Raw genomic sequence first — 55,646 nt, forward strand, 5'->3', positions numbered from 1 at the left:
GTTGAGGGGCTCGGCCATGGCCTCCCGGATGTCGCCGGCGCGCACGTTGATGGTGCGGGGCAGGCCGGAGAGCAGGTGCAGGCCCCGCACGTCCATCGAGGTCTCGTCGTGCTCGTCGTCGGGGAACGCCGAACCGATCCGGATCTTGATGTCCTCGGCGGTGCGTTCACCGACCACCAGGTTGTGCACCTTCTTGAGGTAGACACCGATGGAGTCGCTGAGCTCATCGCCGGCCACCCGCACCGATTCGCTCAGCACGGTGCCGCCGAGGCTGAGCACCGCCACCTCGGTGGTGCCGCCGCCGATGTCCACGATCATGGTGCCGACCGGTTCGGTGACCGGCAGCCCGGCACCGATGGCCGCGGCCACCGGCTCATCGATCAGGTGCACCTCCCGGGCGCCGGCCAGGCCCGCCTCGCGCACGGCCCGGCGCTCCACGCCGGTGACGCCGCTGGGGATGCCGATGACCAGGCGGGGGGCGACGATCCCGCGCCCCTCGTTGCCCTTCTGGATGAAGGTCTTGATCATCTGTTCGGCGGCGTCGAAATCGGCGATGACGCCATCGCGCAGCGGACGCACGGCCCGGATGTTGCCAGGGGTGCGGCCCAGCATCAGCTTGGCCTCGTCGCCCACGGCCAGGGGCACCCCGCGCTCGAGATCCAGGGCCACGACGGAGGGTTCCTGCAGCACGATGCCCTTGCCGGACACGTACATCAGGGTGTTGGCCGTTCCCAGATCGATACCGATGTCACGGGAAAACTGGAAACGACGAAAAAACACGGACGACCCGCCAGGCAGCCCCAAATCATAGGGGGGTGGTACGGCCGGGCCAAAGGGTGGAACTGAACCGGAGAAGGCGCCCCGAGGGGTGCCGCATCATTGACCCAATCGACCAAGGAGACACGCCATGGGCGTCAATTCCATCACCCTCGTCGGCCGTGCCGGCCGCGACCCTGAAGTGCGGTACTTCGAGTCCGGCAGCGTGGTGGCCAACCTCACCCTGGCGGTGAACCGCCGCAGCCGCGACGACGAACCCGACTGGTTCAACCTCGAGATCTGGGGCAAACAGGCCCAGGTGGCGGCGGACTACGTCCGCAAGGGTTCCCTGCTGGGGATCATCGGCAGCTTCAAGCTCGACCGCTGGACCGACCGGAACAGCGGCGAGGAGCGCACCAAGCCGGTGATCCGGGTGGACAGGCTGGAGTTGCTGGGCTCCCGACGGGATGGCGAGGCCGGCCTGGGCGGGGGCGGCGGATTCGGGGGCAGCGGATTCGGGGGCGGCGAACCGAGCGAGGAGGAAGTGCCGTTCTGAGTCCGGGCGAGCGGGCCCGAACAGAAAGCCCCCACCGGCATGGCCGGCGGGGGCTGGACTTCCGAGAGCTGCACACAGCTGGGCAGGCTGGGCGGCCTGCCGGGGGTCAGTAGCGGTAGTGCTCGAGCTTGTAGGGGCCCTCCACGGCAACGTTGATGTAGGCGGCCTGCTCGGCGGTGAGCTCGGTGAGTCTGGCGCCGATCTTCTCGAGGTGCAGGCGGGCCACCATCTCATCGAGGTGCTTGGGCAGCACGTAGACCTGCTTGCCGTACTGATCGCCCTTGGTGAACAGCTCGATCTGGGCCAGCACCTGGTTGGTGAACGAGTTGCTCATCACGAAGCTGGGGTGGCCGGTGGCGCAGCCCAGATTCACCAGACGACCCTCGGCCAGAAGCAGGATCTTGTTGCCGCTGGGCAGCGTGATGTGATCCACCTGGGGCTTGATGTTGTCCCAGGGGTACTGCTTCAGCGAGGCCACATCGATCTCGTTGTCGAAGTGGCCGATGTTGCAGACGATCGCCTGATCCTTCATCTGGATCAGGTGCTCGTGGCGAATCACCTGGAAATTGCCGGTGGCCGTCACGAAGATGTCGACATCGCGCACCACGTCGTCGAGACGCACGACGCGGTAGCCCTCCATCGCCGCCTGCAGGGCGCAGATCGGGTCGATCTCGGCGATCATCACGGTGGCGCCGAGGCCGCGCAGCGACTGGGCCGAACCCTTGCCCACATCGCCGTAGCCCAGCACCAGAGCCACCTTGCCCGCCACCATGACATCGGTGGCACGCTTGATCGAATCCACCAGCGATTCGCGGCAGCCGTAGAGGTTGTCGAACTTGCTCTTGGTGACCGAATCGTTGACGTTGATCGCCGGGAAGGGCAGCTCACCGCTCTTCTGCAGCTGGTACAGACGGGCCACGCCGGTGGTCGTCTCCTCGGTCACGCCCTGGATGGCGGCATGGATGCGGGAGTAGAAGCCGGGCTGGGCGGCCAGTTTCTGGCGGATGCTGTTGAAGAGGGCGGTCTCCTCTTCGTTGGAGGGGTTGTCGAGAACCGAGAGATCCTGCTCGGCCCTGGTGCCGAGAATCACCAGACCGGTGGCGTCGCCCCCATCGTCCAGGATCATGTTGGGCGTGCCGCCATCGCCCCACTCCAGGATCCGGTGGGTGAAGGCCCAGTACTCATCGAGGGTTTCGCCCTTGTAGGCGAACACCGGCACGCCGGCGGCCGCGATCGCGGCGGCGGCGTGATCCTGGGTGGAGAAGATGTTGCAGCTGGCCCAGCGCACCTCGGCCCCAAGGGCCACGAGGGTTTCGATCAGGACGGCGGTCTGGATCGTCATGTGCAGCGAACCCGCGATGCGGGCCCCCTTGAGGGGCTGCTCTGCGCCGAACTTCTGCCGCAGGGCCATCAGGCCGGGCATCTCGGTTTCGGCGATGGCGATCTCTTTGCGGCCGAAATCGGCCAGGCCGAGATCGGCGATCACATACGAGGCTGTCGTCTGCAGCGCAGGCGCGGCGGGGGTGGCCACCATGGTTGTCACTCCTGGGAAACGGCTCGCTCCCGGCTGGGAGGGCGTGGATGGGAAATATCTGCGGAGACGCCGAGGCTTCGGGCTCGCTTGGCGGGCAATCTACAGGCAGGTTCTGAACACCCGTGAGCCACCCCGACCCACCCTGGCGCCGCCACACCCTTGCGGATGCCGAAGCGACCCGTCGCCTGGGGCGGGAACTGGCCGGCCTGCTCGCTCCGGAGTCGGCGATCGTGCTGCTCTGTGGTGACCTGGGAGCCGGCAAGACCTCGCTGGTGCAGGGCCTGGCCGCGGGCCTCGGGATCCTTGAGCCGATCACCAGCCCCACCTTCGCCCTGGCGCAGCACTATCTCCCGAGCGCGGATGGGGCCTGCCGCGGCCTGGTGCATCTCGACCTCTACCGGCTGGAGCTGGCGGCGGCCGCAGACGAGCTGTTCGCCCAGGAGGAGGAGGAGGCCATGGCGCGGGGCGCCGTGCTGGCGGTGGAGTGGCCCGAACGGCTGAGCTTCCGGCCGTCTAGCGCCTGGTGGGTGGACCTGCAGCTCCTCCCCGGCGACGATCCCGCCGCCGGGCGGCTGGCCTGCCTGTGGCGCCCGGCCCCCGCCGAAGGGGGCGGCAGCGGCCTCTCGCGCTGAGAGCTCAGACCCCCGGCGGGCCGGAAGCGGCCGCCAGGAAGGCGTCCACGGCCGCCTCGCTCGGCTGGGGGTCGATCGCCCCCGCCCCCTGGCACACCAGGGCACCGCAGGCACTGCCGAAGCGCATCAGCTCCGCCACCGCCAGCGGGTCGGCCCCGCCCAGCAGAGCGGGGCGGCCGCACAAGCGGTGCAGCAGCCCCGCGGTGAAGCTGTCGCCGGCGCCCGTGGTGTCGATGACGTCCACGGGAAAGGACGGCTGCGCGCCGCAGGCCGGCCCGAGGCACCAGCGCAGTGGCCGGTCTCCGTCCGTCACCACCACCGCGGGGTGCTGGGGCAGGGCCTCGCGCACCGCAGCGGGCTCCGGGCTGCCGAACAGCCACTCCGCTTCCTCGGCGGCGCACTTGATCAGGGCGGCGCGCTGCAGCAGCGGGCGGATGCGCTCGGCCTGAGCGGCGCTGGGGGGAGCCTCCGGAGGGGCGACCGGATCCCAGAAGGTGGGCCTCCAGTTGACGTCCACAGCGAGGGCCACCCCGGCGGCCTCGGCCCAGGCCAGACAGCGCTCCAGGGCCGCGGCGGCGGTGGCACTGGCCAGGGGAATCGTGCCGACCAGCAGCCAGCGGGGCTGGGATGGCCGCGCGAGCGCGGCGAGCTCGCGGGCGAGGGGCTCGGCCTCGATCGCCTGATCGGCGAAACCATCGCCCAGGTCGCCGGCGAAACCACCGAACTGGCGATCGCCGCTGGGATCCCGGCGCACCAGCACGATCCGGGTGGGCCGCCGGCCATCCCACTGCAGGGCCTTGAGGTCCACGCCGCGGCGCTGGAAGAGCTCGGCAAAGGCCTGGCCGATCCGATCCCGGCCCAGCCGGCCCACGAAGGCCACGGGCGTGCCCAGGCGGGCCAGGGCACAGGCCACGTTCGCGGGAGCCCCCCCGAGGTGGTCCTCGAGCTGGTCGAGCGCTGCCAGGGCCGGATCGCCACCGGGCGGACCGAGCCGGTCCACCAGGGCTTCGCCGAAGCAGACGACCTGGGGATGGACAGCCATCAGGCGGCTGATCGACTGGCTCCAGGCTGGCCCGATCCGCCGCCGGCGTCAGCCTCGGAGCCCGAAGTCGGCCCCTGCAGCCGCTCCAGCAGAGCCGCGATGATCCGGGCGTTGGCCGCCGGGAAGGGGTAGGTGCCCAGGTCCTCGGGCCGCACCCAGCGCACCTGCTGGCTGGCCAGTGGCTGGGGCTCCCCGCTGATCCAGCGGCACAGGTGCACCACGAAGCGCAGCCGCTTGTGGCTGTAGGCATGGTCCAGCCGGATCAGCTCCTCCCCCACCGCGGCCTCGATCGCCAGCTCCTCGCGGAGCTCCCGGGCAATGGTGGTCGCGATGGGCTCGCCGGGCTCCTGCTTGCCCCCCGGGAACTCCCAAAGCCCACCCAGCAGACCTTCCTGCAGACGCTGGTCGATCAGCACCCGGCCATCGCCATCCAGCACGATCCCCACGCCGATCACCTGGAAGGGCAGGGGCCTGGGAGCATCCTTCACGGGAAAGCGGGCGGGGTCGCCGGCAGCGTAGGCAGCACAGTCCCCCTGCCAGGGACAGGCCCCGCAGCGGGGCTGGCGGGGGGTGCAGACGGTGGCGCCCAGGTCCATCACGGCCTGGTTGAACACCCGGGGCCGCTCGGGATCGAGCAGGCGCTCACTCAGCTGCCAGAAGCCGGCGAGCTGCCGCGCCGGCGGCCTGGGGCTGGCAATCAGCCGGGCCAGCACCCGTTTCACATTGCCGTCCAGGATGGCGTAGGGCTGATCGAAGGCCGAGGAGAGGATGCTGCCGGCGGTGCTGCGGCCCACGCCGGGCAGGGCCAGCCAACCCGGCAGATCCCTCGGCCAGACGACCGGGCCAGGGCCTCCCGCCGCCAGCAGCTGGCGCGCCCCCTGGTGCAGGCGCCGGGCGCGGGCGTAGTAGCCGAGCCCCTGCCACTGCAGCAGCACCACCTGGCTGTCGGCGCGGGCCAGGGCTTCCAGATCCGGGAACCGGGCCATCCACCCTGTCCAGTAGGGCAGCATCACCGGCAGCTGGGTCTGCTGCAGCATGATCTCGGCGGCCCAGACCGGGTAGGGATCGAGGGCCTCGCCATCGCCGGGCGGGCTGCCATCGGGGCGCAGCTTCCAGGGGATGGCCTGCCGGCCATGGTGTTCCCACCAACGGAGCAGCCGGCGGCGAAGGGCCGGCGCCCCGGCCTCCAGCCCGGCCAGGGAGGCTTCGGCAGCCAGCGGATCCGCCCGTCCCAGCGCCGCTGCGGGGTCCGCACCTGAAGGGGGCGCCACCGTCAGAGGATGCGGTAGCGCTCGGGGTCGGCCAGCAGGGGCTGGAGATCCGGCACGGCGGCGATCGCCTCACCGGTGCGCAGCCGCAGCAGGCGGGAATGGAAGGCCCCCCGCTCCACGCCACCCCAGCGCCACCGCAGCACCTGCCAGTCGAGACCGACCAGGCGGAAGAGCCAGGCCTTCAGCTTCAACGCCGGCGTGACCCTGGCTCCCCCCGGCGCCGCCGCCGATGCCTGGAGGGGGCGGGCCAGCTCCTGGGCGTTCTGGTGCAGGTGCGGCGGGATCAGGTCACGGAACTGGTCAGGGCTGCGGTGGGCGAGCAGCTGCACCAGCCGTTGATGCTCGGGGGTGCGGGCGTTGTAGCGCCGGCGGCTGGGCCGATGGTTGTGGGTGACGACGCGGATCCCGACCAGCTCGCCCCCGAAGACGAAGCGCCCCCCACGACGCCAGGCCCGCAGCAGCCAGTCGCGCAGCGGTGTGCGCCAGAGTCGGCTGGAGTGGGTCCAGGGCCCCACCTGTCGGGCGAAAGCGGTGCGCACCAGCCAGAAGCTGCTGGGGTCGTAATAGAGATCCTCCGGCCTCAGGAGCATGCGCAGATCCTGCAGCGGCGGCGCCACGGTGATCCGCTTCATGAAGACGGGGCGGATGGTGCCATCGGCATCCTGATGGCAATCGACCAGCTTGAGGGCAGGCGCGATCAGCAGGTCCGCCCTGGCCTGACGCAGCAGCGGCAGGCCCATCTCCAGGTGATCCCGCAGCAGGATGTCGTCGTGGTTGAGAAAGCAGACCACCGGCGCCCGAGCCAGGGCCAGGCCGAAGGAATTGGGCCCGGATTGCTCGCCGAAGCGCTGGGTGAGGTTGTAGTAGCGCACCCGCGGCTCGGCCAGGGCGCTGAGCATCTGGCCGGTCTCGGGTTCGCAGCAGTCGCCCACCACGATGGCTTCCCAGTCGCTGACGCTCTGCAGCTGAAGGGCCCGCAACGTGCTGCGCAGGGCATCAACCCGCTTGTAGGTGGCGATCACGAAGGTGACCTGCGGCACGCCCGGCGCTGCGATCGGCATCGATTCAGAGGTAGGCGAGCAGCATGGACACCAGGCTGCGGGCCTCGTTCGAGAACAGGCCCTGGCGGTGAACCAGCCGGGCGATCTGCCCCAGGGTCATCCAGCTGAGCGTGTCCGAGCTGGGCAAGGGCTCGGCTTCCCCCAGCAGCAGGATGCTGTAGCGCGCCACGGAGCGGTAGAAACGGCCCCCTTCGTCGGAATGGAGGTTGGAGAGCACGGGGCTCGCCTGCAGGCTCAAGGTCTCCAGCTGCTGCTCCTCGGCATCGAGGGCGGGGATCGGGGAAGGCGCGCCGCCGGCGTCCTGCAGGGCAGGGCCGTACTGGAAGCCCTCTCGGAAGCCGATCTCAGGACGGCAACGGAACAGGAAATGAAGCACACCGCCGATCTCCCGCGCCAGCAGTACGGCCGTGCCTTCACGCTCCTGGGCCACCAGGGGCTGATCCCAGGTCTGCACCTCCCGCTCGCTGCAACTCACGGCCACCTGGCGCACGTCGAAACTGCCGGCGGGTCCCAGCAGCCGGGGCTCCTCCCCACGGAGCCACCCCTGCTGATCGTCGAGCGGCACGACGCGCACCGTGAAGGGGTAGGCCCTGCGGATCGATTCCAGCCGCTCCACGATCGCGGCATCGCTGCTGAGCTGTTCCGTGGCGCCGGCGCGGTAGGAGCGCAACAGCCCCTCGCCGAATCCCCCCTGGCCGCTCCAGCGGGCGAAGGGGCCCTCCGGTGGGGCCAGCGCAGTCCAGTCGGAGGTGGCCAGCACCGAGCGGGCGTCGGTGTTGATCTGGAAATCGCTGACGAGCAGCTCGCAGACCTCCGGCATCGGCGCCCAGAGGTAGGAGCTGTCACAGGGGAGGTCGAGGTCGGGAGGCACCTCCACCGTCATGTTGCGGTTGTACTTGCCCAGGAAGCGGGTGCCCTGCTCGGACTGGAGGCTGTCGGCATGAACGATCGCCTGGTCGTGCCCGGTGAAGTAGGCGAGGAACGGGGTCGCCTTGCCGTGGTGCAGGCGCTGGTAGTTGCTCTTGGTGGCCTGCACCGACGGTGCCGCCTGGGAGAGACCGATGTTGCCCGGCTCGGGCTTGGCCTGGATCAGGAGGTGCGGCACAGGCTCGTGCGGCTGCATGCCGCGCCGCTGCATCAGGAAACCGAGAATGCCGATCTCGGGCTGGTCGATCAGGGGCTGGTGCAGCGTGATCCTGCCGCCGGCCTCCGCCTCGACGCCCACGATGCTGAAGAAGCCGCCGGAGCGATGCCGCAAGGCGCCCTCGGCGTAGATCCATTCCTGTGAGTCCCGCCAGGGAATCTCCCGAACAGCCATGTCACACAGCTTGCGCCGAAGCTCCAGCCAGGACGACAGTGACGCGGATGGCATGGAGTACGGGCGGTGACGGAGTGGCAGGAGCAGCTCCGCCGGCGAAACTAACCCCGGAAGGCGCGGGGTCAGCGGGCACGGTCAGCAGGATGCGTCAGCTGGCCACGTAGGCCTCGACCGCCTCGCTGAGCCGACGCAGGCCGGCGAGTCCGTCGCGCTCCAGGTTGCGCACCCGATCCCGGCTGATGCCGAGCACCCTGCCGATGCCCGTGAGGCTCATCGGCTCAGAGGTCTCGGCGGAATCCGGATCGATGCCGTAGCGCATCTTCAGCACACGCCCCTGCAGTTCCGGCAGCTGCTCCAGCAGCGCCCGCAGGTCCCCCTTCAGGCACTCCCCGTCCACACGCTCCTCCGGCAGCTCCCCATCCCCCGCCAGCAGATCCAGCAGCTCCGTGTCCTCCCCATCCCCCACCTTCGTCTCCAGACTCACCGGCTGACGCGCACGGCACAGCAGGTCCTTCACCTCCTCCTCCGGCAGCTCCACATACCCCGCCAGCTCCGTCACCGTCGGCGTGCGGCCCAGCTCCTGGCTCAGTTCCCGCTGACCCTTCTTCAGCTTGTTCAGCGTCTCGGTGATGTGGATCGGCAGCCGGATCGTGCGGCTCTTCTCCGCAATCGCCCGCGTGATCCCCTGCCGGATCCACCAGTACGCATACGTACTGAACTTGTAACCCCGTGTCGGGTCGAACTTCTCCACACCCCGCACCAGGCCAATGGTCCCCTCCTGGATCAGGTCCAGCAGCTCCATGTTCCGCTTGGTGTACTTCTTCGCCACGCTCACCACCAGGCGCAGATTCGCCGCCACCATCCGCTCCTTCGCCCGACGGCCCGCCTGCAGGCGCTTGCGCAGCACAGGACCGCTCAGACCCAACGCCTTCGCCAGCTCCGCCGCACTCGGACGCGTCCCGCCCGCACGCATCGTCAGCTCCTGCTCCGTCTCCTCGATCGCCATCAGCTCCTGCACCTGGCGGCCCAGCGTGATCTCCTGCTCGTGCGTCAGCAGCGGCACCCGGCCGATGTCGCGCAGGTAGCTGCGCACCAGATCCCCATCGACCGCGGGCATCTGGCGGGCGGGGCGATCGGGGGAGACCGCAACGCCGGAGAGGCTGGTCGGGTCAGGGGCAAGAGCAAGCATCATGGTTCCGGGCCCTTGAAGTTCCGTTAAGCCTAACCTGAAGAAGTGTGAACCTCTTCTCATCTGGGCGCGGCGGCCGCCTGCCGATGCCCATCCCCGGGGCTCATCCCGTACCCAGGCGGCCGATCAGCCAGCCGGCGGTCTGCAGGTAGATGAACACGCCGGCCACGTCCGTGGCGGTGGTGATGAAGGGGGCCGACATCAACGCCGGATCCAGGCCCAGCCGGTCGAACAGCAGCGGCAGGGCCGCCCCCGCCGTGGCCGCCAGGGTGGTGATGGCCAGCAGGCTCATCCCCACGGACAGCCCCACCAGCGGTCCCTCGCCGCGCCACCAGGCCCAGGGCACCACCACCACCAGCATCAGCACGCCCAGCAGGGCTCCGGCGACGGCTTCCCGCAGGATCGTGCGCGTCGCCCCCAGCGACTGGATCCGCTGGGTGCTCAGACCGCGGATCACCACGGTGGAGCTCTGGGCCCCCACGTTCCCGCCCGTGCCGATCAGCAGGGGGATGAAGGCCGCCAGCACCACCACCTGGCTGAGCACCTTGCCCTGCAGGGCGATGACCTCGGAGGTGAAGCCATTGGCCACCACCAGCACCGAGAGCCACACCACCCGCCGCCGGGCCACGGTGAACAGATTGCTCTGGAAGTAATCGTCCTCGTCGCCCGCCTGCACGGCACCGGCGGCGTAGAGGTCGCGGGTGGCCTCCTGCTCGATCACGTCGATCACGTCATCGACGGTGACGATCCCGACCAGCCGCTGCTCCCGGTCCACCACGGGCACGGCGAGAAAGTCGTAGCGCTGGATCGCCCGGGCCACCTCCTCCTGGTCGGTCTCGGTGGAGACGCTCACCACTTCGCGGGTCATCACATCCCCGATGCGGGCCTGGGGATCGGCCACCACCAGATCCCGCAGTGACAGGATCCCGGTGAGATGGCGGGAGCCGTCCGTCACGTAGAGGGAATAGACGGTCTCGGTCTCCCGGGCCCGGCGGCGCACCAGCTCGAGGGCCTGGGCGGCGCTGTGGAACTCCTTCAGATCGATGAACTCGGTGGTCATCAACCGGCCGGCGGTCTCGGCCTCGTAGCCGAGCAGCTGGGCGGTGACGCGACGCTCCGCCGGGCTCAGCTCGGCCAGCAGCCGGCGAACCACCTTGGCGGGGAGCTCATCGAACAGCCGCACCCGGTCATCGGGGGACATCTTCTCGACGAGCTCCAGCACCTCCCCGGAGCGGAGCCGGTCGAGGAGGGTCTGCTGCACGCTGGGGTCGAGGTATTCGTACACCTCGATGGCCTCGTCCTTGGGCAGCAGGCGAAAGGCCAGGGCCTGGAGGGTGCGGGGCAGGGTCCCGATCGCCTCGGCGATGTCCACCTCCTGCACGGGCTGCAGCAGCAGCTTCGCCCCGTCGTAGTTGCCGGCCTCCAGCAGGGTCTCCAGCTGCCGGGCGACCACGTCGGCCAGCGGCACACCCCCGCCTCCCACCGGGGAGGTCTTCAGGTTCACGCTGGTGCCGTTCGCTTCGCTCATCGGCCCGGAGCCACGGCAGTGTCGAGTTTATGGGCCGGCCGCGGGGAGCAGCCGCTAGCGTCCGGCCGCCGAAAACGGAACGATCCATGGCCGTGAACGTGAGCGATGTGATGGTGCGCGACGCCCAGGGAGGCCAGCGGCGTCTGGGTGAATGGGGCGGCCAGGTGCTGCTGATCGTCAACGTCGCCAGCCGCTGCGGCTTCACCCGTCAGTACGCCGGGCTGCAGAAGCTGCAGGAGACCTACGGCCCGCAGGGCCTGGCGGTGCTCGGCTTCCCCTGCAATGACTTCGGCGCCCAGGAGCCCGGCAGCCTGCCGGAAATCCAGCAGTTCTGCTCCACCACCTACGGGGCCGATTTCACCCTGTTCGACAAGGTGGTGATGGCCGAGGCGCCCTACACGACCCTCACCCAGGCCGAGCCCAGCGGCCCGGTGGCCTGGAATTTCGAGAAGTTTCTGGTGGGCAAGGACGGCACGGTGCTCGCCCGCTTCAAGAGCGGCGTGGAGCCTGAGGCTGCCGAGCTCACCAGCGCCATCGAAGCCGCCCTGGCGGCCTGAAGGCCCCTGAAGGCCCCGGTGATCAGCCCGCCAGCCAGCCGCGGCGGGCACCGGCGCCGGTGGCCAGTTCCACCTGCAGCCAGCGCTCGCCCCCAGGCCGGGCCCAGCTGCGCAGGACCCGCAGCGGAACCCCTGCCTGGGCCTGGGCGATGGCCGGGGCCTGCCGTTCCGGCGCGCAGCGCAGCACCTGGGGCACCGCGCTGAGCACGGGCTCGCGGCTGCTCTGGCGCCGCCGCAGTTCCGGCGTCCGCCAGTCGGCTCCCCCGGCCGGCAGACCGGCGGGAGCAACCAGGGCAAAGCCGAGCAGGGCCATCCAGCGCCAGGGCGCGAGCAGCGGAGAGGACGCAACCATCAACGGCCCTCCCTCAGATGTCGAGCTGGGCCAGATCCAGTTCAGCGCTGTGGGTCTCGATGAACTCACGGCGCGGAGCCACCTTGTCTCCCATCAGGATCGTGAAGATACGGTCGGCCTCGAGCGCATCCTCGATCTCCACCCGCTTCATCATGCGGGTGGCAGGATCCATGGTGGTTTCCCATAACTGCTTGGGCATCATTTCACCCAAGCCCTTGAACCGCTGGATCGTGTAGTTGGCCTTTTCCCCAAAACCCTGGATGGTCTTCTTGAGGTCGTTTTCGTTGTAGCAGTAAGTGTGATTCTTGCCGCGCTCAACCTTGTAGAGCGGCGGGCAGGCGATGTAGATGTATCCGCCTTCCACCAGAGCCTTCTGGTAACGGAAGAAGAACGTCAGAATCAGGGTGCGGATGTGAGCGCCGTCGACGTCAGCGTCGGTCATGATCACGATCCGGTGGTAACGGAGATTCTTCTCGTCGAACTCCTCACCCTTGATGCCGAGACCCAGGGCCGTGATCAGGGCCTGAATTTCCGTGTTCTTGTAGATCTTGGCGTCGTCGGTCTTCTCGATGTTGAGAATCTTGCCCCGCAGGGGGAGGATCGCCTGGAAGCGCCTGTCCCGACCCTGCTTGGCGGAGCCGCCAGCGGAGTCGCCCTCAACGATGTAGATCTCGGATTCGGAGGGGTCCCGGGAAGAGCAGTCGGCCAGCTTGCCGGGCAGGGTTGAACTCTCGAGCACGCTCTTGCGCCGCACCAGCTCGCGGGCCCGGCGGGCGGCCTCGGCGGCATTGAACGCCTGGATCGCCTTTTCGAGGATCAGGTCGATAACGGATGGATTGAACTCGAGAAATTCACCGAGGGCCTCACCCACCAGGGTGTCGACGATGCCCCGCACCTCGGTGTTGCCGAGCTTGGTCTTCGTCTGGCCCTCGAACTCGGGCTCGGGCACCTTCACCGAGAGCACGGCCGTGAGGCCCTCGCGAATGTTCTCGCCGGCAAGGTTGGCATCGGCGTCCTTGCGCTTGCCCCGTTTCTTGGCGAAGGCATTGAGGGTGCGGGTGAGCACGGTCTTGAGCCCCTCGATGTGGGTGCCCCCATCCACCGTTCGGATGTTGTTGGCAAAGCCGAGGATGCTGTCGGAGTAGGCATCCACGCACCACTGCAGGGCCGCCTCCACCTGAACGCCTTCCTTCTCGGCGTTCACATAGATGATGTCGGGATGGAGCGGATCCTTCTCCGCGTTCATGTAAGCGACGTATTCGCGGATGCCGCCCTCGTAGAAGTAGATCTCCTCGTGGGGCTCACCGGCGGCGTTGCGGGCGCTGGCGCGCTCGTCGCGGAAGACGATCCGTACCCCGCCGTTGAGGTAGGCGAGCTCACGCAGCCGCGAGGAGAGGGTCTGGTAGTCGAACTCGATGCCGACGGTGAAGATCTCCTGGTCGGGCTTGAAACACACGGATGTTCCGGTCCGGCCCGGCTCGGCAGGGTCACCGGGGGTGGAGCGGAGCGTGCCGATCGGCGCACCGCGCTCGAAGCGCTGGGTGTGCACCTGGTCGTGGCGGTGGACGGTGACCTCGACCCACTCGGAGAGGGCGTTGACCACGGACACGCCGACGCCATGCAGACCGCCGGAGACCTTGTAGCCACCGGCCCCGAACTTGCCGCCGGCATGCAGCACGGTGAGCACCGTCTCGAGGGCGCTCCTGCCGGTACGGGGGTGGATGTCGGTGGGGATGCCGCGGCCGTTGTCGGTGACCGCGCAGGAACCGTCGTCGTTGAGCACAACGAGGATCTGGTCGCAATGGCCCGCCAGAGCCTCATCCACCGAGTTGTCCACCACCTCGTAGACGAGGTGGTGAAGCCCGCGCGGCCCGGTCGAGCCGATGTACATCCCGGGGCGCTTCCGGACCGGCTCCAGGCCTTCGAGCACCTGGATCTGCTCGGCACCGTAGGCGGCCTGAACTTTGGTGGCTTCGCTCATGCGGGAGGGGCTTCCCAGGGGTCGGGCAGAGGCGGCGACTGGCCCTGGACAAGAGGGGCGAGAAGTGGTGAAAACCCTTCTACAGGAGGGAATCTACCATCGTTCTCCCGCCGGCCCAGGGGGCTGTCGGCCAGCTGGCAGGGTGGGGGAATGGCCAGCGATCCGCCCGCCGATCACCACCCCGAACCGGCTGGGGATCCCCCAGGGGATCTCGGCGGGGATCGGCCGCTGGTGCTGGTGCTGCTGGGACCCACCGCCAGCGGCAAGACGGAGCTGGCGATCGGCCTGGCCCGGAGCCTCGACCTGGCGGTGCTGAACGTGGACTCGCGCCAGCTCTACCGCGGCATGGACGTGGGCACCGCCAAGCCCACAGCCGCCCAGCAGGCCCAGGCCCGCCACGAGCTGCTCGACCTGCGGGATCCGGATCAGCCGATCAATCTGCAGGAATTCCGGGCCCTGGCGGCCCCTCTGATCGCAGCGGAACACCGGCGCACCCAGGCCGCCGCGGGAGGCCCGATGGCGCTGCTGGCGGGCGGCAGCGGCCTGTACCTCAAGGCGCTCACCCAGGGCCTGCAGCCGCCGGCAGTCCCGCCGCAGCCGGAGTTACGGGCCCAGCTGGTCGCCCTCGGCCAGCCCGTGTGCCACCAACTGCTGCAGCAGGCCGATCCGATCGCCGCCGCCCGGATCGCCGCCGCCGACGCCGTGCGCACGCAGCGGGCCCTGGAGGTGCTCTACGCCACGGGGCGGCCGCTGTCCGCCCAGCAGGGCGCCACGCCCCCCGCCTGGCGGGTGGTGGAGCTGGGGCTCGATCCGCCCGATCTGCAGGCCCGCATCCAGACCCGCACCCGCGGGCTCTTCGCCGCCGGCCTGGTGGCCGAGACCGAGCAGCTGATCGGCCGCTACGGCGCGGCCCTTCCCCTGCTCGACACCATCGGTTACCGGGAGGCCAGGCAGCTGCTGGCGGGCGAGCTCGACGAGGCCGAGGCGATCCGGATCACCGGCCAGCGCACCCGGCAGTTCGCCAAGCGCCAGCGCACCTGGTTCCGCCGCCAGCACCGGCCGATCTGGCTGGAGGCGGGCCGGCCGGAGACGCGGTTGCAACAGGCGTTGCAGGAGATCGAGCGCGTTCTAGGGTGAAGGGTGTGTTGCCCGCGCCAGGCGCGGCGGCCTGTCCCCCCTGCATCCCGCAGACCCTCACCCCACTGAATGCCTCCCCGTCCCCGTTTTGACCGCCGAGCCCCCGTTCGGGAGCTGCCCAACATCAATGACCGGATCAACTACCCCCAGTTGCGGGTGGTCGACGCCGACGGCAGTCAACTCGGAGTGATCACACGGGAAGCGGCCCTGGAGGTCGCGAGGGATCGGGAGCTCGATCTGGTGCTCGTGAGCGAGAAGGCCGATCCACCGGTCTGCCGGATCATGGACTACGGCAAGTACAAGTTCGAGCAGGAAAAAAAGGCCAAGGAAGCGAAGAAGAAGTCGCATCAGACGGAAGTCAAGGAAGTCAAGATGCGCTACAAGATCGACCAGCACGACTATGACGTGCGCATCGGTCAAGCCTCTCGATTCCTCAAGGCCGGCGACAAGGTCAAGTGCACGGTGATCTTCCGGGGCCGGGAGATCCAGCACACGGCCCTCGCCGAGGTGCTGCTCATGCGGATGGCGAAAGACCTCGAGGCCGCCGCCGAGATCCAGCAGCCCCCGAAACGGGAAGGCCGCAACATGATCATGTTCCTGAGTCCCCGCAAGACCACAGCCGTCAAGACGGCCGCCAAGCCCGCCCCCAAGGCCAAGGCCGGCGAAGCCCCCGCCGCTGCAGCCAGCAAGAGCCCCGGCTGAGGGCCTGGGGCTTCCCTCAGGGGACTTCCCTCCGTGGGCTTGCCTCAGGTCGGGGCCGGCGGCTTCAAGCTGGCCGCGAAGATCTCCAGCATCGCCGTCCAGCCTTCGGCTGCGGCCTGGGGCCGGAAGTCGGCGCGGGCCTCGCACATGTAGCCATGCCCGGCCCGGGGCGCGACCACCAGCCGCCGGGTGCGCTCCGGGCGGCGCTCGGCCTCGGCAGCGAGCGCTGCGGCGATGGCCTCCTGCTCGGCCGGTGGCATCAGCGGATCCTCCGCGCCGCAGAAGCAGATCAGATTCCCCGGCACCTCCGGCAGCACGGCCAGGGTGGGGGGGCCGCCGCCGGGGCGGTCCGTGGACACCCGCGCCCCGTAGAAATCACAGGTGGCCGCCACCTGCGGCAGGGTGGAGGCCAGCAGGGCGAGGTGGCCGCCGAAGCAGAAGCCGACGCAGCCGATCGGGCGCTGCTCCAGACCGGGGCGGCTCTGCAGCCAGGCCACGGCGCGCCGGGCATCGTCCAGAAACTGATCGGCCGTCACCTGGTCGCGGTGCTGGCGGCCAAGCGCCAGGCCCGCGGCGTCGTAGGCCGCATCGAGCTCCGGAGCCGTGCGCGCGAAGATCGGCAGCGCCAGGGCGCCATAGCCCGCCGCGGCCAGACGGTCCGCCACGTCCCGCACCCAGCCGTTGAGGCCGAAGACCTCGGGCAACACCAGCACGGCGGCCCGGGGCGGATCGCCGGCGGGCCGCGCCCACCAGCAGCGCAGCGGCGGCGAGGCGCCGTCGGCGCTCAGCAGCTGCCAGCCGGAGCAGACGGCGTGGGGGCCTGGGTTGGACATCGCGCCGCCGGCAGCTGGGGCGATTCTGGCGGGGGCGGCGGGGACAACCGGCACACTCCCGTATGCCAACGGGGGGATTGTCCCTCAGGCCGTTGCTCCGTATGGTGACCACCAGCCCATCTGGCCCACCCCGGCGTGCGATTCCATATCCAGCAGGAAAGCGACATCCCGGCGTCGACCCAGCTCTACAACCAGATCTGCTTCGCGATCGCGGCCCGGCACTACCCCCCGGGCCACCGCCTGCCGAGTACGCGGCAGCTGGCCATGCAGACCGGTCTGCACCGCAACACGATCAGCAAGGTGTACCGCCAGCTGGAGAGCGACGGGGTGGTGGAGGCCATGGCCGGCTCCGGCATCTACGTGCGCGACCAGCAGAAGCCCCGCGACATCAAGCTGCCGCCGGGGCCCCGCAGCCGCGTCCTGCCCGATATCGACCGCCAGGTGCGCCAGAGCATCGACGGGCTGCTCAACGGCGGCTGCACCCTGCAGCAGGCCCGCGACATGCTCACCCGGGAGATCGACTGGCGGCTGCGCTGCGGCGCCCGGGTGCTGGTGAGCACGCCGCGGGAGGACATCGGCGCCTCGATGCTCATCGCCGAGGAGCTCGCCCCCAACCTGGAGGTGCCGGTGGAGGTGGTGCCGATGGAGGAGCTGGAGGGGGTGCTGGAGAGCTCCAACAACGGCACCGTGGTCACCAGCCGCTATTTCCTTCAGCCCGTGGAGGAGATCGCCAAGCGCCACGGCGTGCGGGCGGTGCCGGTGGACCTCAACGACTTCCGCCACGAGCTGGATCTGCTCAAGGAGCTGCGGGCCGGCAGCTGCGTCGGCCTGGTGAGCATCAGCCCGGGGATCCTGCGGGCGGCGGAGGTGATCCTGCACAGCCTGCGGGGCAATGATCTGCTGGTGATGACCGCCAACCCGGACACCGGCAGCCGCCTGCTGGCCCTGCTGCGGGCTGCCAGCCACGTGCTCTGCGACCGGCCAAGCCTGCAGCTGGTGGAGCAGAGCCTGCGGCAGAACCGCGCCCAGCTGATGCGGATGCCCGTGGTGCACTGCGCCCAGAGCTACCTGGGAGGAGCCACGATCGACCAGCTGCGCAAGGAGATCGGGGTGCTGGCCGCCTGAGCGGTGCCTTGATCTGCGTGGCTTGATCTGACAAGCGGATGAAGAGATTCGAACTCTCGACCCTCTCCTTGGCAAGGAGATGCTCTACCACTGAGCTACATCCGCAGACCGCAGAGCCGTCGGTGGAAACCGCTGGCTGGGGCTGGCCGGCATCACCGGCGAAGTGATCATGCACGAGCGGGGGCCCCTCGGTCAAACCATGCCGGGCTCCGGCAGGATGCCCTGATGCTCAAGTCCATCCGGGCCGACCTGGCGATCATCAAGGAGCGTGATCCCGCGGCGCGGGGCACGCTCGAGATCCTGCTCTGCTATCCGGGGCTGCATGCCCTGGTGCTCCACCGGATCAGCCATGGCCTGTGGCGGGCCGGGCTGCCGGTGCTGCCGCGGCTGCTGAGCCAGCTGGGCCGCCTGCTCACCGGCATCGAGATCCACCCGGGCGCCCGGATCGGCCATGGGGTGTTCATCGACCACGGCATGGGGGTGGTGATCGGCGAGACCACGGTGGTGGGGGACAAGTGCCTGCTCTACCAGGGGGTGACCCTGGGGGGCACCGGCAAGACCCATGGCAAGCGGCACCCGACCCTGGCCGAGAACGTGGTGGTGGGAGCGGGGGCCAAGGTGCTGGGCGCGATCAGCGTGGGGGCCAACACGCGGATCGGCGCCGGCTCGGTGGTGCTGCGCGACGTGGGGCCGGACAGCACGGTGGTGGGCATCCCCGGCCGCGTGGTGCACCAGAGCGGCGTGCGGGTCGATCCACTGGCCCACTCCGCCCTGCCGGACACCGAGGCGAACGTGATCCGCAACCTGATGGAGCGGATCGACGCCCTGGAGGGGGAGCTGGCGCGGGCCCAGGGCTGCCTGCGGGAACTGGCCGCCGGACGCCCCCTGCCGGAGCCCTGCCGCGGCGAGGCCCAGAACCTCAAGGACCGGGAGATCCTCGAGTTCCTTGGCGACAACCCCGGCACCACCGGCTGAGGCCTCTCAAAAGAGCCGCCTCGAGCCGCTCAGACGGCGGCGCCCTGGGGCGCAGGAGCCGGCTGGAACATGAACATCGAGTAGATCACGTTGCGACGCATCTGGGTCATCATCTCGAGGAACATGTCGTAGCCCTCGTTCTTGTATTCGATCAGCGGATCCTTCTGGCCGTAGCCGCGCAGGCCCACCGATTCGCGCAGGGCATCCATCGCCTGGAGGTGTTCCCGCCAGAGGGTGTCGATCTGCTGGAGGATGAAGAAGCGCTCGGCCTCGCGCATCAGCCCGGGCCGCTGCTGCTCGATCTGACCCTCCTTGATGTCGTAGGCATTGCGCATCTGCTCCTGCAGGAAGGCCTTGAGTTCCTCCATGGCCAGGCCCTGAAGCTGCGCGGGCTGCAGATCCTCGAGCAGGTAGATGAACTCCTTCACCTTCTCCACCAGGCGCGTGAGGTCCCACTCCTCGGGGGGGAGGTCGGGGTTCACATAGGCCTCGACAATGTCATCGATGGTGCGCTCGCCGTAGCCGATCACCTGCTGCTTGAGGCCGCGGCCCTCCAGCACGCGGCGGCGCTCGGCATACACCGCCTTGCGCTGGTTGTTCATCACCTCGTCGTACTCGAACACCTGCTTGCGGATGTCGTAGTAGTAGGTCTCGACCTTCTTCTGGGCTCCCTCGAGGGAGCGGGTGAGCATGCCCGACTCGATCGGCATGTCCTCCTCCACCCGGAAGGCATTCATCAGGCCGGCCACCCGGTCGCCGCCGAAGATCCGCAGCAGGTTGTCCTCCAGGGAGAGGAAGAAGCGGGTGGAGCCGGGGTCGCCCTGGCGGCCGGCACGGCCGCGCAGCTGGTTGTCGACCCGGCGGGATTCGTGGCGCTCGGTGCCGATCACGTGCAGGCCGCCGGCCTCCCGCACCTTGCCTTCCTCCTCCTTCACCACGGCGTCATAGGTGGCCTTGACCTCGGCAATGCGCTCCCGCAGCAGCTGGATGTGGGCGTCGTCCGTGGGAGCCTTCTCGGCCGCCTGGGCGATGCGGTCCTCCAGCTCCAGCACCGTGAGGCTCCGGTCTCCCCAGGCCTTCACCAGCTCCTTGGCCAGGGCCGAGAGGGCATGCTCCAGTTCATCGGGCAAGGCGCAGGGGTAGAGCGCGCCGATGGCCCGCGCCTCGGAGGGGGCCTTGGCCTGCTGTGCCCGGGATGCCGCGCCGAACCCCGGGGCCGCCTCCGGGGCCCGCTGCAGGGGCACGGGCGGGCGGTGGCCCTCCTCGGGACGCACCAGCACCGGCAGCAGCACCTCACGCAGCTTGAGGCGAGCCATGTAATCGCTGTTGCCGCCGAGGATGATGTCGGTGCCGCGGCCGGCCATGTTGGTGGCGATGGTCACAGCGCCGGCCCGGCCGGCCTGGGCGACGATCTCGGCCTCCCGCTCCACGTTCTCGGGTTTGGCATTGAGCAGGTTGTGGGGGATCTCCTGCTCGGCCAGCAGGGCGGAGAGCAGCTCCGACTTCTCCACGCTGGTGGTGCCCACCAGCACCGGCCGGGCGCTCTTGTGGACCTCGGCGGTCTCCAGGGCCACCGCGCGCCACTTGGCGGGCTCGGTCTTGTACACCTGGTCGGTCCAGTCGGAGCGGGAGCGGGGCCGGTTGGTGGGCACGATGGTGACTTCGAGCTTGTAGGTCTTCTCGAACTCCACCTCCTCGGTCTTGGCGGTGCCGGTCATGCCGGCCAGGCGGGGATAGAGCAGGAAGAAGTTCTGGTAGGTGATCGAGGCGAGGGTCTGGGTCTCGGGCTGGATCGGCAGGTTCTCCTTGGCCTCGATCGCCTGGTGCTGACCGTCGCTCCAGCGGCGACCGGGCATCACCCGGCCGGTGAACTCATCGACGATCACGGCGTCGCTGCCGCGCACGATGTAGTTGACGTCCTTGACGAACAGCTCCTTGGCCTTGAGGGCATTGTTGATGTAGTGGGCCCAGGGATCGGCCGGATCGAACAGATCGCCCACCCCCAGAAACTGCTCGGCCTTGGCGAAGCCCTCGTCGGTGAGGGTGCAGCTGCGCTGCTTCTCATCCACCTCGTAATCGCCCTCGGGGTCGATGCCGTCCTTGCCCAGTTCAGCGGCACGCTCAAGCCGCGCCGCCACCTCGGCGGCCTTCTGGTACTTCTCCTGGGGCCGCTCCACCTGGCCGGAGATGATCAGGGGTGTGCGGGCCTCGTCGATCAGGATCGAATCGACCTCGTCGATCACGCAGTAGTGGAAATCGCGCTGCACCACCTCGGCGATGTCGGTCGCCATGTTGTCGCGCAGGTAGTCGAACCCGAGCTCGCTGTTGGTGGCGTAGGTGATGTCGCAGGCGTAGTTGTCGCGCCGATCCGGTGGCGCCATGTCCTGCTGGATCAGGCCGACGGAGAGGCCGAGGAAGCGGTGGATCTGGCCCATCCACTCAGCGTCGCGGCGGGCCAGGTAGTCGTTCACCGTCACCACGTGCACGCCGCGGCCGGTGAGGGCATTGAGGTAGCTGGGCAGGGTGGCCACCAGCGTCTTGCCCTCGCCGGTCTTCATCTCGGCGATCTGGCCGTCGTGCAGCACCATGCCGCCGATCAGCTGCACGTCGAAGTGGCGCATGCCGAGCACCCGCTTGCCGGCCTCACGCACCACAGCGAAGGCCTGGGGCAGCAGCTCGTCGAGCAGCTTCCGCTCGCGCTCCAGGGTGGCCTCGCTGCTCAGTCCGCGGCTGCGGCACTCCTCCTGATGGCTGACCAGCTTCTGGCGGAACTCGCCGGTGAGGCCGCGCAGCTCGTCGTCGCTGAGGGGGGCGATCTCCTCCTCCAGCAGGTTCACGTCGGAGACGATCGGCTGGTAGCGCTTCAGCTTGCGGGCATTGGGGTCACCCAGCAGGAGCTTGAGCATGGTGAGATCGGCTACCAGGGCAGTACCGGCAGCCTACCGAGGCTGCCCGGCCAGATCGGCGGCGGCAGGGGTCGCGGGGCGGTAGTCCGGAACCAGGCGCCGCAACGCCTGGAGAGCACGGGCCTCATCCCAGCGGCCCAGGGCCGATTCCAGCTCCGCCAGGAGCTCGTCGAGGCGCCGGGGTGAGAGGCAGACCTCCCGTGCCCTGCGGATGAGCGGGTGGGCGGTGGGGTCGCTGTCGCCGGCCAGCAGCAGCTCCTCATGCAACTTCTCGCCGGGCCTCAGACCGGTGAAGTGGATCGCGATGTCGCCCTCGGGGTGAGCAGCGTCCCGCACGCTGGCGCCGGAGAGCTGGATCATCTGGCGGGCCAGGTCGGCGATCCGCACCGGATTCCCCATGTCGAGCAGGAACACCTCGCCGCCGATGGCCATGGCGCTGGCCTGGAGCACCAGCTGCACGGCCTCGGGAATGGTCATGAAGAAGCGGGTGACCTCCGGGTGGGTGACGGTGAGGGGCCCCCCTTCGGCGATCTGGCGGCGGAAGAGAGGCACCACCGACCCCGAGGAGCCGAGCACATTGCCGAAGCGCACCATCGCGCAGATCGTGCGGTTCTGGCTGGCGGCGGCGTTCTGCACCAGGAGTTCGCACACCCGCTTGCTGGCCCCCATGGCGCTGGTGGGGCGCACGGCCTTGTCGGTGGAGATGAGGGTGAAGCGCTCCAGGCCGCAGGCGAGGGCGGCCGCCAGGGCACTGCGGGTGCCGTGGAGGTTGTTGGCCAGACCGGCGCAGATGTTGGCCTCCACCAGCGGCACGTGCTTGTAGGCGGCGGCATGGAAGAGCACCTCGACCCCCTCGGCCCGCAGCACCCCCTCCACGAAGGCCTGCTCGGCCACATCGCCGAGCACCTCCACCACCGGCACGTCCACGGCCCAGGAGGCGAGCTCCTGGCCGAGCGTGTAGAGGGCCAGCTCGCTGCGTTCGAGCAGCACCAGCCGGGCCGGGCGCAGCCGCAGGATCTGGCGGCACAGCTCCGAGCCGATCGAGCCGCCCGCGCCGCTCACCAGCACGCTGCGGCCGCTGATCGCCGCCGCGAGCAGGGCGGGGTCGGGCGGCACGCTCTCGCGACCGAGCAGGTCCTCGATCGGCACGGGCCGCAGGGTATCGATCCGGGCGCGACCGGAGGCGATCTCCTCCACCGAGGGCACCTGCAGCACCGGGACCCCGTAGCCCTGCAGGTCGGCGAGCAGGCGCCGGCGCTCGCGGGCCTCGAGGGAGGGGGTGGAGAGGATCAGCTGATCGACGCGGCCGCGGCGCAGCAGCCGGGGCAGCTGGGCGGGCGGCAGCACCGGCACGCCGTAGAGGGTGCGGTGCCAGAGGCCGGGGTCGTCGTCGAGGAAGGCAGCGATGCGGGTGTCGTGGCCGAGCCGCAGCGCCGCGGCCAGTTGGGCGGCGGCGGCTCCGGCCCCCACGATCACCACCCGCTGGCGGCGGGGCCGCGGGCCGCGGGGCACCTGCCCCAGCAACAGATCGCGCAGCGCAAAGCGCAGACCGCCGGTGAACACGGTGAGCAGGATCCAGAGCAGCAACCAGCTGCTGCGGGGCGGGGCAGGCTGCTGCAGCTGCAGGCCGGCGAAGGCCACCAGCAAGACGAGCAGGGCGTTGCGGATGGCGAGCTGGTAGAGGGCGGCGCTGCCCACGTAGCGGGTGAGGCCGCGGTACTGACCGCTGAGGGCATAGAGCGGCAGGCCGATCGCCAGCGCCGTGGGCAGCAGCCAGAGCGACTCCTGCAGCTCGGGGGGCCAGGGATCGGCCAGACGCAGCAGAAAGCTGAGCCACACCGCCAGGGGCAGCAGCACCACATCCGCCGCCAGCAGGGGCAGGCGACGAACCAGCAGCGGGATGCGGCCGAGCACCGGCCAGCGGACTCTCAGCGCCACCCTGGTGGCTGCGATGGGGCGCTCACCGTAGACGGGGCGGCAAAGGGCACCGCCACGCGCCGCTCCAGCACCAGCCCGAGCAGGAGCGCGGCGGCCGCCAGGGGGAACAGCCAGGACCAGCCCCCCGCCAGCCAGGCCAGGGCCAGCGCGCCGGTGGCAGCAATGTAGAGCCCAGCCACGCAGCCGTGGCTCCAGCCGGCCTGCTGGAGACGCTGGTAGAGATGGAGCCGATGGGCCTGCCACACCCTCTGGCCCGCGAGCAGACGGCGCAGCAGGCAGAGGCCGGCGTCGGCCAGCAGGGGGGTGGCCACCAGCAGCAGGGCCAACGCGGACGGCCAACCCGGTGCCTGCAGCAGGGCGCCGGCGAACACGGCCCCGAGGAAGGTGCTGCCGGCATCGCCCATGAACAGGCGCGCCGGGCTCCAGTTCCAGGGCAGGAAGCCGATCAGGGCCCCCACCAGGGGCCAGAGCGCCGGCTGGGCGGCGTCGGCTGGGGCGCTGGCGGCGGTGGCCAGCAGCACCGCCAGGCAGCCGGCCACCAGGCCGTCGAGGCCGTCCATGAAGTTGGTGAGGTTGATCAGGGCGGTGGCCGCCAGCACGAGGGCAACCACGACCCACGCCGCCACGCCGGCCCACGGACTCACCGCCACCAGGGCCAGGGCCGTGGCCAGCTGGGCCGCCAGGCGGAGCGCTGGCGCCATGGAGTGGCGGTCGTCCAGGAATCCCACCAGGGCCAGGGGCAGGGCCAGTAGCGGTAGAGAGCTGCCCAGCAGCAGGGCGCCGCCGCTGCCCACCAGGGCGAACACCACCCCGCCGCCGCGGGGGGTGACGCGCCGGTGGGAACTGCGGGCGTTGGGGTGGTCGGGGAAGGCCCGGCGCAGCAGGGGCAGCAGCAGGGCGAGCAGGGCCCAGCAGAGCAGGGCGGAGGCCAGGGTGGTGGCCAGGAGGAGCGCGGGCATGGGCGGTGGGCTCAGCTGGGCTCAGGGGAGAAGGCAGCCTCCAGGGCGCTGCGCTGGTCAACGGGCTGCTGCCAGCCAAGGTCGCGCCGCACCAGGGAGCTGTCCACCACCAGGTTGCCGCTGAGCTGCAGCAGCTTCGGCCCGAGCACAGGGAGGCGACCGGCGGCGGCCAGCAGCGGCGTCGGCAGTGGGAACAGGCGGCAGGGGCGATGGCGCGCCCGGGCGATCAGGCGGATCAGCTCGGGGGTGGCAATGGTTTCGGCATCCGCCGCCACGTAGGTGCGATCGGCCGCAGCGGGATGGAGCAGGGCGTTGTGGATCAGGTCGATGAGATTGGGAAGAGCGATCAGGCTGCGCCGATTGGCCACGGCGCCCAGGGGCAGGGGCAGCCCCGCGTCCACGCAACGTCGCAGCAGGGCCAGGTTGCCGGGGGCACCGGGGCCATAGACAAGCGCCGGCCGCAAGATTGTGAGGCGGGTGGCGGTGCCGGCGAGGGTGCGGCGGATCAGCTGCTCGGCCTCCAGCTTGGAGGCGGCATAGGGGTTACCCGGCCGCAGGGGGCTGGCTTCGCTGATCGCCTCGCCGGGGGCTGTGGCGGCGCCGTGCACGCCGATGGAGCTGAGGAACAGCATCCGCTCCAGCCCCAGCCGGGCGGCCAGGGCGGCGGTGCGGCCGGCCAGGTGCACGTTCACCTGGTGCAGCTCGCGGGGGCCTGCGGCGCTGCGCGGCGGCCTGCGGTGGGCGATGGCGGCAGCATGAACAAGATGGGTAGGGGCAAAGCTCTTAAGGGCGGCGGGATCAAGCGCTCGGGTCGAGAAACCCATCACTGCGTGATCGCGGGAGAGGTCGCCCACCAGGGCCGTGCCGATGAAGCCGGTGGCTCCGGAGACAGCAATCCGCATCGTCACCCTCTACGAGGGAGCTGGGATCAGCTCCTGAGCCAGCTTGAGGTAGCGCTGCAGGCCGACCTGGGATGAGAACTGATCGGCGTACAACAACCGCGCCGCCTCCCGGCAGGAACTCAGCTGATGGGGGTTGTCAATCAATTGTTCGAGCAGGGAGCTGACCCCAAGGACATCTCCTGGAGCAAATCGGATGCCCGCCCCATGGGCGACCAACAACCGGCTCAGCTCCGTTTCGGGGCCGATGTAAAGCACTGGGATCCCCCTGGCGAGAAAACCAGCGAGCTTGCTGGGAACCACCAGACCATCGAAGCCTTCCCGGAGCGTCACGACGCCCAGATCCGCCAGCCCGAACGCGTGCGGGAGCAGGTGTGCAGGCACCAGGTCCTGAAAGGCAACACAACCTTCCAGCTGCCGCTCCAGCACAAAGGAGCGAGCCGAGACCAGGCGCGATCCACGCGCGGCAAACACACATTTGAACCGGCACGGGTCCCGATGAACACGCTCAACCGAAGCCAGGAGTGTTTCCCACTCATGAGCCTCTCCCAGGTTGCCCGAATAGAGCAGCACCAGCTCACGGCCAATCCCCCAGGGAGTCGCCAAGTGGTTGGCTGGCCTGCGATGGATCGCCAGATCACCCGTGGCCCAGTTGTTGATGCGCACGATGCGGCTGCTGTGAACACCTTTGCCGCGCAACACCTCGCTCGCGCTGGAATCGAGAGACACCACCCGCGCTGCGGAGCGGTAAGCCCACCCATACACACCAGTCAGCACACCGAAGAGCGGCACGGAGCGCAGGCGTGGGTATCGGGAAAACAACACCTCTGGATAGAGGTCCATGGCCACGATCAACAGCGGCACCCGCAGGATGGTGGCCACGCAAGCCATCAGCACCACCATGGGCGGCGGGTTGGTGAGTACCACCATCAACCGGGGCCGGAACCGCACCAGAGCCATCAGCGCCGCAAGCAGCGAGAAGGCCAGCTGACCCATCGCCTCACCCACATGGCCTTGGGCATCCAGGGGTTCAGGAAGCCAGAAGATGCGAACCCCAAGAGACTCAGGATTGAACGTGTCATTTGAATCCGGTGGCACATAGGGCCTGGAGCTGCAGATCACCTGCACCTGCCAATGCTTCTGCAACATTGCCACGATGTCCTGTGGGATCTGGGCACCACTCCACCCCTCAGGATAGAAATATCGCTCAACAAACAGGATGCCAGGAAACTCCAAAGCACGTCTAGCGAAGTACACTGGGCCTATTCAATTCAATACCTCACACGAGGGACTTGTACAAATCAAGAGTCTTCGCCGCAGCTGCACGCCAAGTAAAACGGCTGGCCATGCGCTGAGCTCTGGGAACTTTGCCGAACAGCTTACTCGGTTTGCGGACTAGGTTTACAAGAATATCTGCTAGTGCCGATGGGTCTCCCGCCCTATATACCTCGGCCTGGCCTTGGGCGAGCTCAAGATGCGCGGGGTTATCAGAACAAACCACTGGACATCCCATTAGCATTGCCTCCAAGACAGGAAACCCAAATCCTTCGTACCTGGAAGGGCATATTGTGGCCAAAGCAATTTTATATAGCCAAGCAAGCTCGGCGTCTGCGAGCTGAAGCGCAACCGCATAATCCGAGATATTGGAATCCCGTATTAAATTCAGCTCCGTATTGCTCCAAGGCATCCCAACAGCAACAAGGAGGAAATCACTGCAAGATCCTCGGACCATTGCAAGCGCCTTGATGAGATCATCGAATCCCTTATAATGACTTCGGCTACCCACATGGATCAGAACCGACCTTGAAAGACAGGCAGATACAAATACATTGTCTTTCGGCGGAACTGGAATAGTTCGCAGCATGTGATCACATCCGTGGCTGACAACACAGATTTTCTCTTGCGGGATATTAGGGTAAACCATTAAGATATCTTCCTTGGTGACCCTGGAAACTGCAATGAGTTTATCTGCTGCGTAGATAGCACGCTTTTTAAGCAACACATACTTGGGAATCCGACTCTGATATTGTGCATCGAATGAGCGGCATTAATTCATGGATCATATCGTGAATAGTAACAACTACTGGCATGCTCATGTATTTCAGAGCCAGATTTCGGTAATAAGTAGGATGGTAGACTACAGGCTTCTTTAGAATTACGTTGGCAAGAATAGGATCCATGAAGGATTTGACAACACATGCGTTCAAGCAGATATCATCAGCATTGGACAAAAATGCTGGGACGCTGATATTGCGATACTGTTCGAGGCCCGGATAGACAAAGGTAATATCTGATACCTCAAGCCCAAGCAACGCTTTAGTTAGATTTGTGAAATATCGGGATATTCCACCACCATATCGCTGAAGCGCGCTAATGTCAGAATCGAAGTAGACGGCAAAGGAATCTTGCATACTTACTTGGGCGATCAAATCCAGTTCCACATATCAAAGATCTGCATCCTCAAAAGCACTTTCTATATCTTGTCCCGGCACTTTAATTCGATTGTGAGAGAATGAGGACGGATTCGCCACCTAAAAGGACGGAGGCATAGTGTTCGCCAATAAAGTAGCGACTTATACTTCGAACAAGAGAACCGCATCGCTGTCTAATATTTTTTGATGGGGCTTGGCGGGATCGGCCCGTGTATGTAATTGACAAGATGTAGCAGCCAGCCTCGTCGAATAGAATTTTGACAGACTCTAAGGAGAAAAAGTGAATATGACCCACAAGCTCATACGATTGACGCAACGCCTTCGGGAAGATCAATGAAGAAACAGAGTGCTCAATAGGGATTAAGCACGCAAGATATTTAGCATTCTTAGAAACAAGAGAAACAAATCCAATGGGATCCCATAGATGCTCTAGGACATCAGATAGAATAATGAGGTCGGCACTTTGACGAATATCAAATTCTGAATTAATCAATCGCAGATTGGGCAGCCCAGGAAGAATTTGCCAAGCATCGTCTAGGCCACTAGAAGGATCGTAGCCAATAAAGTCTATTGATGGATACGCCTCTGCCATGCATGCCAATAGCTGCCCACTTCCACATCCTATATCGACTACTCTGACAACACCCGCCTTGCCAATAAGACTATTGAGAATTGGGACAAAGCAAGACAGCTTCCAGGGCGTATGGTCTCTATCCCAGTCAGGATTATTGGCTTGATATTCACCACTAAGATAGCGAGAATGCACTCCTACCACTTGAAGATGCTATACGCTATGATTTTCAACATAAGTATAAGTCCAATCAAGTAAGATGATACTTTTGGCTTAACACTCTGTGATGCAACTGCCTTGAACGCCTCTACTGCCACTAGCCATGGTCTTCGGGCTGACACTCCAGAGCCGCCAACCCATAGAACCACGGTATCAACGTGAGCATAGGAAAGCATCCCCCTCACTCTTATGAGATGCTCAAAGTCTCCTGCTATCTTATACCTAGGATTAAACGGGTTGGAAATGAGAAGACTTGTCTTGTACCATGAACCTTGATGCATTATTTTCCATCCAGATTGATAAGCCGCCAAGGACCTATAATAGCCCGCCAAGCTATTTCCATATGGCCTAACTCCACCATAGAGCCCTTGGAAAGTGATAAAATTACAGCTTCCGTACTCATTCTCGATGGCTTCTAAATCTATTTTCTGCAGAAATCTATCATCCGAACCTATGAATGTTATCCACTCTGAATGCGCCTTCTTGGCCATGCGATTCCATGCATCATATATTCCTTCATCGCTTTCACTGCATATTACATGCGCGAGGCCCAAGCTTGTCAACTCCTTTTGGGCGATTGGAAGAGTTTCGTCCTGAGAAAGGTTGTCCTGAATTAGAATAACTACACTATCTTTTGCGGAATATGGAATTGACCTCAAACAGCCTTGGATTGTCTTTTCTGCATTATGGGTAGCAATGCAGATAGCCAGGCATACGCTACTCATTGAGATGCTTAAACGAGCTGGCCATGGTGTTAATGTCGGCCTTTGTCATCCCCCTCAGCCGCTCAAGCAGCGTGAACGGCTCGAACGTGACGCTGATGCCGAACTCCTCAGCGAATTCGAGCACCCGGCACCAGGCGCGGTTTTCACGCAGGATGCCACGCAGCACCACCGGCGCATTGCCGCTCTGCAGGGTCATCTCGAACAGGGGCCAGCCCACTGTGGGCTGCACTTGATCCTCGCAGAAGCTGGGCACCACATCGAGGCTGCCGATGAGGATGCGGCGGCGGCTGGCCTCCCAGGCGTAGGGGATCTCGTAGAGATCGAGCAGATCGGCGGCCAGGGCCCAGGAGGTGCCGTTGGCGTCGAGGTCCACCCCCAGCTCCCGGCCGCGGGCGCTGATGGCGGTGGCGCGGCGGAACTCCAGGCGGGCGGGTGAACCGCCGGGCACCGGCTTGGTGGTGGCGCCGGGCCCGGCATCGGGATTGGCCAGAAACCGCCGGATGCGCCCCCGCAGCTCCTCACCGCCGGCGGGCGGGCCGTTCTTGCTCAGTTGCAGAAAGTCCCAGCGCTCGCCGGTGCCGCCCCAGAGCACGGGGCCGTAGTTGTCGTGAAACCAGCGGCCGTCGCGGTTGGAGGCGGCCTCGGCGTGGGTCATCACGCGCTCGATGGTGATTCGGCCTCACGCCAGCCGCAGCTGCGGGCGATCTCGGCGGCCTCTCGGCACATCGCATCGAGCTGGACCTCGGTGGGCGGCAGGGTCCAGGGATCGGGGCGGCCGCCCATGCAGGCGCAGGAGAGGGCCACGGCATTGCCGTTGCGCCGCCAGGTGTGGGCCGGCAGGTCGATGCTGTAGGCGTGCAGGCGGTGCAGGGTGCCGTCGCCGCCGATGATCGTGTGATACAGGACGGAGCGCACCCAGCTGTAGGGGGTGGCGGCCCAGTGCAGGTAGATGGTGGCCGGCATCGACGGAGCGCAGGTGGCTGCGGGCTGGCGGCAACGGCGCGCCACCCAAACTCTGGCTAAGCTAGCCAGGAAATGCCCACCCGGCCATGCAGGTGAACATGCTGGAGGCCAAAAGCCAGCTCTCGAAGCTCGTGAAGGCGGCTCTGGCCGGCGAGGAGGTGATCATCGCCAGCCACGGCAAGGCACAGGTGCGGTTGGTGCCGTGCAGCCTCGCTGCAGGCCTGGAAGGGCATGGCGCTCTGGCCGGCATCGCCGCTGAGCTGGCGGATGCGGCCTTCGCTGAGGATGTGGAGCGGCAGGTGAGCCAACTGATGGGCGGCTGATGCGGCTGCTGCTCGACACCCAGATCATGCTCTGGTGGTTGCTGGGTGATCCGCGGCTGCGGCCAGCCATCCGGGACCGGCTGGCCTCCAGCGCCTGTGTGGTGTCGGTCGCCAGCATCTGGGAAGTGGCGATCAAGCACCGGCTCGGCAAGCTGCCGGTGGCACCCACCCTGTTTCGCGACCAGTGCCTCGCCGCCGGGGCGACGATCCTGCCCGTGCTGGAGGCACACGTGATCGAGACCGCCCAGCTGCCGGCGCTGCACGACGATCCCTTCGATCGCCTGCTGATCGCCCAGGCGCGCGTGGAGGGCTTGATGGCCGTTTCCGCCGACGCCCGCTGGCCCGGCTACCCCGTGTCGCTGCAGCGGGTGTGATCGCCACCCTCCGGGGCCGTATTGACGATCCGGCCGACCCAGTTCTGGAGTGGGCCGAGGTGCGTGATGCGCTGCTCGCTGCGGTATCGCGTTGTCTACGAATGGCAGCAACAGGAGCTGGTCGCTCTGGTGGTGCGAGTCGGCCACCGCCACGACGTCTACCGCTGAACGGCGATCGCCCCCACTCCCAACGCGCCCTACCCTGAAACCCCAAGCGCGCCTGTGCCACCGCTGGTGACAAACCACCACTAAGCCATGGCCTTGGGGCAACCTCAAGCCAAACCCGAGCGCCTGCGCACGTCCCTGATCAGCCAGGTGGGCAGCCAGGTGTTCAGGCTGGCTGTGTCGATCGGCATTGGCGGCTGGACGGCGCGCTACCTGGGGCCGGAACAGCTCGGCACCCTCAGCTATGTGGCCGCACTGGTGGGCGTGCTCAGCCCGCTGGGGAGCCTGGGCGTGAAGGGCAGCCTGGCGATCCTGCTGTGTGAGGAACCGCCACGACCCGGTCTGGTGGCCACAGCCTTCTGGATCGAACTGGTGGGCACTGCTGTCATTGCCCTGGTGCTGGTGCCATTTGCCTGGGCGGCGCGAGATCCGGTGCTGGCCGGGCTGATGGGCCTGGCGGTGCTGGGGAATCTGTTCAGCTCCGCAGAGGTGTTTGAGGTGGAGCTGCTGAACCGGCAGCAAGGCACCCGCGTCGCAAAAGCAAGGCTGGCAGAGACCGTAGCCGGAGCAGGAGCTTCCATTGTTGCGTTGCTGAGCCGAGCTCCGCTGGTTGCATTTGGAGGTGTGCAGACCGTGGCGATGGTGGCACAAGCTGTTGTTCTTACTGGATTCGCTAACGGCTACAGACTCTCTACTACCTTGCGCGAGGTGTCATGGCCTACAGCACACGTTTTACTGAAACGAGGCTGGCCATTGCTCCTGGCCGGGCTGTCGGTAATGCTTTACGTCAAGAGCGACCAAGTCATGCTGGAATGGCTGCGTGGTCCTGAAGACGTAGGGCAGTACTCAGTAGCCGTAAAGGCAGCCGAGAGTCTTTACTTCCTGCCAGTCATCCTCACCGCAACTTTTCTACCAAGGATTGGTCGTGGCAGTGGGGATTTTCACACGAGTTCAGCACTTAGAAGACTGTACAGAAGTGCATGGACCTTGGGTGTGGGCATGGCGCTTACCACAAGTGAAGTCTTGTCTCCCCTTATTCCGGTTGTCTTTGGTTCAGAGTTTCATGCAGCCCAGGATGCGATGATTTGGTTGGGGCTCGCTTCATTCGCCGTATCAACAGGCACTGCAAGCTCATCCTGGCTTCAGAGAGCAGGGCTGGAAAAGGTTTCAGCAGCTAGAACTGCAGCTGGATGCGTAGCAAATATACTCTTGAATTTGACACTGATCCCCAGATACGGCTTCCATGGAGCAGCCATTGCCACTTGTATCTCTTATGGGTTGGCAACCTTTGCAGTGATGGCAGTATGGTCTGAAGAAACAAGGGCAAACGTCTTGAAGCTTGCCTTTCCCTTCCAGCTTGGAGGCCAAGACGACAGGTGATCACGGCATTCCTTGACCTCTATGCCTCTATTTTTGGCAGACCATGGTTGGCGAAATTCAACAAAGCACTTGTCTTAGCCGGCCTGAGAGGGCTGGGAATTCTAAACTATCGGAATTTCGAGATATCAGGAGAAAAGGGGTTTGCCCAATCAGTTCTGAATACTTACAAAAGAAGAAGGCTGGCAGGTCTATCCACAGCAGACGCAGTCGTCTTCGACATCGGGGCCAACATAGGCAACTGGGCACTGATGGTCGAGAGCCTCAAGAGCAAAGTAGCCTATCGGCTCTTTGCCTTTGAACCCTCTCCGGAAACCTTCACGACACTTGCGGCACGAGTACAGGAGATTCCAGCAATAAGACCGTTCAACATTGGATTATCCAGTCGGCGAGGGACTGCAAGGTTGCATGATTATGCAGAGTCAGCGCATGGGTCAACCCACGCCTCTCTTGAAGACGGCGTCATTACTGAAGTACACAGGCAGGAGGAAAGGACGTTTGATGTGAAGGTGACAACTGGAGATGAATTCTGCAGGGAACAGAGAGTCACCTTTATTGATCTGTTGAAAGTGGACGTCGAGGGTCACGAGCTAAAGGTCCTCCAAGGATTTCAAGCAATGATTGCCTCCGGCAGAATAGGAGCTATTCAGTTCGAGTTTAACGAGACTATGATTCCAAGTCGCACATTTTTGAATGATTTCAGCTCCATTCTCAACAACTACAACTTGTTTAGAATACTGCCCAAAGGAGGCCTCCTGGCAATTCGCGATGACGAGCTTCCAATTTTTCGCTACCAGAACATTGCCGCCATTCTAAAAAGTGATGAAAGCCATAGCAAGGTCTAAGCCTGACGCATGAATGCAAAGCGGCCAAGGCACAACAGCTTTCCCGGGTTAATCATCACAGTGAAGAAAATTGCGAAAACACTCTATCTGAGTATAAAATCAGTTCAGACAAGAATAAAGGTAGTTTTCATCCTCAGAAACGAAGCCCCACTTCGGCTAGAAATTGGTGCAGGCAGTAAGCGAGGAGCAGGAGACTGGATAACACTGGACCGTACTTTAGGCTGTGATTTGACATGGGATTTACGAGCAAGCGTGCCATTCCCAAACAACTCACTGGACAGCATCTACAGCTCACATGTCTTAGAACACATTCCCTTCGAGGATTTGTGCAGGCTTCTGAGAAAATGCCATGCTGCCCTGAAGCCTGGCGGCGATTTCTCCGTATGCGTTCCGAATGCTCGCCGCTACATGCAAGCCTACCTTGCCGGGAAAAACCTATTGGAAGATGAGAAAGTGTACACCCCAGGTCTCAGCAAAACGGGCAGCCTCATCGATCAAGTGAATTACATTGCATACATGGGAAGGGGCGAACATGCCTACATGTTCGACGAAGAGAATCTCATTAATATCATGAGAAACGCCGGCTTTAGAAGATGCAGGCTCCGCGATTTTCAGCCTGGGTTGGACATGCAATCGAGGCGAGTAGGATCCATCTATGCTATTGGATACAAGGAGGGGTCTCAAACCTAAGGCACACCTCGGTGCATCGGCGTCTCTCGAGTTGATCAGTCTGTGGCAATCCTGACCCCCCAATGCCACGCGGAGTCTGTCTACCCATACGGCTCACGGTCCCCCTCGCGCATGGCCCCAGCCACTCCCCCCTGCTCCTGATCGCCTGGCGGCGCCATCCGATCCGTTGCGACCGCCCGGTTGTTCGTCGCCTGCGACGGTCCCAATCCCGAACGCCCAGGCGAAGCGGAGCAGGTGGAAGAGAGCATTATCCTCGACGACGACTACGTCCCCCATCCCGGCGACTTCCCCTGCTGAACAAAACTGCTGGAGCACTGTCGCGTCGACCCGCGGGTTGGGCGGACCGCTCCTGAAGCGGGAAAGCGGCATCCACCTGGTTTCCGTCTTACGTTGGGGCCATGGAGCTCACAACGGACTACCCAAAGTACCAGGACGTCATCCCCAAGCGGATGCGCGAGCAGTTCGGCCTGGCTCCAGGCCAGCTGCTGCAGGTGCTGGCGCTGCCGGGGCAAATCGAGCTGGTGCCAAACCAGCCCCCCTGCTGCGTTACGGGGGTTTCTTGGTGGCGACAACACCTTCCAGCGCGAACCCGACCGCCTGTGAATCCGCAAAGAGCCGTGGTGGACTCGTCAGGTTGGATCGATGTGGTCACCAACGGCCCACTGGCTGATCGATTTCTTGCGGTGCTTGAGGCCGCAGCAAGCCTGATGGTGCCTGCCATCAGCATCGTGGCCACCGCTCGTGCTCATCAGGCCGGGCTGTCCACGATGGATGCCGATTTCAAGGATCTGCACGAAGTGGACCTGATGACGCGCAGTTGACAGATGGCTTTTACTGCCACCCCCGCCGACACCCCCCTGCTCCTGATCGCCTGGCGCCGCCCCCACACCCTGCAGCAGGTGATCGACGCCATCCGGCCTGTCGCCCCGAGCCGTCTGTTCGTCGCCTGCGACGGCCCCAACCCCGATCGGCCCGGCGAAGTGGAGAAGGTGGCTGCAACCAGGGCCGTGATCGAGAACGAGATCGACTGGCCCTGCCAGATCGAAAGCCTCTATTCCGACACCAACCAGGGCTGCCGACTCGGCGTCAGCCGCGCCATCAGCTGGTTCTTTGAGCAGGTGGAGGAGGGCATCATCCTGGAGGACGACTGCGTTCCCCATCCCGACTTCTTCCCGTACTGCACGGAGCTGTTGGCCCGCTACCGCCACGACACGCGGGTGTGGTGCATCAGCGGGAACAACTTTCAGAACGGCCACTGGCGTGGCGATGGCAGCTACTACTTCAGCCGCTACAACCACTGCTGGGGCTGGGCCACCTGGCGCCGCTGCTGGCACCACTACGACGCCGATCTGCGCCAATGGCCAGCTCTGAAGGCATCCGGCCTGCTCGGATCCATCTTTGAAAATCCCCGGGAGGCCCGCTACTGGGCACGCATCTGGGACCGGCTGCTCCAGGAAGGCAAGCCGGACTCATGGGCATACCGATGGACCTTCACCTGCCTTGTGAATGGAGGGTTGACTGCCTTGCCCAACCAAAACCTGGCGAGCAATGTGGGATTCGATCAAGAAGCCTCGCACACAAAGAACTCAACTCTACAGATACCAATTAGCGAAGGCATTCAGCGCCTTATACATCCAAGCCTGATCCTGCGGGATGCAATGGCTGACGCCTATACATTCTCGACCATATTTGAGTCAACCCTCAAGGCAAAGCTTCTCGCGAAAATCAACCGCCTCGTCTTGATACTGGGTCAGTTCCATTTCAACCGCAGAGAAGCGAATCTAACGCCCCCTTTTGCCAATAGCGCCAGGAGGACAAGACTTTACAGCCCCTATTGGATTCCAAGAAAAAACATTGAAGAGGCCATTGCGCCTCTTCAATCTCTAATTCATGGAAACGTGCTTGATTTCGGCTGTGGCTCAATGCCCTACAGGGAGAGCTTTCGCCATGCCTCTACATACACAGGACTTGAGTACGACAGATCTCTTCCCAATGGGAAGACAACCAGGAGAGGAGCCATCTACTTCTACGACGGAAACAGAATCCCCTTTGAGAATCAATCATTTGATTCGATCGTGTCTTTCCAGGTTTTTGAGCACGTAAGAAACCTAAAAGAGACGATTCTCGAGCTGAAACGGGTGGCAAAGCCAGGCTCAGTCTTCTTGTTTACAGCCCCATTGCTGTGGCCAGAGCATGAAACGCCTCATGACTATCGCAGATTCACCAGATGGGGCTATGAGCTTCTCTGTGGTGAGTGCGGCCTAAATGTTACGCACATTCAACCGCTGGGGAATATTTATGATGTTCTTGTTGTTTTCTTCTTAGACTACGTAAGCACCCATCAGTCATCGTTGATTCGCTCCCTCGCCCCCCTACTGGCCCTGCCATTCAACCTGCTTACCGTTCTGCTGGCACGCATGGACAAATGGGCGACAAGGCGCAATCGCTTTGGCTACTTGGATGCGCTGGTGGTATGTTCGATACCCGAATGACAATCTAATCGAAACAAGCAGCTTGACAGCATTGAGGAGCATGCTTTTCAAATTAACAGCCAGAGCGTGATTGAGTTAAACAACTATTCCTTGACGCCCAAGGAGCGCTCAGCCTTGGAGCAGATGCTACTTACGTGTGGCAGCAGCCCGAGGCTTGACCAGATATGGAGAATCATGGACACGGCATGGAAGATATGTGGCTGTGATCAGCAGCATTATGCGCCTGCACTATATAGAGATTTTTACAGCCACCCTGTCTGGCTTCTGAATGGCATTTACGTCGAACAGGATCCAGTATCCATGGGCCATCGGCGATCGATCGCCAACGGAGTGGCCTCACTTGGTCCAAGGCAGATTCTTGATTTCGGCGGTGGTTTTGGCACCCTGGCCAGGCTGATAGCGGATCGCCTTCCTTGCTCGCACGTCTCCATCTGCGATCCGTTCCCTCCAGCGCATGGCTTGGAAGCCTGCAAAGCGTATCCAAACATTACTTTCGTCCATACGCTCACGTCTCACCGATTCGACGCCTTGGTCTGCACCGATGTACTCGAGCATGTGCACGACCCTATCAGCTTACTTGAAGAGATGATTGTAGCGGTGAAGCCAGGTGGGCATCTCTTCATTGCCAACTGCTTTCAACCTGTGATCCTCTGCCATCTACCCTGCACGTTTCACCTACGCTATTTCTTCAGCTGGTGCGCCGAACCACTGGGCCTGCAACAGATCGGGCGATGCCAAGGCAGCCACGCCTGGATCTATCAACGACGCTCTGACGGAGCTATCAACCGACGAAAAGCACGGTTCCGAGAGACCGTGGCAAAAGCCCTGCATCCGCTCCTCAACGGCCTTGCGATACCGGCTCGTCCACTTCTTCGAGGGATCAGAGCCCTGCTCAGGATCGGTGCAGTGAGTTGAACATCTGCCACGTCTCCTTCTCTGATCAAAAGGGTGGCGCTGCCCGCGCTGCCTTTCGAATCCACGCCTCGCTTCAGGGAGGGAGCGCTATTCACGTGACCAGCTCGATGCGGGTCAGCCGTAAGCAGGGTGATGAGCCCTCCATTCACGGACCCAACGGGAAGAAGGCAGCACTCCCCCTGGCCCGCAGCGCACTCGGTGACCTTCTCCCAGCCCTGCAGCGCACCTCCAACCCGGTGCTCCATTCCCTTTCCTGGCTCCCCTGCTCGCTCGACCGGGAACTCAACGCCAGCGACGCCGATCTGCTGCACCTGCACTGGGTGCAGGGGGAGATGCTCTCGATCGAGGCCATCGGCCGGCTGCGCAAGCCCGTGGTGTGGACCCTCCACGACTGCTGGGCCTTCAGCGGCAGTGAGCATTACCCCAATGACCCCGATGATCTGCGCTACCAGCAGGGCTACCACCGCCACAACCGGCCGCCCGGCCATGGCGGCCTGGATCTCGACCGCTGGTGCTGGCAGCGCAAGCGCCGGCACTGGCGCCGCCCCATCCAGCTCGTGAGCCCCAGCCGCTGGCTGGCCGGTTGCGTGCAGCGCTCAGCGCTGCTGGCCCACTGGCCACTGCGGGTGATTCCCTACCCCCTGCCAACGAACGTCTACCAGCCCTGGCCCCAGGCGCTGGCGCGCAAGCTGTTCGGACTGCCGGAAGAAGGGCCATTGCTGCTGTTCGGAGCCATCGGCGGAAGCCGCGACCCGCGCAAGGGCTGGGATCTGCTCGAAGCCGCCCTCCGCCAGCTCGCCCCCACCTTGCCTGCCCTCCAGGCCGTGGTGTTCGGCCAGGCCGAGCCGCTCGATCCACCACGGCTCGGCCTGCCGGTTCACTACGTGGGCGCCCTGCACGACGACCAGACCCTGGCGCTGCTCTACTCCGCCGCCGATGTGATGGTGGTGCCCTCCCGCATGGACAACCTGCCCCAGACCGCCATCGAAGCCCAAAGCTGCGGCGTGCCCGTTGTGGCCTTCAACGCCACCGGCCTGCCCGACGTGGTGGAGCACCAGCGCTCCGGCTACCTCGCCACCCCTTACGACCCTGCCGACCTCGCCCATGGCATCGGCTGGGTGCTGGAGGACTCCGAGCGGCGGGCCGCACTGGGCCTCCAGGCCCGCCAGCGAGCCGAACGACTCTGGAATCCCGGCCGCATCGCCGGGCTCTACGCCGAGCTCTACGAAGAGGTGCTGAACAGTGCACCCAGCCGAACCCGATGACGGCAGCAGCCCAGCCCGAGGTGAGCATCATCGTGCTCACCCGCAACAACCCCCGGGAGCTGGAGGACACCCTCGCCTCGATCCGCAGCCAGCAGGTGTCAGCAAGCCTGCAGGTGGTGGTGGTAGATGGCAGTGATGTGCCCGTGCCCCCGGAAGCGGTGGCGCCCTTCGAGCTGGTGCGCGATCACCCGGCCCGCGGCATCTTCCCGGCCATGAACCTCGGCCTCGCCCACAGCCGCGGCCACTGGGTGCAGTTCCTCAATTCCGGCGACAACTGGCTCCATCCCCACGCCCTTCAGCGCCTTCTGGATCACGCCCAGGCGCACTGCAGGCGCACCGGCACCGCTCCAAGGGTGGTGTTGGGCCAGGCCCGCATCTGCCCCGTACCGCCCAGCCGCTGCCCGCCATGGCTGGTGCCGGATCCGGCGGTGCGCAGCCTGCGCCGCTGGCTGTGGTTCTACCTGCCCAACCACCAGAGCCTGTTGGTGGAGGGCGACTGGGCGCGTGCCCACCCCTACCGCCTCGACGCGCCCCAGGGCGCCTGTCGCGGCTGGATGGCCGCAGCCTTCGCCGACCTCAGCCGCGTGGCCTACCTGCCCGAGCCGGTGGTGGCCTACAACCTCGGCGGCGTGTCCAGCCAGCTGCCTACCTGGGCTGTGCTGCAGCTGCGGCTGCGCGAACCCACCCGGAACTTGCCGGCCAAGGCGGCTGAGATCATCAAGTTCGGCCTGCGACCCTTCGCCCGCTATTACCCCCGCCTGATGGCCCTGCGCTCCCGCCTGGTGGGCTGGCTGGTTTGAGTCCCCTACGCCACCAACCCCAACCGCCCACCGCTGTAACCGCCCTGCTCGCGCACATCCGAGCACCAGCCCTGGTGCTCCAGATACCAGCGCACCGTGACCTCCAGCCCCTGCTCGAAGGCATGGCGCGGCTGCCAGCCCAGCTCACTGCTGATGCGGGCTGGATCGATGGCGTAGCGGCGGTCGTGGCCGGGGCGGTCGGTGACGCGGTTGATCAGCGCGGCATGGGGCGCACCGCCCGGGCGCAGCTGATCAAGCAGGGCGCAGATCGCCTCCACAACCTGCTTGTTGGTGCGCTCGCCGTGCCCCCCCACGCAGTAGCTGCGGCCCAGCTGGCCCTGGTTGGCCGCCAGCAGCAGCGCGTCCACGTGGTCTTCGACGTACAGCCAGTCGCGCACGTTGGCGCCGTCGCCATAGAGGGGGATCGGCTCACCAGCGGCGGCCTTGAGGATCACCACCGGGATCAGCTTCTCGGGAAACTGCCAGGGGCCGTAGTTGTTGGAGCAGTTGGTGAGCACCACCGGCAGGCCGTAGGTGTGGTGCCAGGCGCTCACCAGGTGGTCGCTGGCCGCCTTGCTGGCTGAGTAGGGGGAGCGGGGGTCGTAAGGGGTGGTTTCCGAGAAGCGGCCCGTGTCGCCCAGCGAGCCGAACACCTCGTCGGTGCTGATGTGGTGGAAGCGGAAAGCATCCCGGCGCTCCTCGCTCAGCCCCTCGTGGTGGGTCCGCACCGCCTGCAGCAGGTGGAAGGTGCCGGTCACGTTGCTGGCGATGAAGGCGCCGGGGCCCTCGATCGAGCGGTCCACATGGCTCTCGGCCGCCAGGTGCATCACCAGATCCGGGTCGGCCTGGCGCACGGCGGCGGTGGTGGCCTCCGCATCGGTGAGGTCCACCCGCAGCAGCTGGTGACGCTCAGCCGCCTTGGGCAGTGCCTCGATGCTGGTGAGGTCGCTGGCGTAGCCGCACTTGTCGAGGTTGAACACCGTGGCCGTGCTCTCGGCCAGCAGCCGCCGCACCACCGCGCCGCCGATGAAGCCGGCCCCACCGGTGACGAGCACCCGCCTGCGGGAACCGAGCAGGGCAGGCAGATCGATCACGGCGGCAGGCTCCGTTCTGGTGAGGCACGGGGCTGCAAGCTACCAGTACCGCCGGCCGCCGCTCCGAACCGGCGGACTGCTGCAGAAGTTCGGGACGAAACCGCCAGGATTGGCTTGATCCAGACAGCAACTACTACGGAGACGATGTGCACCGATCTCTCCGACGAGTCCGATCACAAGAGTGATGGTGGTGGCGGCAGTACTGGCGCTGTCGCCGGGTTCCGTCCATTCGGCACAGGGAACAACACACCGGTGAGCAACGCGCTCATCGACCAGCTGCGGAATCAGGAAGGTGTTTGATGCACCACCTGCTCGTGGGCAGCGGACGGGATCAGCCCCCCAGCCGCCCCAGCACCTGCCGCAACGCCGCGCGCCAGTGGAGGGGCTCCAGGTCCAGCGCCGCGCGGCTGGCGGTGCAGTCGAGCAGGGAGTAGCTGGGGCGCCGGGCCGGGGTGGGGTAGTCAGTGGTGGTGATGGGTTTGACGCGAGCCTGACGCTGCAGCAGGCCCAGCTCCTGGCCCAGCTCGCCGATCGCCACGGCGAAGTCGTACCAGCTGGCGGCGCCGGCATCGCTCCAGTGCAGCACCGGCGGCAGGGGCTCCCCAGCGCCGGCTGCCGCCGCCTCGGCGCACGCGATCAGCCGCCAGCAGGCCGCCGCCAGGGTGGGGGTGCTGGTGGGACAACCCACCTGGTCAGCCACCACGCCGATCTCCTCTTTCTCGCCGTGCAGGCGCAGCATCGTGAGGCAGAAGTTGCGGCCCACCGGGCCGTACACCCAGCTGGTGCGCAGCACCTGGGCCCGCCCCTCCGCCGCCAGGGGGCTGGCCAGCACCGCTTCCTCGCCGGCCGCCTTGGTGGCGCCGTACACCCCCAGGGGGCTGCGGGGTTGGCCCGTGCCGTACGGGGTGCCCTGGTGGCCGTCGAACACGAAGTCGGTGCTCAGGTGCAGCAGGCGGCCGCCGGTGTCGGCCAGGGCCGCGGCCAGGGCCGCCGGGGCTGCGCCATTGACGGCCTGGGCCAGCTCGGGCTCGCTCTCGGCCCGGTCCACCGCGGTGTAGGCGCCGGCGTTGAGCACCCAATCGGGCCGCCGCTCCAGCACCAGCTGCCGGCAGGCCTGCGCATCGGCCAGATCCAGCTCGGCGCGGCCCGTGGCGATCAGCCTCACCCCCTCGGGGCACCGGGCCACCAGCTCCTGGCCCAGCTGCCCGCCGGCGCCGGTGAGCAGCACCGTGAGAGGAGGGCCGCCGCTCATGCGAACAGGTCCGCGTCCGCCAGGGCCGGTGCCACGCCGTCCTTGGCGCTGAGCAGGGGCTGGCCATCGGGCAGGCCCTCCCGGGGCCAGGCGATGCCGATCTGCGGGTCATCCCAGCGGATGCCCCGCTCGCACTCCCTGCTCCAGAAGTCGGTGGTCTTGTAGAGCACCTCCGCCTCGGGGCTCAGGGTGAGGAAGCCGTGGGCGAAGCCGGCCGGCACCCAGAGCTGCTGCTTGCTCTCGGCGCTCAGCACCACCCCGGCCCACTGGCCGAACGTGGGGGAGCTGCGGCGGATGTCCACCGCCACGTCGAAGATCTCGCCCACCAGGCAGCGCACCAGCTTGCCCTGGGGGTGGGGCGGCCGTTGGTAGTGCAGGCCCCGCAGCACCCCCTGCACCGAGCGGGAGTGGTTGTCCTGCACGAAGGCCGTGGGGCCGGCGGCGGCGTCGAAGGTGGCCTGGTTCCAGCTCTCGAAGAAGAAGCCACGGTCGTCGCCGAACACCCGTGGGGTCAGCAGCAGAACGCCCTCCAGCACAGCCCCCTGGGCCGTGCGCAGTTGCTCAGCCTGCATCGGTTCGCTCCAGCAACTGCAGCAGATACTCGCCGTAACCACTCTTGCGCAAGGGGGCGGCGAGGGCCTCCAGCTGGGCCGCGTCGATCCAGCCCATGCGCCAGGCCACCTCCTCGGGACAACCCACCTTCAGCCCCTGGCGGTGTTCCAGGGTGCGGATGTAGCTGGCCGCCTCGTGCAGCGAATCGCAGGTGCCCGTGTCGAGCCAGGCCATGCCGCGGCCCATCAGCTCCACCCGCAGCAGCCCCTCCTCCAGGTACTGGCGGTTGAGGTCGGTGATCTCCAGCTCGCCGCGGGGCGAGGGCACCACCCGCCGCGCCCGCTCGACCACGCTGTCGTCGTAGAAGTACAGGCCCGTGACGGCAAAGCGACTCTTCGGTCTGGCGGGTTTCTCCTCGATGCTCAGCACCCGCCCCCGGGGATCAAAGGCCACCACCCCATAGCGCTCCGGATCCCGCACGGGATAGGCGAACACCGTGGCGCCGTCCCCGCGGCCATTGCAGCCCTGCAGCTGCGGGCTGAGGTCATGGCCGTGGAAGAGGTTGTCACCCAGCACCAGCGCCGCCGGCGCCCCGGCCAGAAAGGCCTCCCCGATCAGGAACGCCTGGGCCAGGCCATCGGGGCTGGGCTGCACGGCGTAGTGGATCTCCATCCCCCAGCGGGCCCCATCCCCCAGCAGCCGCTCGAAGGCCGGCTGGTCGCCGGGGGTGGTGATGATCAGCACCTCGCGGATCCCCGCCAGCATCAGCGTGCTGAGCGGGTAGTAGACCATCGGCTTGTCGAACACCGGCAGGAGCTGCTTGCTCACCCCAACCGTGATCGGGTGGAGCCGGGTGCCACTGCCGCCCGCCAGGATGATGCCCTTGTGCTTCGGGTTCAAGGCTGCTGGGTGGCTGGGAGGATGTTCCCATGGTCGCGATCCAGCTGCTTCGCCACGCCCCCGGCGCCCCCGGCCTGCGCTGGCTGGGCCTGGGGCCGGGCCTGCGTCCCACCCGTGGCCTGCTGAAGCTGCGGCGCCTGTTTGACCATCACGCCTTCTGGGCACAGGACCGCAGCTACGCCAAGCTGCGCCGCCTGCTGGCCGGCAGCCCGGTGGTGGTGAGCCTCTGGCGAGGCAAGCGGCTGGTGGGCTTCGGGCGGGCCAGCAGCGATGGGGCCTGCCGTGCCGTGCTCTGGGATGTGGTCGTTGCCGGTGACCTGCAGGGCCGGGGACTGGGCCGCCAGGTGGTGGAGGGCTTGCTCAGCGACCCGCGGCTCCAGCAGGTGGAGCGGGTGTACCTGATGACCACGAACAGCGCCGGGTTCTACAGCCAGCTGGGGTTCGCGCCGGCGGGCAGCCAGCACCTCCTGGTGAAGCAGCGCCCTTAATCGGCCCCCCTAGCCGGCCAGCGCCGCCATCAGGCTGCCCATCTCCAGGGCCTGCAGGCCGTAGCTCCAGCCCAGGTTGCTCTTGATGCCGGCCCGCTCGAGGGCCTGCTGCATCGTGTCGGTGGTCAGGACCCCGAAGATGACCGGCACCCCGGTCTGGCGGCTGACCGCGGCCACCCCCTTGCTGACCTCGGAGACGACGACGTCGAAGTGGGGCGTGTCACCCCGGATCACCGCTCCCAGGGTGATCACCACCTGGTAGCGACCGCTGGCCGCCAGGGTCTGGGCCACCAGCGGGATTTCAAAGCTGCCGGGCACCCAGGCCACATCCAGCTGGGGACTGCTGGCGGAGGTGTCGATGCCGTGGCGGCCGAGGCAATCCAGGCAACCGCTGAGCAGCTTGGCAGTCACCAGGTCGTTGAACCGCGCCACCACCACGGCGATGCGCAGGCCATCGGCGCCGATGAAGCGCCCTTCGAAAATCGCCACAGGCTCCCGCCACCACGGTGGCGCCGCAAGGTGGGTTCAGCCTAGAAGTCGCCGGCGAAGCCCCCGGATTGAACCTCGGATCCGCCCGGAGGCTCGAGCCAGCCCACAGCGACGCTGTCCTCAGACGACGAAGAAGCTCATCCCCCAGTTGACCAGCACCAGGGCCACCCAGGCGATGCCCCCCAGCAGGATCAGCCGGTTGGAGCGGCCACTGTCCTCGCTGCTGGCGTAGAGCACGGGAACGGCCACGATCAGGGCGAACGACATCACCACCAGGGCCAGAACGGTGAGCGTGTTGAGGATCTGCATGGATCAGCGGCGTCGCCGGGCCGGTCAGTGCCGGGATTCTCACACGCGACACCGGCGCCGCCGGGAGCCCGGGGCTGGATCCTTCACAAGTTGTCGGGGAGGTCACGGACGATCGGCCTACGATCTCCCCCCGTCCCCTGCGAGCAGCCGTGGCCGCGGAAGCCGACCTCCAGCTTTCGCTCGCGCCTGAGCTGGCCCTGCAGGGCTCCCTGTTCGGCGAGCCGGCCTGCGAAGACCAGGTCCCGGAGCAGCCCGCGCGGGCAGCGGCCCCAGCCTCGGCGGCAGCGGACGATCCCGTGGCGGACGCGGCAGCCCGCCCCCGCCGGCGCCGGCAGGGGCCCGGCACCAGGCCAACCCCCGGGGCCGCCGGCGAGGCCGCCACCGATCCCCCAGGCGAGCCCGCTGGCGACAGCGGGACCGAAGCGGACACCGACCTGCCGCCCTGGCACCATCACAGCCTGGTGGAGCCCGCCCAGCTCACCCCGATGCTGCGCCACTACGTGGAGCTCAAGCGGGCCCGCCCCGAGCACGTGCTGCTCTACCGCCTGGGCGACTTCTTCGAGTGCTTCTTCGAAGACGCCATCACCCTCTCGCGCCTGCTCGAACTCACCCTGACCGGCAAGGAGGCGGGGAAGGCCTTCGGCCGGGTGCCGATGGCCGGCATTCCCCACCACGCCGCTGAGCGCTACTGCGCCGACCTGGTGCGCCGCGGCCTGAGCGTGGCCCTCTGCGACCAGCTGGAGACCACCCCCGCCAAGGGGGAGCTGCTCCGGCGGGACATCACCCGGATCCTGACCCCCGGCACGGTGCTGGAGGAGGGGATGCTCGCCGCCCGCCGCAACAACTGGCTCTGCGCGGTGGTGGTGGAGCCGGAGGGGAGCGGCGCCCGCTGGGGCCTGGCGGTGGCCGATGTCAGCACCGGCGAGTTCCGCCTCACCGAACGGGCGGGCAGCGACACCCTCCACCAGGAACTGCTGCAGGTGGAGGCCGCCGAGGTGCTCTGGCCCGGCGAACGGGGGCAGGCAGCCGCCGCCCCCAGCTGGTGCCCCGAGGGCCTGCCCCTCACCCCCCTGCCCCGGACCCCCTTCGAGGCCCCGGAAGCCTCCGTCACCCTGCGGCGGCGGTTCGGCCTGGCCAGCCTCGATGGGCTCGGCCTGGGCGAGCGGCCCCTGGCCCTGCGGGCCGCCGGGGGGCTCGTGGCCTACCTCGACGGCACCCAGGGCAACACGGCGGGGGGCGGCGTTGCGGCGGGCAGCGTTGCGGCGGGCGGCGTCGTGCCCCTCGATGTCCCCACCTGCTGGCATGCCGGGGACAGCCTGGTGCTGGATGCGGCCACCCGGCGCAACCTCGAGCTCACCCGCACCCAGCTGGGCGGCAGCTTCCATGGCTCGCTGCTGTGGGCCCTGGACCGGACCCACACGGCCATGGGAGGCCGGTGCCTGCGCCGCTGGCTGGAGGCCCCCCTGGTGGATCTGGCCGGCATCGAGGCCCGCCAGGAGGCCGTCGCGGCGCTGGTGCACGATCGCCGCCTGCGGCTGGCCCTGCGCCGGCTGCTGCGGCCGATGGGCGATCTGGAACGGCTGGCCGGCCGGGCCGGGGCCGGCAGTGCCTCGGCCCGCGACCTGGTGGCGCTGGCCGACGGGCTCGAACGCCTGCCCCAGCTGGCCGACCTGCTGCAGCCCTGCGGCGCGGCGGCGCTGCAGGGCCTGGCGAGGCCGTGGCCCGAACTGGAGGCCCTGGCGGCCGAGCTGCGCCACCTGCTGCTCGAATCCCCCCCCCTCTCGCTGACGGAGGGGGGCCTGATCCACGACGGCGTCGATCCCCTGCTGGACGGCCTGCGCAACCAGCTCGACGACCAGGACGCCTGGCTGGCGCGCCAGGAGGCCGCGGAGCGGGCCGCCAGCGGCATCGCCAGCCTGAGGCTCCAGTACCACCGCACCTTCGGCTATTTCCTGGCGGTGAGCAGAGCCCGGGCCGCCGCGGTGCCGGACCACTGGATCCGCCGCCAGACCCTGGCCAACGAGGAGCGGTTCGTCACCCCGGAACTGAAGGGGCGCGAGGGCCAGATCCAGCAGCTGCGGGCCCGCACCGCCCAGCGGGAGTACGAGTTCTTCTGCGCGCTGCGCCGTCGGGTCGGGGAGCAGGCCCCGGCGATCCGGCAGGCGGCACGGCTGGTGGCCGAGCTCGATGCCCTCGCCTCCCTCGCCGAGGTGGCCGCCACCGGCGGCTACTGCCGCCCCACCATGACCGAGGGCAGGGAGCTGCAGATCGAGGCGGGGCGCCATCCGGTGGTGGAACAGCTGCTGGTGGAGGAACCCTTCACCCCCAACGGCATCGCCCTGGGGCGGGAGCCGGACCATCCGCCCATCGGCGACCGCCAAGCCGGCGGCGATGGCCCCCCGGACCTGCTGATCCTCACCGGCCCCAATGCCAGCGGCAAGAGCTGCTACCTGCGCCAGACCGGCCTGCTGCAGCTGATGGCCCAGATGGGCAGCTGGATTCCGGCCCGCTCGGCCCGCCTGGGCATCGCCGATCGGATCTTTACCCGGGTCGGCGCCGGCGACGACCTGGCCGCCGGCCAGTCCACCTTCATGGTGGAGATGGCCGAGACGGCCAACATCCTCCACCACGCCACCGCCCGCTCCCTGGTGCTGCTGGATGAGATCGGCCGGGGCACAGCCACCTTCGATGGCCTCTCGATCGCCTGGGCGGTGGCCGAGGAGCTCGCCCAGGGCATCGGCGCCCGCAGTGTCTTTGCAACCCATTACCACGAGCTCAACGAGCTGGCCGAGCTGCTGCCCAACGTGGCCAATGCCCAGGTGCTGGTGGAGGAGACCGGCAGCGATCTGCGCTTCCTGCACCGCGTCGTGCCGGGCGGTGCCAGCCGCAGCTACGGCATCGAGGCGGCCCGGCTGGCCGGGGTGCCGGCCTCGGTGCTGCTGCGCGCCCGGCAGGTGCTGAGCCGCATCGAGGCCAACAGCCAGGTGCGGGTGGGTCAGGACGCCGCCTGAAGCCAGCCGGCCCGCAGCAGGGCGTTGCAGGCCGCGGCCACGAGAGCGGCACCGCCCTTCGACCCCTCCAGCCGCACCTGGGCCAGGCCGCTCGCCGCCAGCTTGCGCTTGCTCTCCGCCACCCCCACGAAGCCCACGGGCATGCCGATCACCAGGGCCGGCGCCGGCACCGCACCGCTGGCCACCCGCTCCAGCAGCCGCTCCAGGGCCGTGGGGGCACTGCCCACCAGCACCACCAGGCCGCCCCCCAGCTCCGCCAGGGCGCGCTCCATGCCCACCGCGGTGCGGGTGGATGCCGCCGGGGCCTGGGGTGGTGCCCAGGCGAGCACACAGTGCACCGGGTTGGCGAAGGTGCGCGCCGCCATCGGCGCCACGGCCGCCGCGGCCATGGCCGTGTCGGTGAGGATCGGCGCCCCCGCCGCCAGGGCCGCCAGCGCGGCCCCGCAGGCCCCCGGGGAGAAGCGCAGATCCGGCGCGATCGTCAGATCACCGCTGCTGTGGATGCAGCGCTCGAGCACATCGCGCTCGAGGGGAGTGAGCTCCTCGGCCCCGCCCCGGGCCTCCAGCTGGGCCCGGATCCGACGGATGCTCTCGGTGAAGATGGGGTGATCGATGGGGTGGGATCGGCGGGCTGAGGCCGGCAGCGTGCCCCAACCCTGCCGCGTTGGCCAGACTCCAGCCATGCCGATCCACCTGCTCTGGGGCGATGACGAGGCGGCCCGCGGCCGGGCCGTCACCAGCCTGATCGCGGACCTGATCGATCCGGCCTGGGCCACCGTGAACCTCAGCCGCCTCGACGGCAACGAACCCGCCCAGGCCGCCCAGGCCCTGGAGGAGGCCCGCACTCCGCCCTTCGGCGCGGGGGCCCGGCTGGTGGTGCTGCAGCGCAGCCCCTTCTGCAACCAGTGCCCCGCCGACCTGGCCGACCAGCTGGAGGCCACCCTGCCGCTGATCCCCGAGCAGTGCCATCTGCTGCTGGTGAACGCCGCCAAGCCGGACGGGCGGCTGCGCACCACCAAGACCCTGCAGAAGCTGGTGAAGGCCGGCGAGGCCGTGGAGCGCAGCTTCCCGTTGCCGGCGATCTGGGACGGCGCCGGCCAGCTCGAGCTGGTGACTCGCACGGCGCGGGAGCTCGGCCTGGGCCTGGAGCCCGGCGCCGCCGAGGCCCTCAGCGAGGCGGTCGGCAGCGACAGCGCCCGAATCGCCAGCGAACTGGAGAAACTGAGCCTCTACAGCGGTCAGGGCGGCGGCCCGATCGGCCTGGCGGCGGTGCAGGCGCTGGTGGGCGGTCACAGCACCAGTGCCCTGGCCGTGGGGGAGGCTCTGCTGGCCGGACAGCCCGCCGAGGCCATCGCCCTCACCGATGCGCTGCTGGAGGCCGGGGAGCCGGCCCTGCGCATCGTGGCCTCCCTCACCAGCCAGATCCGCGGCTGGCTGTGGGTGGCCCTGCTCGACCAGCGGGGCGAGCAGGACGTGAGCGTCATCGCCAAGGCGGCCGGCATCGGCAACCCGAAGCGCATCTACGTGATGCGCAAACAGATCCGCGGTCAGGGCGGGGGCCGGTTCCTGGCCCTGCTGGGCCAGCTGCTGGAGGTGGAGGCGGCGCTCAAGCGGGGCGCCGATGCCGGCGACGCCTTCCGGGACGGCTTTCTGCTCGCCCCCGCCCTGCAGGGCAACGGCCGATAATCACCCGTTCCGATCACGCCGGATCCCGCACCCATGGCCCTGCTGGTTCAGAAATTCGGGGGCACCTCGGTCGCCGACGTGGCGCGCATCCAGGCGGTCGCCCGCCGGGTCGCGGCCAGCCGCGAGGAAGGCCACGAGCTGGTGGTGGTGGTCTCGGCCATGGGCCACACCACCGACGAACTGACCGGCCTGGCCCGGGCCATCTCAGCCGAGCCTCCCCAGCGGGAGATGGACATGCTGCTGGCCACGGGCGAGCAGGTGTCGATCGCGCTGCTGTCGATGGCCCTCCATGCCGAGGGCGTGCCGGCCGTGTCGATGACGGGCACCCAGGCGGGCATCGTCACCGAGTCGGCCCACGGCCGGGCCCGCATCCTCGAGATCCGCACCGAGCGCCTGCGCCGCCTGCTCGACGACGGCCATGTGGTGGTGGTGGCGGGCTTCCAGGGCACCAGCAGCGGCCAGGCCGGCACCCCGGAGATCACCACCCTGGGGCGCGGCGGCTCCGACACCTCCGCGGTGGCGCTGGCCGCGGCCCTCGGTGCCGAGGCCTGCGAGATCTACACCGATGTGCCCGGCGTGCTCACCACCGACCCGCGCAAGGTCGCCGATGCCCAGCTGATGGAGCAGGTGAGCTGTGACGAGATGCTGGAGCTGGCCAGCCTGGGCGCGGCGGTGCTGCATCCCCGGGCGGTGGAGATCGCCCGCAACTACGGCGTGCCGCTGGTGGTGCGCTCCAGCTGGAGTGACGCCCCCGGCACCCGGCTCACCAGCGGCAACCCCCGGCCGATCGGCCATGAAGGCCTGGAGCTGGGCAAACCGGTGGATGGTGCCGATCTGGAGAGCCGGCAGGGGGTGGTGGCCCTCTCCCACGTGCCGGACCGTCCAGGCGTGGCCGCCCAGCTGTTCGAGGCGCTCGGCGCCGCGGGCCTGAACGTGGACCTGATCGTGCAGGCCACCCACGAGGGCCGTGCCCAGGGGGCCTCCAGCCAGGTTGCCTACACGAACGACATCGCCTTCACCCTGGCGGAGGACGATCTGGACCAGGCCCAGCTGGTGTGCCGCGAGGTGCTGGCGGGTCTGGGCGCCGAGCTGGGGGAGGGAGGGGCCCAGCTGTGCGGCGAGCGCGGCATGGCCAAGCTCAGCATCTCCGGTGCCGGGATCATGGGCCGCCCGGGGGTGGCGGCGCGGCTGTTCGACACCCTGGCCCGCTATGGCATCAACCTCCGCCTGATCGCCACCAGCGAGGTGAAGGTCAGCTGCCTGGTGGCCGGCGACCAGGGGGCCCGCGCCCTGCGGGCGGCCGCCGAGGCCTTCGAGCTGGGCGACGGCCAGCTGCGCCACGATCCCCAGCCCTGCCGGCTGGGCGACCCGGCCGTGCGCGGCGTCGCCCTCGACCGGGATCAGGCCCAGGTGGCGGTCCGCCAGGTGCCGGACCGCCCCGGCACCGCGGCCGCCGTCTGCCGGGCCCTGGCCGATGCCGGCATCAGCCTGGACACCATCGTCCAGTCGGAACGCACCCACGGCAGCGGCAGCCAGCTGAGCCGGGACATGAGCTTCACGCTCAAACGGGACGACCGCCGCCATGCCGAGGCGGCCCTCGCCCCGCTGCTGCGCCTCTGGCCGGGCTCCCGCTTCGAGGAGGGGCCCGCCATCGCCCGGGTCAGCGCCGTGGGGGCCGGCATGCCCTGCACGCCGGGCACGGCGGCGCGGATGTTCCGCTGTCTGGCGGAGGCCGGGATCAACATCGAGATGATCGCCACCAGCGAGATCCGCACCAGCTGCGTGGTGGCCGAGGCCGACGGGGTGCGCGCCCTTCAGGCGGTGCATGCCAGCTTCGGCCTGGGGGGGACGGCCCTGCACCGGGCCGAAGGCAGCGAGGCCCCGGTGTAGCCCCCCGTTCAGGTGAGGCGCTCAGTGCTTGCCCACCAGTTTCTGCCGCAGCCCCTTGATCTTGTCCCTCAGGTTGGCCGCCTCCTCGAACTCGAGGTTCTTCGCGGCCGCCTTCATCCGCTCTTCCAGCTGCTGGATCAGCTCCGGCAGCGAATCCAGCGGCACGGCATTGTGTTCAGCCTCCTCGGTGGCCTGTTCGAGCTGCTCGTCGTTGAGCCGGCGCGACACCTCCAGAAAAGCCAGGATCGCATTGCCCGCCCGTTTGCCGGCCGCCGTGGGGGTGATGCCGTGCTGCTCGTTGTAGGTCTGCTGGATGGCACGGCGGCGCTCGGTTTCCGAGATGGCCCTGGCCATCGAATCGGTGAGGTTGTCGGCGTAGAGCAGGGCCACCCCCTCCACATGGCGGGCGGCACGGCCGATGGTCTGGATCAGGGAGCGCTCGGCCCGCAGGAAGCCCTCCTTGTCGGCATCGAGGATCGCCACCAGTGACACCTCGGGCAGGTCGAGGCCCTCCCGCAGCAGGTTCACCCCCACCAGCACGTCGTACTCGCCGTTGCGCAGGTCCTGAATGATCTCGATCCGCTCGATCGAGTGGATCTCCGAGTGCAGATAGCGCACCCGCACACCGTTCTCGGCCAGATAATCCGTGAGATCCTCGGCCATGCGCTTGGTGAGGGTGGTGACCAGCACCCGCTCCTGCTTCTCGGCCCGCAGCCGGATCTCGCCGAGCAGGTCGTCCACCTGCCCCTCGGTGGGGCGCACCTCCACCACCGGATCGAGCACGCCGGTGGGCCGGATCACCTGCTCCACCACCTGGCCGTGGCTCTGGCCCAGCTCCCAGGCACCGGGCGTGGCGCTCACGAAGATCGTCTGCCGCGCCTTCTCCCAGAACTCCTCCCCCTTGAGCGGCCGGTTGTCCGCCGCCGAAGGCAGGCGAAAGCCGTGCTCGATCAGCACCTGCTTGCGGCTCTGATCGCCGTTGTACATGGCCTGGAGCTGGGAGCAGGTGACGTGGCTCTCATCCACCACCAGCAGCCAGTCGTCGGGGAAATAGTCGATCAGGCACTCAGGTGGCGTGCCGGCCTGGCGTCCGGCCAGGTGGCGGGCGTAGTTCTCCACGCCGTTGCAATAGCCCACCTGCTCCAGCATCTCCAGGTCGTAGGTGGTGCGCTGCTCCAGCCGCTGGGCCTCCAGCAGCCGGCCCTGGCCGTTCAGCAGCTCCAGCCGCTCGCGCAGTTCGGCGCGGATCGCCTGGATCGCCTCCTGCAGGCGCTCCTTGGGGGTGACGAAGTGCTTGGCCGGGTAGATGTTGATGGTCTCGAGGCTCTGCAGGATCTCGCCGGTGGTGGGATCCACGTAGCGGATCGCCTCCACCTCATCGCCGAACAGCTCGATCCGCACCAGCCGGTCCTCGTAGGCCGGGCCGATCTCGAGCACATCGCCGCGCACCCGGAAGCGGCCACGGGAGATCTCCACGTCGTTGCGGGAGTACTGGTTGTTCACCAGCTCCCGCAGGGAGCCGCGCAGGTTGAGCGTTTCGCCCACCTGGAAGGTCACGGCGGCCTTGAGGTATTCGCTGGGGATACCCAGGCCGTAGATGCAGCTGATCGAGGCCACCACGATCACATCGCGCCGCTCGAACAGCGAGCGCGTCGCCGAGTGGCGCAGCATGTCGATCTCCTCGTTGATCGACGCCGTCTTGGCGATGTACGTGTCACTGACGGGCACGTAGGCCTCAGGCTGGTAATAGTCGTAGTACGAGATGAAGTACTCGACGGCATTGTTCGGGAAGAATTCCCGCAGCTCGTTGCACAACTGGGCCGCCAGCGTCTTGTTGTGCGCCAGCACCAGCGTGGGCCGGCTGGTGCTGGCGATCACGTTGGCGATGGTGAAGGTCTTGCCGGTGCCGGTGGCCCCCAGCAGCGTCTGGTAGCGCTCGCCGCGCTGCACCCCCGCCACAAGCCCGGCGATGGCGGTCGGTTGATCGCCCTTGGGCTGGTAGGGGGCGTGCAGCTGGAAGGGAACCATGGCCATGGCGCCCATTGTGGGGAGTCCCGGCCATCCCCTGCGGTGACCAGCGTGGCGGATGGCCCGACCTGATGGCCCGACCTGCTGACGCCGCTGCTGAGGGCGCTGCTGACGACGATCAGGCGACCGGCAGCAGGCTCACCAGCGCCGAAGCCCGCGTGAAGTCCACGTCCAGACCCAGCATCCGCAGGATCAGCGCGGAGAGCACCGCGTACACGATCGCCCCCAGGATGGCGCTCACCAGACCCTGCCGGAGCCGGAACCCCTGGATCAGCCAGGCCGCCAGCGCGAACAGGACCACCGTGATCAGCCAGTTGAACAGCAGACTCACCGGGCTGATCAGCCCTCCCAGGCTGGTGACGGCCCAGACGGGACCGAACACCAGTTTCAGGGGCAGGATCAGCAGCGTGCCCAGCAGCCCGATGACCACGGCGGCCAGCAGTGCAATCGGGAAGCTGTCGATCTCAACCCCAAGCGGCAGCCAGGCGACGATCAGCAACACGACCGCCCGGATGGGCCACTGCAGCAGCCAGACAAGAGAACCCATGACAGGTCTGAAGGAGACCTCCGCAACGTAGGCATGGGTTCCGCGGCTGGCCGGCGGTTGTGACACACGGCCTCACCGGGTCCGGGCCGGACCGGTGGGGCACTGGCGAGGGACGCTCAGACCGTCACCCCGGCCCCCACCGGAGCCAGGGCCTGGCGCAGGCCGCGCACCACGGCCAGCATGGCCAGCTCGTCGTCGAGCCGATTCACGGCGGAACCCACGCCCACGCCGGCGGCACCCGCGGCGATCGCCAGCGGCAGGGTGACGGCCGAGAGGCCGGAGGCGCAGAGCACGGGCACGTCGTCCGGACGGCCGGCGGCGGCCAGGGCGCGGCTGATGGCATGGGCGGCGGCCAGGGTGGGCGCCGCCTTCTCGATCAGGCCCAGGGTGCCGGCGCTGAAGGGCTTGGCGCTGGTGCCGCCCTCGGTCTGGATCAGATCGGCGCCCGCGGCCACCAGATCCACGGCCAGCTGCTCCTGCTCGTCGAGGGGCAGCACGTGGGGCACGGTGACGCTGAGCACCACCTCGGGCAGCAGCTCGCGGCTGCGGCGGGTGATGGCCAGCACCTCGGCGGCATCGAAGACGCGGCCGAGGGGATAGAAGGCGTCGTAGTTGCCGATCTCCACCAGGGTGGCCCCGGCCGCCACCGCGGCGGGGAAGAGGTCCGGATCCACGGCGGAGACGCAGATCGGCAGCCCGGAGACGGCGGCGGCACGGCGCACCAGCTCCGGATCACAGGCGATGTCGATCAGATCGGCCCCGCCCAGGCCGGCGGCCCGGCTGATGCGCTCGACAGCGGCGGCGTCGAAGTTGGTCAGCCCCGCGATCACCTTCAGCAGACGACGCTCGAGCAGGGCACGACGCAGCTGGGCGGGCAGGTGATCGAGGCGGGACATGCCGAAGGGGCGCACAGTGGGGCGATTCTCCCACCCGAAGCCCCATCGTTTCGGTTGTCTGCCCCACCGCCGCCACCCCCATCAACGCCCTCCCCCGCAGCGCCGGCTGACTGGGGGGCGGATCACCTGCATCTGCATCGCCTGCTGCGGCGGCAACCGGACCTGCTGCCAGCCGGCAGCCCCCTGCTGCTGGCGGTCTCCGGGGGACAGGACTCCATGGCCCTGGTGGGGCTGCTCAGCGGGCTGCGGCGGCTGCATGGCTGGACGCTGCACCTGTGGCACGGCGACCACCGCTGGCGAGCGGAGTCTGAGCAACAGGCGCGCGAGCTGGAGGCCTGGGCCGGGCAACGGGGCCTGCCGATCAGCGTGGACACCTGGCAGGACGCCCCCGACGGCGGCCCCCGCGAAGCGCCGGCGCGGCAGTGGCGTTACGACCGGCTGCGCGCCTTGGCCTCGGACCTGCAGGTCGCACGGGTGGTCACCGGTCACACCGCCAGCGACCGGGCCGAAACCCTCCTGCTCAACCTGGCCCGCGGCAGCCACCGCCGCGGCCTGGCCAGCCTGCGACGCCGGCGACCGTTGAGCGGAGGGATCGCCCTGGTGCGGCCCCTGCTGGGTATCCGGCGCCGCGACACGGCCCGGATCTGCCGCGAGCTGGGGCTGCCGGTCTGGCCGGATCCCAGCAACCATGACCCCCGCTTCAGCCGCAACCGTGTACGGGGCGAGGTGCTGCCGGTGCTCGAAGCCCTCCACCCCGGGGCGGAAGGGCGGCTCGCCGAGCTCGCGGAGCAGCTGGCCGAGGAGGAGGATGCCGCGGGGGAACTGCTGGATCTGGCCCTGGCACCCCTGATCGCGCGCGGCCCGGGGGAGATCGGGGATCAAGCCCTGCGCCGTCGGCCCCTGACCCGGCTGGAGCGGGCCAACCAGCGGCTCCTGCTGCAGCACTGGCTGGAGGCGCGAACCGGACGACGGCTGAGCCGCCGCGGGCTGGACAGCCTGCTGGACCGGCTGGCACCGGCGCGGGGCCCGGGCCAGGCGGACCTGGCCGGTGGCTGGCGTCTGCACTGGCTACGCACCACACTGTGGCTCAGCCACGA

General features: G+C 67.4%; 54 protein-coding genes, 1 tRNA gene and 2 pseudogenes (1 of these 57 running past the window's edge). 24 read left to right on the forward strand and 33 right to left on the reverse strand.

The window, feature by feature from the left end; translation table 11 throughout:
* On the reverse strand, window positions 1-780 hold a 780-nt coding region (locus ACLD7X_RS01860; protein WP_411421756.1), incomplete at its 3' end, for a rod shape-determining protein.
* Between the two features lie 127 nt (window positions 781-907).
* Between ACLD7X_RS01860 and ACLD7X_RS01865 the strand changes: the two genes are divergently transcribed.
* Window positions 908-1,312, forward strand: a complete 405-nt coding sequence (locus tag ACLD7X_RS01865; RefSeq protein ID WP_411421757.1) for a single-stranded DNA-binding protein — start codon at window positions 908-910, stop codon at window positions 1,310-1,312.
* Between the two features lie 106 nt (window positions 1,313-1,418).
* Here ACLD7X_RS01865 and ahcY read toward each other — a convergent pair whose 3' ends face one another.
* Window positions 1,419-2,846: an adenosylhomocysteinase gene (gene ahcY, locus ACLD7X_RS01870; protein WP_411421758.1), complete on the reverse strand. Its 1,428-nt coding sequence runs from the start codon at window positions 2,844-2,846 to the stop codon at window positions 1,419-1,421.
* A gap of 122 nt (window positions 2,847-2,968) precedes the next feature.
* On the opposite strand from ahcY, the gene tsaE reads away from it, so the two are divergent.
* Window positions 2,969-3,478, forward strand: a complete 510-nt coding sequence (gene tsaE / locus ACLD7X_RS01875; RefSeq protein WP_411421759.1) for a tRNA (adenosine(37)-N6)-threonylcarbamoyltransferase complex ATPase subunit type 1 TsaE — start codon at window positions 2,969-2,971, stop codon at window positions 3,476-3,478.
* Window positions 3,479-3,482: 4 nt separating this feature from the next.
* Here the strand turns inward: tsaE and ACLD7X_RS01880 are convergent, their stop codons facing one another.
* The 6 genes from ACLD7X_RS01880 to mgtE all read right to left on the reverse strand — a co-directional run bounded on the left by ACLD7X_RS01880 (window position 3,483) and on the right by mgtE (window position 10,887).
* Complete coding sequence (locus tag ACLD7X_RS01880) at window positions 3,483-4,520, reverse strand: carbohydrate kinase family protein (protein WP_411421760.1); 1,038 nt, start codon at window positions 4,518-4,520, stop codon at window positions 3,483-3,485.
* Entirely contained in the window at window positions 4,520-5,791 is a 1,272-nt protein-coding gene (mutT, locus tag ACLD7X_RS01885) for an 8-oxo-dGTP diphosphatase MutT (protein WP_411421761.1), read from the reverse strand. The genes ACLD7X_RS01880 and mutT overlap by 1 nt, the downstream gene beginning before the upstream one ends.
* Window positions 5,792-5,793: 2 nt before the next feature.
* Window positions 5,794-6,852 (reverse strand): glycosyltransferase family 2 protein, encoded by a 1,059-nt coding sequence (locus ACLD7X_RS01890; RefSeq protein WP_411421762.1) that lies wholly within the window; start codon window positions 6,850-6,852, stop codon window positions 5,794-5,796.
* A gap of 4 nt (window positions 6,853-6,856) precedes the next feature.
* Window positions 6,857-8,224 (reverse strand): NDP-hexose 2,3-dehydratase family protein, encoded by a 1,368-nt coding sequence (locus tag ACLD7X_RS01895; RefSeq protein WP_411421763.1) that lies wholly within the window; start codon window positions 8,222-8,224, stop codon window positions 6,857-6,859.
* A 94-nt stretch (window positions 8,225-8,318) separates the two neighbouring features.
* A complete protein-coding gene (locus tag ACLD7X_RS01900; protein ID WP_411421841.1) occupies window positions 8,319-9,287 on the reverse strand; it encodes an RpoD/SigA family RNA polymerase sigma factor in 969 nt (322 codons plus the stop codon).
* A gap of 175 nt (window positions 9,288-9,462) precedes the next feature.
* Window positions 9,463-10,887, reverse strand: coding sequence for a magnesium transporter (mgtE, locus tag ACLD7X_RS01905; RefSeq protein ID WP_411421764.1), 1,425 nt, complete (start codon window positions 10,885-10,887; stop codon window positions 9,463-9,465).
* Between the two features lie 86 nt (window positions 10,888-10,973).
* On the opposite strand from mgtE, the gene ACLD7X_RS01910 reads away from it, so the two are divergent.
* Complete coding sequence (locus ACLD7X_RS01910) at window positions 10,974-11,444, forward strand: glutathione peroxidase (RefSeq protein ID WP_411421765.1); 471 nt, start codon at window positions 10,974-10,976, stop codon at window positions 11,442-11,444.
* 22 nt (window positions 11,445-11,466) lie between these two features.
* Here the strand turns inward: ACLD7X_RS01910 and ACLD7X_RS01915 are convergent, their stop codons facing one another.
* Window positions 11,467-11,796, reverse strand: a complete 330-nt coding sequence (locus ACLD7X_RS01915) for a hypothetical protein (RefSeq protein WP_411421766.1) — start codon at window positions 11,794-11,796, stop codon at window positions 11,467-11,469.
* Between the two features lie 13 nt (window positions 11,797-11,809).
* A complete protein-coding gene (gene gyrB, locus ACLD7X_RS01920) occupies window positions 11,810-13,777 on the reverse strand; it encodes a DNA topoisomerase (ATP-hydrolyzing) subunit B (RefSeq protein ID WP_411421767.1) in 1,968 nt (655 codons plus the stop codon).
* A gap of 150 nt (window positions 13,778-13,927) precedes the next feature.
* Between gyrB and miaA the strand changes: the two genes are divergently transcribed.
* Both miaA and infC read left to right on the forward strand, forming a co-directional pair.
* Window positions 13,928-14,914, forward strand: coding sequence for a tRNA (adenosine(37)-N6)-dimethylallyltransferase MiaA (gene miaA, locus ACLD7X_RS01925; RefSeq protein WP_411421768.1), 987 nt, complete (start codon window positions 13,928-13,930; stop codon window positions 14,912-14,914).
* A gap of 69 nt (window positions 14,915-14,983) precedes the next feature.
* Window positions 14,984-15,526 (forward strand): annotated as a pseudogene (infC, locus tag ACLD7X_RS01930) (translation initiation factor IF-3); the annotation flags it as partial.
* 134 nt (window positions 15,527-15,660) lie between these two features.
* On the opposite strand, the gene ACLD7X_RS01935 reads toward infC, so the two are convergent.
* Window positions 15,661-16,449 (reverse strand): dienelactone hydrolase family protein, encoded by a 789-nt coding sequence (locus tag ACLD7X_RS01935; RefSeq protein ID WP_411421770.1) that lies wholly within the window; start codon window positions 16,447-16,449, stop codon window positions 15,661-15,663.
* A 135-nt stretch (window positions 16,450-16,584) separates the two neighbouring features.
* Between ACLD7X_RS01935 and ACLD7X_RS01940 the strand changes: the two genes are divergently transcribed.
* Window positions 16,585-17,574 (forward strand): GntR family transcriptional regulator, encoded by a 990-nt coding sequence (locus tag ACLD7X_RS01940; protein WP_411421771.1) that lies wholly within the window; start codon window positions 16,585-16,587, stop codon window positions 17,572-17,574.
* A 33-nt stretch (window positions 17,575-17,607) separates the two neighbouring features.
* On the opposite strand, the gene ACLD7X_RS01945 is transcribed toward ACLD7X_RS01940, so the two are convergent.
* Window positions 17,608-17,679, reverse strand: a tRNA-Gly gene (locus ACLD7X_RS01945).
* A gap of 27 nt (window positions 17,680-17,706) precedes the next feature.
* Between ACLD7X_RS01945 and cysE the strand changes: the two genes are divergently transcribed.
* A complete protein-coding gene (gene cysE, locus ACLD7X_RS01950; RefSeq protein WP_411421842.1) occupies window positions 17,707-18,549 on the forward strand; it encodes a serine O-acetyltransferase in 843 nt (280 codons plus the stop codon).
* A 29-nt stretch (window positions 18,550-18,578) separates the two neighbouring features.
* On the opposite strand, the gene secA is transcribed toward cysE, so the two are convergent.
* The 11 genes from secA to ACLD7X_RS02005 form a co-directional block, all read right to left on the reverse strand.
* A complete protein-coding gene (gene secA / locus ACLD7X_RS01955) occupies window positions 18,579-21,455 on the reverse strand; it encodes a preprotein translocase subunit SecA (protein WP_411421772.1) in 2,877 nt (958 codons plus the stop codon).
* A 33-nt stretch (window positions 21,456-21,488) separates the two neighbouring features.
* Window positions 21,489-23,393, reverse strand: a complete 1,905-nt coding sequence (locus ACLD7X_RS01960) for a polysaccharide biosynthesis protein (protein ID WP_411421773.1) — start codon at window positions 23,391-23,393, stop codon at window positions 21,489-21,491.
* Complete coding sequence (locus ACLD7X_RS01965; protein WP_411421774.1) at window positions 23,384-24,352, reverse strand: MraY family glycosyltransferase; 969 nt, start codon at window positions 24,350-24,352, stop codon at window positions 23,384-23,386. The genes ACLD7X_RS01960 and ACLD7X_RS01965 overlap by 10 nt, the downstream gene beginning before the upstream one ends.
* A gap of 11 nt (window positions 24,353-24,363) precedes the next feature.
* Window positions 24,364-25,254 carry an NAD-dependent epimerase/dehydratase family protein gene (locus ACLD7X_RS01970; RefSeq protein ID WP_411421775.1) on the reverse strand — a complete coding sequence of 297 codons (891 nt, stop codon included), beginning with the start codon at window positions 25,252-25,254 and terminating at the stop codon, window positions 24,364-24,366.
* 9 nt (window positions 25,255-25,263) lie between these two features.
* Window positions 25,264-26,400, reverse strand: coding sequence for a glycosyltransferase family 4 protein (locus ACLD7X_RS01975; RefSeq protein ID WP_482763986.1), 1,137 nt, complete (start codon window positions 26,398-26,400; stop codon window positions 25,264-25,266).
* Window positions 26,401-26,530: 130 nt separating this feature from the next.
* Entirely contained in the window at window positions 26,531-27,250 is a 720-nt protein-coding gene (locus tag ACLD7X_RS01980) for a glycosyltransferase family 4 protein (RefSeq protein ID WP_411421777.1), read from the reverse strand.
* The gene (locus tag ACLD7X_RS01985; protein WP_411421778.1) at window positions 27,243-27,692 is read right to left on the reverse strand and encodes a glycosyltransferase family protein; all 450 of its coding nucleotides are present in this window, start codon (window positions 27,690-27,692) and stop codon (window positions 27,243-27,245) included. The genes ACLD7X_RS01980 and ACLD7X_RS01985 overlap by 8 nt, the downstream gene beginning before the upstream one ends.
* Window positions 27,693-27,744: 52 nt before the next feature.
* Window positions 27,745-28,449: a class I SAM-dependent methyltransferase gene (locus ACLD7X_RS01990; protein WP_411421779.1), complete on the reverse strand. Its 705-nt coding sequence runs from the start codon at window positions 28,447-28,449 to the stop codon at window positions 27,745-27,747.
* A gap of 2 nt (window positions 28,450-28,451) precedes the next feature.
* Complete coding sequence (locus ACLD7X_RS01995; protein ID WP_411421780.1) at window positions 28,452-29,198, reverse strand: glycosyltransferase; 747 nt, start codon at window positions 29,196-29,198, stop codon at window positions 28,452-28,454.
* Window positions 29,191-29,853: a hypothetical protein gene (locus ACLD7X_RS02000; protein ID WP_411421781.1), complete on the reverse strand. Its 663-nt coding sequence runs from the start codon at window positions 29,851-29,853 to the stop codon at window positions 29,191-29,193. Before ACLD7X_RS02000 ends, ACLD7X_RS01995 begins: the two co-directional genes overlap by 8 nt.
* On the reverse strand, window positions 29,853-30,161 hold the full coding sequence (locus ACLD7X_RS02005) for a hypothetical protein (protein WP_411421782.1): 309 nt from the start codon (window positions 30,159-30,161) through the stop codon (window positions 29,853-29,855). The genes ACLD7X_RS02000 and ACLD7X_RS02005 overlap by 1 nt, the downstream gene beginning before the upstream one ends.
* Before the next feature lie 86 nt (window positions 30,162-30,247).
* Between ACLD7X_RS02005 and ACLD7X_RS02010 the strand changes: the two genes are divergently transcribed.
* From ACLD7X_RS02010 to ACLD7X_RS02060, 11 genes are all read left to right on the forward strand, one after another.
* Window positions 30,248-30,484 carry a type II toxin-antitoxin system Phd/YefM family antitoxin gene (locus ACLD7X_RS02010; RefSeq protein WP_411421783.1) on the forward strand — a complete coding sequence of 79 codons (237 nt, stop codon included), beginning with the start codon at window positions 30,248-30,250 and terminating at the stop codon, window positions 30,482-30,484.
* A complete protein-coding gene (locus ACLD7X_RS02015) occupies window positions 30,484-30,858 on the forward strand; it encodes a type II toxin-antitoxin system VapC family toxin (RefSeq protein WP_411421784.1) in 375 nt (124 codons plus the stop codon). Before ACLD7X_RS02010 ends, ACLD7X_RS02015 begins: the two co-directional genes overlap by 1 nt.
* 63 nt (window positions 30,859-30,921) lie before the next feature.
* Entirely contained in the window at window positions 30,922-31,026 is a 105-nt protein-coding gene (locus ACLD7X_RS02020) for a type II toxin-antitoxin system RelE family toxin (RefSeq protein WP_412007187.1), read from the forward strand.
* Between the two features lie 147 nt (window positions 31,027-31,173).
* Window positions 31,174-32,403, forward strand: coding sequence for a flippase (locus tag ACLD7X_RS02025; RefSeq protein WP_425625044.1), 1,230 nt, complete (start codon window positions 31,174-31,176; stop codon window positions 32,401-32,403).
* Window positions 32,400-33,245, forward strand: coding sequence for an FkbM family methyltransferase (locus ACLD7X_RS02030; protein ID WP_411421786.1), 846 nt, complete (start codon window positions 32,400-32,402; stop codon window positions 33,243-33,245). The genes ACLD7X_RS02025 and ACLD7X_RS02030 overlap by 4 nt, the downstream gene beginning before the upstream one ends.
* A gap of 9 nt (window positions 33,246-33,254) precedes the next feature.
* A complete protein-coding gene (locus ACLD7X_RS02035; protein ID WP_411421787.1) occupies window positions 33,255-33,935 on the forward strand; it encodes a class I SAM-dependent methyltransferase in 681 nt (226 codons plus the stop codon).
* Between the two features lie 398 nt (window positions 33,936-34,333).
* On the forward strand, window positions 34,334-34,756 hold the full coding sequence (locus ACLD7X_RS02040) for a hypothetical protein (protein ID WP_411421788.1): 423 nt from the start codon (window positions 34,334-34,336) through the stop codon (window positions 34,754-34,756).
* A gap of 3 nt (window positions 34,757-34,759) precedes the next feature.
* Window positions 34,760-36,427 carry a methyltransferase domain-containing protein gene (locus tag ACLD7X_RS02045; protein ID WP_411421789.1) on the forward strand — a complete coding sequence of 556 codons (1,668 nt, stop codon included), beginning with the start codon at window positions 34,760-34,762 and terminating at the stop codon, window positions 36,425-36,427.
* Window positions 36,428-36,601: 174 nt separating this feature from the next.
* The gene (locus ACLD7X_RS02050; RefSeq protein ID WP_411421790.1) at window positions 36,602-37,342 is read left to right on the forward strand and encodes a class I SAM-dependent methyltransferase; all 741 of its coding nucleotides are present in this window, start codon (window positions 36,602-36,604) and stop codon (window positions 37,340-37,342) included.
* Window positions 37,339-38,607, forward strand: a complete 1,269-nt coding sequence (locus ACLD7X_RS02055; protein WP_411421791.1) for a glycosyltransferase family 4 protein — start codon at window positions 37,339-37,341, stop codon at window positions 38,605-38,607. The genes ACLD7X_RS02050 and ACLD7X_RS02055 overlap by 4 nt, the downstream gene beginning before the upstream one ends.
* Window positions 38,604-39,407, forward strand: coding sequence for a glycosyltransferase (locus ACLD7X_RS02060; protein WP_411421792.1), 804 nt, complete (start codon window positions 38,604-38,606; stop codon window positions 39,405-39,407). The genes ACLD7X_RS02055 and ACLD7X_RS02060 overlap by 4 nt, the downstream gene beginning before the upstream one ends.
* Window positions 39,408-39,412: 5 nt before the next feature.
* Here ACLD7X_RS02060 and rfbB read toward each other — a convergent pair whose 3' ends face one another.
* Window positions 39,413-40,501: a dTDP-glucose 4,6-dehydratase gene (gene rfbB / locus ACLD7X_RS02065; protein ID WP_412007186.1), complete on the reverse strand. Its 1,089-nt coding sequence runs from the start codon at window positions 40,499-40,501 to the stop codon at window positions 39,413-39,415.
* A 144-nt stretch (window positions 40,502-40,645) separates the two neighbouring features.
* Between rfbB and ACLD7X_RS02070 the strand changes: the two genes are divergently transcribed.
* Window positions 40,646-40,801, forward strand: a complete 156-nt coding sequence (locus ACLD7X_RS02070; protein ID WP_412007185.1) for a hypothetical protein — start codon at window positions 40,646-40,648, stop codon at window positions 40,799-40,801.
* Between the two features lie 31 nt (window positions 40,802-40,832).
* Here ACLD7X_RS02070 and rfbD read toward each other — a convergent pair whose 3' ends face one another.
* Genes rfbD through rfbA form a run of 3 tightly spaced genes read right to left on the reverse strand, consistent with a single transcriptional unit; the run spans window position 40,833 to window position 43,205 of the window.
* Window positions 40,833-41,753, reverse strand: coding sequence for a dTDP-4-dehydrorhamnose reductase (rfbD, locus tag ACLD7X_RS02075; protein ID WP_411421793.1), 921 nt, complete (start codon window positions 41,751-41,753; stop codon window positions 40,833-40,835).
* Window positions 41,750-42,325: a dTDP-4-dehydrorhamnose 3,5-epimerase gene (gene rfbC, locus ACLD7X_RS02080; RefSeq protein ID WP_411421794.1), complete on the reverse strand. Its 576-nt coding sequence runs from the start codon at window positions 42,323-42,325 to the stop codon at window positions 41,750-41,752. Before rfbC ends, rfbD begins: the two co-directional genes overlap by 4 nt.
* Window positions 42,315-43,205: a glucose-1-phosphate thymidylyltransferase RfbA gene (gene rfbA, locus ACLD7X_RS02085; protein ID WP_411421795.1), complete on the reverse strand. Its 891-nt coding sequence runs from the start codon at window positions 43,203-43,205 to the stop codon at window positions 42,315-42,317. Before rfbA ends, rfbC begins: the two co-directional genes overlap by 11 nt.
* A gap of 29 nt (window positions 43,206-43,234) precedes the next feature.
* On the opposite strand from rfbA, the gene ACLD7X_RS02090 reads away from it, so the two are divergent.
* Window positions 43,235-43,693 carry a GNAT family N-acetyltransferase gene (locus ACLD7X_RS02090; RefSeq protein WP_411421796.1) on the forward strand — a complete coding sequence of 153 codons (459 nt, stop codon included), beginning with the start codon at window positions 43,235-43,237 and terminating at the stop codon, window positions 43,691-43,693.
* Window positions 43,694-43,705: 12 nt separating this feature from the next.
* Here ACLD7X_RS02090 and ribH read toward each other — a convergent pair.
* Window positions 43,706-44,182: pseudogene (ribH, locus tag ACLD7X_RS02095) on the reverse strand (6,7-dimethyl-8-ribityllumazine synthase); the annotation flags it as partial.
* A 120-nt stretch (window positions 44,183-44,302) separates the two neighbouring features.
* Window positions 44,303-44,491, reverse strand: coding sequence for a photosystem II reaction center protein PsbZ (psbZ, locus tag ACLD7X_RS02100; RefSeq protein WP_254934362.1), 189 nt, complete (start codon window positions 44,489-44,491; stop codon window positions 44,303-44,305).
* Between the two features lie 149 nt (window positions 44,492-44,640).
* Between psbZ and mutS the strand changes: the two genes are divergently transcribed.
* Window positions 44,641-47,502 (forward strand): DNA mismatch repair protein MutS, encoded by a 2,862-nt coding sequence (gene mutS, locus ACLD7X_RS02105; protein WP_411421797.1) that lies wholly within the window; start codon window positions 44,641-44,643, stop codon window positions 47,500-47,502.
* Here the strand turns inward: mutS and ACLD7X_RS02110 are convergent.
* Window positions 47,487-48,185: a precorrin-8X methylmutase gene (locus ACLD7X_RS02110; protein ID WP_411421798.1), complete on the reverse strand. Its 699-nt coding sequence runs from the start codon at window positions 48,183-48,185 to the stop codon at window positions 47,487-47,489. The two genes, mutS and ACLD7X_RS02110, sit on opposite strands and share 16 nt — an antisense overlap.
* Between ACLD7X_RS02110 and holA the strand changes: the two genes are divergently transcribed.
* A complete protein-coding gene (holA, locus tag ACLD7X_RS02115; RefSeq protein ID WP_411421799.1) occupies window positions 48,184-49,188 on the forward strand; it encodes a DNA polymerase III subunit delta in 1,005 nt (334 codons plus the stop codon). The two genes, ACLD7X_RS02110 and holA, sit on opposite strands and share 2 nt — an antisense overlap.
* A 33-nt stretch (window positions 49,189-49,221) precedes the next feature.
* Window positions 49,222-51,078: an aspartate kinase gene (locus tag ACLD7X_RS02120; protein WP_411421800.1), complete on the forward strand. Its 1,857-nt coding sequence runs from the start codon at window positions 49,222-49,224 to the stop codon at window positions 51,076-51,078.
* A 21-nt stretch (window positions 51,079-51,099) separates the two neighbouring features.
* Here ACLD7X_RS02120 and uvrB read toward each other — a convergent pair whose 3' ends face one another.
* The 3 genes from uvrB to ACLD7X_RS02135 all read right to left on the reverse strand — a co-directional run bounded on the left by uvrB (window position 51,100) and on the right by ACLD7X_RS02135 (window position 54,549).
* The gene (gene uvrB, locus ACLD7X_RS02125) at window positions 51,100-53,106 is read right to left on the reverse strand and encodes an excinuclease ABC subunit UvrB (RefSeq protein WP_411421844.1); all 2,007 of its coding nucleotides are present in this window, start codon (window positions 53,104-53,106) and stop codon (window positions 51,100-51,102) included.
* Window positions 53,107-53,224: 118 nt separating this feature from the next.
* On the reverse strand, window positions 53,225-53,653 hold the full coding sequence (locus ACLD7X_RS02130) for a phage holin family protein (RefSeq protein WP_411421801.1): 429 nt from the start codon (window positions 53,651-53,653) through the stop codon (window positions 53,225-53,227).
* Window positions 53,654-53,769: 116 nt separating this feature from the next.
* Complete coding sequence (locus tag ACLD7X_RS02135; RefSeq protein WP_411421802.1) at window positions 53,770-54,549, reverse strand: DUF561 domain-containing protein; 780 nt, start codon at window positions 54,547-54,549, stop codon at window positions 53,770-53,772.
* Between the two features lie 54 nt (window positions 54,550-54,603).
* Between ACLD7X_RS02135 and tilS the strand changes: the two genes are divergently transcribed.
* On the forward strand, window positions 54,604-55,646 hold the 5' portion of the coding sequence (gene tilS / locus ACLD7X_RS02140; protein WP_412007184.1) for a tRNA lysidine(34) synthetase TilS. It continues 34 nt past the right edge of the window; the window shows 1,043 of its 1,077 coding nt (coding positions 1-1,043); it begins with the start codon at window positions 54,604-54,606; its stop codon lies off the right edge, out of view.

Source organism: Aphanothece microscopica RSMan92 (assembly GCF_046613545.2).
In the GTDB taxonomy this organism is placed as follows: domain Bacteria; phylum Cyanobacteriota; class Cyanobacteriia; order PCC-6307; family Cyanobiaceae; genus NIES-981.

What these genes read in the sequence shown, in the direction of transcription:
- ACLD7X_RS01865 (WP_411421757.1), top strand. Translation starts at nt 908, where the DNA reads ATGGGCGTCAATTCCATCACCCTCGTCGGCCGTGCCGGCCGCGACCCT.
- ahcY (WP_411421758.1), bottom strand. Translation starts at nt 2,846, where the DNA reads ATGGTGGCCACCCCCGCCGCGCCTGCGCTGCAGACGACAGCCTCGTAT.
- ACLD7X_RS01880 (WP_411421760.1), bottom strand. Translation starts at nt 4,520, where the DNA reads ATGGCTGTCCATCCCCAGGTCGTCTGCTTCGGCGAAGCCCTGGTGGAC.
- ACLD7X_RS01890 (WP_411421762.1), bottom strand. Translation starts at nt 6,852, where the DNA reads ATGCCGATCGCAGCGCCGGGCGTGCCGCAGGTCACCTTCGTGATCGCC.
- ACLD7X_RS01895 (WP_411421763.1), bottom strand. Translation starts at nt 8,224, where the DNA reads ATGCCATCCGCGTCACTGTCGTCCTGGCTGGAGCTTCGGCGCAAGCTG.
- ACLD7X_RS01900 (WP_411421841.1), bottom strand. Translation starts at nt 9,287, where the DNA reads ATGCCCGCGGTCGATGGGGATCTGGTGCGCAGCTACCTGCGCGACATC.
- mgtE (WP_411421764.1), bottom strand. Translation starts at nt 10,887, where the DNA reads ATGAGCGAAGCGAACGGCACCAGCGTGAACCTGAAGACCTCCCCGGTG.
- ACLD7X_RS01910 (WP_411421765.1), top strand. Translation starts at nt 10,974, where the DNA reads ATGGCCGTGAACGTGAGCGATGTGATGGTGCGCGACGCCCAGGGAGGC.
- ACLD7X_RS01915 (WP_411421766.1), bottom strand. Translation starts at nt 11,796, where the DNA reads ATGGTTGCGTCCTCTCCGCTGCTCGCGCCCTGGCGCTGGATGGCCCTG.
- gyrB (WP_411421767.1), bottom strand. Translation starts at nt 13,777, where the DNA reads ATGAGCGAAGCCACCAAAGTTCAGGCCGCCTACGGTGCCGAGCAGATC.
- miaA (WP_411421768.1), top strand. Translation starts at nt 13,928, where the DNA reads ATGGCCAGCGATCCGCCCGCCGATCACCACCCCGAACCGGCTGGGGAT.
- ACLD7X_RS01935 (WP_411421770.1), bottom strand. Translation starts at nt 16,449, where the DNA reads ATGTCCAACCCAGGCCCCCACGCCGTCTGCTCCGGCTGGCAGCTGCTG.
- secA (WP_411421772.1), bottom strand. Translation starts at nt 21,455, where the DNA reads ATGCTCAAGCTCCTGCTGGGTGACCCCAATGCCCGCAAGCTGAAGCGC.
- ACLD7X_RS01965 (WP_411421774.1), bottom strand. Translation starts at nt 24,352, where the DNA reads ATGCCCGCGCTCCTCCTGGCCACCACCCTGGCCTCCGCCCTGCTCTGC.
- ACLD7X_RS01970 (WP_411421775.1), bottom strand. Translation starts at nt 25,254, where the DNA reads ATGCGGATTGCTGTCTCCGGAGCCACCGGCTTCATCGGCACGGCCCTG.
- ACLD7X_RS01975 (WP_482763986.1), bottom strand. Translation starts at nt 26,400, where the DNA reads ATGTTGCAGAAGCATTGGCAGGTGCAGGTGATCTGCAGCTCCAGGCCC.
- ACLD7X_RS01995 (WP_411421780.1), bottom strand. Translation starts at nt 29,198, where the DNA reads ATGAGTAGCGTATGCCTGGCTATCTGCATTGCTACCCATAATGCAGAA.
- ACLD7X_RS02000 (WP_411421781.1), bottom strand. Translation starts at nt 29,853, where the DNA reads ATGACCCACGCCGAGGCCGCCTCCAACCGCGACGGCCGCTGGTTTCAC.
- ACLD7X_RS02005 (WP_411421782.1), bottom strand. Translation starts at nt 30,161, where the DNA reads ATGCCGGCCACCATCTACCTGCACTGGGCCGCCACCCCCTACAGCTGG.
- ACLD7X_RS02010 (WP_411421783.1), top strand. Translation starts at nt 30,248, where the DNA reads ATGCAGGTGAACATGCTGGAGGCCAAAAGCCAGCTCTCGAAGCTCGTG.
- ACLD7X_RS02015 (WP_411421784.1), top strand. Translation starts at nt 30,484, where the DNA reads ATGCGGCTGCTGCTCGACACCCAGATCATGCTCTGGTGGTTGCTGGGT.
- ACLD7X_RS02035 (WP_411421787.1), top strand. Translation starts at nt 33,255, where the DNA reads ATGAATGCAAAGCGGCCAAGGCACAACAGCTTTCCCGGGTTAATCATC.
- ACLD7X_RS02040 (WP_411421788.1), top strand. Translation starts at nt 34,334, where the DNA reads ATGGAGCTCACAACGGACTACCCAAAGTACCAGGACGTCATCCCCAAG.
- ACLD7X_RS02045 (WP_411421789.1), top strand. Translation starts at nt 34,760, where the DNA reads ATGGCTTTTACTGCCACCCCCGCCGACACCCCCCTGCTCCTGATCGCC.
- ACLD7X_RS02050 (WP_411421790.1), top strand. Translation starts at nt 36,602, where the DNA reads ATGGACACGGCATGGAAGATATGTGGCTGTGATCAGCAGCATTATGCG.
- ACLD7X_RS02060 (WP_411421792.1), top strand. Translation starts at nt 38,604, where the DNA reads ATGACGGCAGCAGCCCAGCCCGAGGTGAGCATCATCGTGCTCACCCGC.
- ACLD7X_RS02070 (WP_412007185.1), top strand. Translation starts at nt 40,646, where the DNA reads ATGTGCACCGATCTCTCCGACGAGTCCGATCACAAGAGTGATGGTGGT.
- rfbD (WP_411421793.1), bottom strand. Translation starts at nt 41,753, where the DNA reads ATGAGCGGCGGCCCTCCTCTCACGGTGCTGCTCACCGGCGCCGGCGGG.
- rfbC (WP_411421794.1), bottom strand. Translation starts at nt 42,325, where the DNA reads ATGCAGGCTGAGCAACTGCGCACGGCCCAGGGGGCTGTGCTGGAGGGC.
- ACLD7X_RS02090 (WP_411421796.1), top strand. Translation starts at nt 43,235, where the DNA reads ATGGTCGCGATCCAGCTGCTTCGCCACGCCCCCGGCGCCCCCGGCCTG.
- psbZ (WP_254934362.1), bottom strand. Translation starts at nt 44,491, where the DNA reads ATGCAGATCCTCAACACGCTCACCGTTCTGGCCCTGGTGGTGATGTCG.
- holA (WP_411421799.1), top strand. Translation starts at nt 48,184, where the DNA reads ATGCCGATCCACCTGCTCTGGGGCGATGACGAGGCGGCCCGCGGCCGG.
- ACLD7X_RS02110 (WP_411421798.1), bottom strand. Translation starts at nt 48,185, where the DNA reads ATGGCTGGAGTCTGGCCAACGCGGCAGGGTTGGGGCACGCTGCCGGCC.
- ACLD7X_RS02120 (WP_411421800.1), top strand. Translation starts at nt 49,222, where the DNA reads ATGGCCCTGCTGGTTCAGAAATTCGGGGGCACCTCGGTCGCCGACGTG.
- uvrB (WP_411421844.1), bottom strand. Translation starts at nt 53,106, where the DNA reads ATGGTTCCCTTCCAGCTGCACGCCCCCTACCAGCCCAAGGGCGATCAA.
- ACLD7X_RS02130 (WP_411421801.1), bottom strand. Translation starts at nt 53,653, where the DNA reads ATGGGTTCTCTTGTCTGGCTGCTGCAGTGGCCCATCCGGGCGGTCGTG.
- ACLD7X_RS02135 (WP_411421802.1), bottom strand. Translation starts at nt 54,549, where the DNA reads ATGTCCCGCCTCGATCACCTGCCCGCCCAGCTGCGTCGTGCCCTGCTC.